This window comes from Pontibacillus yanchengensis Y32, from assembly GCF_000770635.1.
GTDB lineage: Bacteria > Bacillota > Bacilli > Bacillales > BH030062 > Pontibacillus > Pontibacillus yanchengensis.
The window spans coordinates 173,014-221,996 of sequence record NZ_AVBF01000001.1; the positions used below are offsets into that span (position 1 = coordinate 173,014).

The following is a 48,983-nucleotide window of genomic DNA, read 5'->3' on the forward strand; positions in this document are numbered from 1 at the left end:
AGTGCTATCGTTGATCAATTCCCAGACAAATTCAACGACACAAAAGCTGTCACACCAGCAGCAAACCTTCGTTCTGAATTAAACCATCTACTTTCTGAACACGCTGGACTTGCGATGATGGCAATGCAAAATGGAATCGATGGCTCAGAGGATTTTGAAGCTTCTACAGAAGCGCTAAGCAACAACACAGAAGATTTAACAGCTGCGATTAGCTCCATTTATGGCGAAGAAGCAGGCATGAAGTTCAAGGAAATGTGGTCTGGTCACATTGGTAACTTCGTTGAGTATGTAAAAGCTACAGCGAATGAAGATGAAATGAAGAAAGAAGAAGCAATGGAGGCTCTTGATCAATACCGCCAAGACTTCTCCATGTTCTTGGAAAAAGCAACAGAAGGCGGCTTGAAATCTGAAACGCTAGCAAAAAATCTACAAAGTCACGTAGACTATCTGATTACCACTTTTGATCAGTATGCGAAAGAGGACTACGACGCAACGTACGACACGCTACGTGAATCCTATGCACACATGTTTGGCGCCGGAAAAGCACTATCTGGCGGGTTCGTAAACCAATTCCCAGACAAATTCGCAATGGATATGCCGTCTAACATGCCAGACACAGGCATGGGTGGCACAGCTCAAGATAGCTTCAACTTCACTTGGATTATCTTATCCATCCTTGCGATGCTAAGCGGTACTGCTCTTTATGCTCGCAAACAATCACAACAACAGTAAGTTTTAACACTTTTTCTGGCCCTGGGATTGTGTACCGGGGCTGGAGTTTTGGCTGAGCGGTAGAAAGCTAAATCGTTAGCATCGAGCTTCATCTAAACATGCACGAACTCGAGTCATGGCGGTGTCTTTTCCGACCCATTTCCCATTCCCATTGCTGAAACGCTCATGCCATGGCTCTTGTTATAGATAAAGGGTGCCCTTTCTTATGCGGGGCACCCTTGTTGTTTGTAGTATTATAAAATTTAATGCTTTTGTATAACTGAAAAAGTGAAGTAGCCACGTCCAGCTCCAGCGCCCAGCGACTAGCAAACTTCCTGCCCCTCCTTACGATAAGTCAACATCGAATCGCTAACGCTCTTCGTGTTTCCTTTATCTCAAATAATTAAGAGGGAGTTCGATTAAAATCGCTGCGTCACGCAGCAACATCGAACCAACCCACGTCGTGTGGGCAGCAGTTTGTACGTCGCTAAACGGACGCTTGCGCTTTTGTTCTTTAATTATTGTTGCTTAGTAGTCCACTGAAAAAGTCTCCTATCGCAGAGACGACGCTTTTCACGAAATTCCCGATTCGATCGAGGAAGTTTTGTCCTTGTTCGGAGTTTAAGAATTCATCGACTTTTTGCTTCATCTCGCCCATACGGTCGCCGACTGCGTTCCAGTCGATATTGATATCTTTTAGATTCATAAATAAATCTGTTAAGTTAGTAAGCTGTTCATCTGTGATATTAAGATTCAGTTTCTCCGCCTGAGTTTGAATGAGGTTCTGCATTTCTTCTTTATTTTGAGGTGTATTGTTTGCTAGTTCAGATTTAATCGCCGTTACGAGTTGAGTAGCTTCTTCTTTCCCAAGATCCTCACCAAGTTTTGCGGTGGTAACCATCTCTTGGTTGGCTGCTTGTTTCACATCTTCAGCGATTGCCTCACCTGTTGACGTTTCATACGCTTTTAAAAGTCCAGTAAGGGCAGCGGTTCCTGATACATCAAATGGAGCAGTGGCATAAATGTGCGCATCTTCCACACCTGCTGTGGCAAGGGCGCTTTTGTACATATCAGCCGTTACCCAATTGATATGATTGGTTTCAACTGTAAGCCCGTCGCCTTTTTCACCAATCGTAATTTTACTACTCGAAATCGCTCGCGTTCCGATTTGAGCTTTGGAGATATAATCGCCCAAATACTCATGTTCTTCCTTATTTGTAACAGTTACGGTCATAACATTTTCAGAGACATCCATTTCATTTAGTAGAGACTGCTTTTGCTCCTCCGACAAATCTGCACCTAGAGAAACAATCTCATCCCCCGGAGCCGCATCCGCCAACACAAACTGCGGAAGCCCCACCATCATCAGTGCTAACACCAACATTGTAGCTAATATTCTACGCTTCATATTCCCTCTCCTGTCATTTTATGGGTAGAAATACGTACACCTCTATAGTACCACAAACTGAGACGCGGGGACAGGTCCCTCGTCCCACTCCAAATTGGGATGGAGGGATGGGATGGAGGGACAGGTCCCTCATCCCAGCACCAAAACTGGGACGAGGAACCTGTCCCCCCATCCCAGCTTCGGTCAAACAAAAAACCGCTCCATTCGGAACGGTTTAGATATCAGGAGTGGGCGTAGGTTCGCCATATCCATTCTGATAGATTTCATCAATATGTTGACGTATATCTTTAATAGACTTCCCATCTCTCGCATCAAGAATGGACTTTGCTGCAATCTCTAGACAGACACCGCATTTCGTTGCATGGCTATCCCACACTACTTCTCCATTATCACCTTCGTCATGGATAAAGCAGTCATAATTATTCATGTGTCCAACGCTATCGCCGCAACCACAATAGCATGGCATCTGTTCCAGTAAATCTTTATGTTGTGCGACTGCAGTATAAAGCACTTGCATGTCTTCAGGCTTATCGTCTAAAAATCCAGGTAACGTAGATGAGCTTGACGTTTCCTCGCGTATATCTCCCATCGCTGTATGTTCTGCTTCATTCGAATGATCAGAGGAGCATCCAGAAACCACAGCACTTATCAGGAGTATTCCGATTAAAAACAATTTTTTCATGAACTCGCACCTTCCACTATATATTCCTTTTAATAGTAGAGTGTGGAAGGGGAGTGGTCAAGCTATTTTCAGAAAATGTAACAAAACGTTCACGCTGAGACAAAGGTGGGATGGAGGGACAGGTCCGTCATCCCGCACCAAAGTGGGGCGCGGGGACAGGTCCCTCATCCCACCACCAAAAATGGGACGAGGAACCTGTCCCCCCATCCCATTCCTCCTGTCTCACTGCATCACCAGCCTGAAGATCTGCCTTGGGCGGCCGCGGGAGGTGATTTTTTCTGTTCCGATTACTTCTATTAATTCAGCGTCCAGCCATTGGAGCATGATGCGGTGGGCGCTGCGGGTGGTGATGCCGAGTAAAGAGGCGAGTTCCTGGGCGGTGAATTGGTTGAGGTTTTTCCGGTGTATCAAAGCGAGCAGTTTCGTCATATAAGAAGGCGAGGTTCCCGCTTTCCTGGCGCTCTCCAGCAGCGATTGGTCTGTGACCGCGAGCTCATATGTGAGGGGAGGTCCCATTTCCACAGGCCCGATCACGCTTTTATCCTCCCGCACGATAAAGCACGTGCTCGCGCCGTATTCCTGAGCTTGCGCGAGCGCAACCCGTGCGTGATGACCTGCTTCTCGCGATGAAAATCCGAAGCCGACGCCAATGCTAAGCGATAGATCAAATTTCTTCTTCGTTTCCTCTAATAGTGGCATGTATTTGTACCCTTCCGTGACCCGCTCAAACACACCACGCGTCGTCACAAATAAATATTCCTCCCGATTTAATTCCGTCAAATACCCTTCCAATTGCTCAATATAATCAAGCAACACCCGGTGCAGCTGCAAATTCAAGCGCTGGATTCCTGTCTCCGAATGCTCTTTCGCGACTAACTTGTCGTATTCGTTGATCCGAACGATGCCGAATACGATTTGCGATTCTCGATTTTTTCGCGTATTAGTCGACAGCAAAGCCCGCTCAAGCGCCACCGCAATATCCTCATCCGTTGGCAGCACCCACTCCGCCACCACGCCTTCCGCTTGCAACGCTTCCGCCACCAGCTTCATGCCCGTTAACACACCCCCGGCCCGCCCGCTCGCGACCTGCTCCTTATGAAATCGGAGGATTTCTTCTTTTTGATCTAAGGAAGGTAGGTCTTGATATGGAAAAAAAGTAAACGCTTCGCCTAGCTCTTTGGCCGCAGTCTGGCAATTTGCTTCCTGCAAGGTATCGAGGGAGATGCCAGTAAGGGGTTCTGCTTTTTTAGCATTCAATCTATATAGGGCTCGGTATAGGCTGGAGCCTTTTAATGGGATATAATGTGCCGGAATATGGGCGGGGATTTCGTCTTTCGATACGATATAAGGAAGGTATCCAGAGTAAAAGAGGACTTCGACATTTTCCTCGTCCATTAGTTGTTTTGTAAAGATAGGAGCGTCATAAATATCACCAGAAACCCTATACTCCGCCTCGAAGTTCGGGAAGGAAGCCAGCACGGTTTTAATTTTTTCGACGATATCCTCCGGTCCAATCACGCCAATTCGAATCGTTACACTGGTCATCCTTCTCCAACCTCCTAGGTTCTGTTAGGTTTTCCAAACGGGCAAGCGCTCTGCCACAAACGTATCATCTGTTAAGTGAGGGTATTCTTGATAAATCCGGTCGATTTCCTCCGCTTGCCCAGGACTTAACACTTCATCAGGGGATAAGCACCAAGCTCCTTTTATCAACCCTTGGCGAGCCAGCACTTCATTAATGCCTGCGATACAACCTTTAAAGTTATGCTTGGCATCAAATAAGACAGCATTTGTATCGGTAACCTGTTGAGCAATGGTCAATAATTCAGGGCACATGGTTTGCTGCTGCCGTGCGAATTTTATTTGCTTAAACAGCTCCACGGCTTGTGTGGTCCAGACCGCCCAATGGCCAAGCAGTCCGCCGACGATCTCTTTTTCCACCAATTCGCCTTGTACCGGGAAGCGATACGTCGTAAGCAAATCGCTCACAATCGTGTCGTCATTACCCGTATATAAAGCTATGTCATTGCATCGCTCTGAATGACAAACGGCACGCGCGACATCAATCGTCTGATAGCGATTGAATGGTGCCATTTTAATAGCGTGGACGTTTGGAATGTCAGCAAACGCACGCCAAAAATCATAGGAAAGTACGCGGCCGCCAACGGAAGGCTGCAAATAAAAGCCAAAAACAGGAATCACGTCAGCAACAGCTTTGGTTCGTTGTATAAGTTCTTCTTCACTGAGTCGTTGTAATCCTCCCATGCTTAACAGGCCCAGATCATATCCTAGCCCTTTCGCCAATTTCGCTTCCTCAACAGCTTGTTCTGTCTCCCCACAAATGCCGGCAATCTTAATGAAAGGAGCGTTCCTTTTTCGCGCTATGATTTCTTCCATCGCTAAAGCTAGCACCTGTTCGTATAAACCATGTTCCCTTATTTCAAATTGAGTTGTATGAACCCCAACCGCAACACCACCAGCTCCAGCGTCCATGTAGTATCTCGTTAAGGCTCGCTGACCTTGCTCATCTAACGTCCGATCCTCGTTCAGAGCGAGGGGGTGGGCTGGAATAACCGTACCTTCATGCAGCGCTTTTTTGATATCAGCTTGTAGCATTTAATACGCACCCTTTCGTTCTTGAAAATGGGTCGGCTTGTTGATGGTTTCCCCGTCATTGATCACCCATGTAGCGGTCCATTCGATCATTTCTTGAAGCGATACGTGGGGATAGCCAAATAGACGGAACGCTTCTGCAGCATTGGACAGGAGTGCTGTATCTTGTTCTTCTCCTACAAAAACGGGCTCCTGCTGGAACAACTCGCCAAATTGCTCAGCCAAGCGTTTAATCGATACCGTTTCCGGACCTGTGATGTTCAGCATGCTTGGAGGTGTTTGGCAATGAAGCAGCGATTGGAGCGCCATTCGATTCGCGTCCCCTTGCCAAATCACGTTGGCGTGCCCCATGCTTAGGTCAATCGGCTCCTTTTGATTCACCTTCAGCGCGATTTCCAACAACACTCCGTAGCGCATATCAATCGCATAATTTAACCGGAACAGGAGCATCGGCGTATTATTTTTGTGGGAAAAATGGGTGAAGACACGCTCGCGTCCAAGACAGGACTGGGCATATTCGCCAACAGGCCCAACCGCATCGGTTTCTTTCGCGCCGCCCGCTCGAATCGGGGTAAGGGGATAGACATTCCCAGTTGAAAAAACGACAATACGGGAATTTGCAAATTTTTCTGCGACACGACCTGGTAAAAAGGCGTTCATCACCCAGGTGAAGTGCTCATTACCGGTTGTACCAAACTTGTTACCAGCCATATAGATGATATTTTTTACGTTCGGTAGGCTTTGAAGGTCGTCGTCTTGAAGCAAGTCAGCAGCGATCGTTTCAATCCCTGCGGCCTCCAATTCCTGCTGCAAACTTCCAGATGAAAAGCGGGACACCCCATACACCTTTTTGCCAAGACCACCTTGAACGACAGCATTTTGAGCAAGCTTGGCGAGACTAGGCCCCATCTTTCCACCTACCCCTAAAATCAGAATATCGCCATCGAGCTGAGCTAAGTCATCAATCAACGCTTTCGTAGGCGTTGCCATCGCGTTTTCCACCTCTTGAACCGTTAACATGTCAACCACTCCCCTAACCAATATATATGATGTAAAAAAATTCTGAAAAATATTCTATATGTAAAGTGTATGAACCTTCTTATTAAAAGACAAGTCTTTAAAATGTCTTTAAATAGCGGGAGTTTTTAGGGTATAAAAAAGGAAGAGTGATGCTAAAAAAATAATTTTATTTGTTCTATTATATCTTGTATAATTATGGATTAAATTCCCAATTTAAAGGCGGTTACTATGAATAACAAAACCAGACTTATTTTATTAATAGCTTTATATTTCTTAAAATGCATATTCGATTATATGTTCACAAACTCATTTAATTGGAGATGGAATATAGTAGAATCTGTAGTCGCATTTGCATTTATTATACTTTTTATCGAATTTGACCTAATTGAAAAAATGAAGAAGTGACTAATATACCAACCACCATGTAAGCTAAGCGGCTACACCATATCCCCCTCCTTTAACTGCTATCGTTTGCATTACCTCAAATTTTTAGATAAAACTTGTGCTTGCTTTTGTAAACCAAATTTTACTTCGTGTTGATGAGCTATCATATGTTCTGTAATTCGTGTTCTCTCATAACTTCCTTACACAACCAAACAACGTCCTTTAGGCAAAGAGCACATACGTCGCTACCCGAGCACTCCCGCTTTTCTTGTGTCCTTAATAAGAGTAAAAATCCTCGTCCTCCACTTCATGATTGAAATTGGTAATTCGCTTACATAAGCTTACTTATAAAGGAGGTGTGGCGGTATGAAAAAAATTGCCGTCATAGGAGTGGGGATGATGGCGGAGGTGGGGCATCTTCCTCACTATCAGTCTCATCCTGACACAGTAATCCAATGTATTGTCGATCAGCAGGAAGAACGAGCGAAGGCGATGGCTGAGCGGTTTCAGGTGCCAGCTTTTTATAAAGATGTAGAGGCCATGCTTGCGAATGAGGATATTGACGGTGCGAGCATTTGCACCCCAAATAGCACGCACTTGCCAATTGCTCGGAAGTTGCTAGAAAACGGGATTCATATACTTATTGAAAAACCAATTGGCACAGATGTAGCAGAAGCAAGAAATGTGGTTGAGCTGGCCCTACAAAAAAATCTCGTATGCATGGTAGGTATGACGCAACGTTTTCGTACAGAAGCGAAGATACTGAAGCGGATCATTGAGCAAGGTCGACTTGGCTCCATTTATCATGTGCGTGCTCAATACTTGCGTCGCCGCGGCACTCCACAGGGGTGGTTTACGAATGAAGCACTGGCGGGAGGGGGGACGATGATGGATATTGGTGTCCATGCCCTCGACCTTGCCTGGTGGCTAGTTGGCACCCCTACGGTAAAAAGTGTGACCGGGAGTTTGAAGAGTGGCATTGGCGATTATGAAACGCTTTTTTTAAAAGGTGGTTGGGATTCTGCGGTCGCAGGTCCAGACAAAGCCATGTCTGTTGAGGATTTTGGCAGTGGGTATTTTCGCTTTGAGGGCGGTCTAACCTTAAACGTTGAAGCAAGTTGGGCAATCAATGGGCAGGAAACGGATGGCTTGTGCATAGACATATATGGTAAGGAAGGTGGTGCGTCCATGCAGCCTCTATGTATCTATCATGAACTGGATGGTATTTATGTAGAGTCGAAGCCTGTTTTCTCCAAAAATGATGTCTTGCAAGAGGAAATCTATCATTTTATTGACTGTATGCTTCATGGAAAAGCACCAGTAAGTAGTGGTCTGGAAGGGGTAAAAGTGCTAGAGATGCTAGAAGGCTTAGCACATTCTAGTCAGGGTGATGCAGAATATACATTTTAACAGGAGGGTCAGGATGAATGTTGGTGTAATTGGTGCCGGAAGCATTTCAGAGCTTCATCTAAAAGGGTATGATCGATTGAAAGAAGTACGGATTCTAGCTATTTGCGATACGAATTTGGAACGCGCACGTGAAAAAGCCTCCCAATTTGGTGCGGAATATGTATTTGAGGATTACAACGAACTGTTAGCGTTAGATATGATCGACGCCGTGAGTATTTGCACATGGAACAATTCCCACGCAGAGATTGCAATTGCTGCGTTGAAGGCTGGGAAGGATGTGCTCGTAGAAAAGCCGCTATGCATGAGTGTTGCTGAGGCGCGGGCGATGGAAGCAGCTGTTCATGAGTCAGGTCAGATGCTGCAGGTGGGATTTGTAAGGAGGCATGGGACGAACGCGAAGGTGCTAAAAACGTTTATCGATAACGGCGAGCTTGGCGAGATTTATTATGCAAAAGCGACGTGTACCAGGCGCATCGGCAATCCTGGTGGCTGGTTTGCGGATAAGGAGCGGTCTGGTGGAGGTCCGCTTATTGATCTCGGTGTTCATATGATTGATCTATGCTGGTATCTAATGGGCAAACCAAAGCTCACTTCCGTCGTTGGACACACGTATCACAAGCTAGGTAACCGCAGCAACATTGAACACCTTTCCTTTTATAAAGCAGCTGATTATGACCCAGACGTGAATACAGTAGAGGATATGGCCAACGCGCTCCTTCATTTTGAAAATGGTGCGTCGATGCTGGTCGATGTCAGCTTTAGTCTTCATCAAAAAGAAAATGAAGTGTCCGCTTGCTTGTATGGTGATAAAGGCGGCGCGGAGGTCGAGCCTGAGCTCGGTATTTTTACGGAAAAATACAATACTATTTTGAATGCCACTCCCCAAATCGATAGCCTAACCTTTGATTTTGAAAATGGATTTAACAGTGAAATCGAACACTTCATCAAAAGCTGTAAACGGGAAGAAGAGCCCATCAGTCCGATCGAGGATGGAGTGGAGATGATGAAGATGCTGACGGGTATTTATGAGTCCGCTCGGTTGGAGCGGGAAGTTCGTTTTGATTAGAAGTGAAATGCCTGATGTTCTAGTAAGTTGCAGCAAAACTTATAATAACGCCTAATGTTAAGGCCAAACAAGCTACTGCATTCGTTTTATCATTGTTTTGCAAAAAGATATAACTGTTATTAACCTGAACGATAAAAAAGATAATAATTGTCAGTAAAATGTTAAAGTCCCAAAAAAGTATTTGACTAAGCAAAAGGATTGCTCCAGCTATATTAATTAGTGTGGGAATGAATTTTTTGAATTCCATAAAGTATTTCGTCCCTTTTAAAGTTGTTTTTATTTTTTATAAACACCTTAAATATATCATTTCTGAAAATGAACATTAAATAGTGCCGGTGTTAAGAAAGTGAAGGTATGGTTAAGAAACTAATGGACATGAAAGATTTCAAGGATGATCTATACAGTATTTGGTAATATTTTAACGAAGCCGCCACATAGCTCATGTGCACCACCAAATAAAAAGGGGGACACCAATATGAAAACAAGCGTAAGCATGTATAGTCTTGATCAATATGTTCGGGAGCATCACTGGGATGTGTTTGATTTTATTCAATTTGCGAAGAGTATCGGCTGTGATGGTGTAGAGCTATTGGATATGTATTGGTGTGAAGCAGCGGATATAGCCAGGGTGGTTGGCTACTTGGAACGAGAGAATATGCCTGTGGCAGCGTACGATACATCCAATGATTTCGTACAAGTGACGGCAGAGGAGCGGAAACAACAAGTTGCGAAGGTGAAGCGAGATATTGATATCGCGGCTCATTTGGATACAAAAGTTGTCCGTATTTTTTGTGGAGATCAGAAAAAATGCATCCATTATAGCCAGGGACTTCAATGGATTCAGGAGTGTATGCAGGAGTGCGTTGATTATGCCGAGAAAAGAGGTATACAACTGGCTATTGAAAATCATGGTTTTTTTGCAGGAAGGAGTCATCAGGTTCATCAGATGATTTCCGACATCAACTCCCCTTATCTCGGGTGCACGTATGATACAGGAAATTTTCTATTAGTCGATGAGTCTCCGATTTCAGCACTGGAAGTATTAAAACATCACGTCAAACATGTTCATTTTAAGGATTTTCTGAAGGTACCTGACGATTTTCAAGGGAATACCATCAAGGGTGTATCGGGAACAAAATGGGTAGGTGCTATTGCGGGGCAGGGGGAAGTGGATTTGCAACGGATTATTCATGTATTAAAGCAGGTTGGGTACACAGGTTGGTATTCTATTGAATATGAGGGCTTGGATGACTCTAAGGAATCTGTGAAAAAATCGATGTCTAAGCTAATGGCACTTGTATAAGGTTGCCCCAAAAATCGTATCAAATCCTCTAAAAGGGGCACGCTAGTCCACAGAAATCATTGGAGGGATAAGCATGAACATTTTGGAGATTGGGGATCAAGAGGTGATATCTGCAGGGCAACTGCAGGAGGCTGCGAGAGACGAGGTGGCCATTCAATGTAGCTTGCAAAAAGCTGTCATGATTGTGCGAGAGCATTTATCAGTGAGTGAAACGAACGTAACCTTTCTACTCACTGACAGTTGGACAGCTAGACCGGAATGTCATCACGTTACAGAACTCCTAATTACAGAAAAAATCGGCACAGCTAAGATGGGTAGAATCATGGAACGAATCAATCCCATTGAGCAAAAAATCGGGGCACACTCAGACATTTTCTATGCATTCATGAGACAGCTTTCCTTTTCCATGAGCTGCTTTGGGCATATTAAGCGAGTACAAGGCATGCGAACAGAGCGCGATGAGGAGGGCTTCGACCACATTTTATCAACAATCCGGTTCGAAAACGGAGCGATGGCTCAGGTCGAAATTAGCAGTACCAAAGGGCTGAAGCCTGTGTATGAGATAGATATTTCCGGAACTGAGGGCAATGTTCATTACCGGAATGAACCTACTACTTCCTTCAAAATCGAGATGGAGAATGACCAAGCCTTCCAAGTAGAACCTTTGGAAGGTAGTAGGGAAACAGCGGATTTGCAACGGATTACCTTTATGGAGCTTTTCCAATTGATGAAAATGACAGAGCAAGCATTTCAATCGGCGACAACTGGACTTTCCCAGGAGGTGTGAATGTGAAAGTAGGGATTCTTAGTATTGCCCACATGCACGCGTTTAGCTATGCGAAGTGTCTTTTGAAAATGAACGACGTCGAATTGGTCGGTATTTTTGATGATAATGAGAAACGCGGAAAAGAAGGGAGCGAACAGCTAGGCGTAAGCTATTATAATTCATTGGATACATTCCTTTCGACGGACCTAGACGCTGTCATTGTTTGTAGTGAAAATAGCAAGCATAAATCGTTTGTGATCGAGGCTGCACGGGCTGGGAAGCATATTTTGTGTGAAAAGCCACTTGCTACGTTGAAAAAAGATGCGCTTGAGATGATAGATGTGTGCAGGGAAGAAGGCGTCAAGCTACAGACTGCTTTCCCTGTACGCTATAACGAGTCTATGGTAAAGGCAAAGCGGGCGGTAGAGCGCGGTGAGATAGGTGATATTTTATCGATGAGAGGTACGAACCGGGGAAAAAATCCTGGTGGCTGGTTTGTGGAAGAAAATCAATCAGGCGGTGGAGCGGTGCTCGATCACACGGTGCACATCATTGATATTATGAGATGGTTGTTAGAGGATGAGGTAGAGGAAGTGTACGCGGAAGTAGATACGTTTTTTGCAAACGATGCAATTGATGATGCAGGGTTAATGACTCTCAAATTCCGAAACGGCGTGCTAGCCTCCCATGACCCAAGCTGGTCACGAAGCGACGCCTACCCAGCGTGGGGCGATGCTACAATCGAAATCATCGGAACAAAAGGAAGGATTTATGCTGACGCTTTCGCTGAGCATCTGCATGTGTATTCCAACGAAACTGGCTACTCGCAACCATTCGTAGGAGCGGATATGGATCATAGATTAGTAGAGGATTTCTTACGCACTGTGAGAGAAAATAAACCCACGTCGATTACAGGCGAAGACGGCATGCACGCCATGGACGTCGCCCTCGCCGCCTACCGCTCAGCGAAGCAGCATCAGGCTGTGAAGGTGAAGTAAGCTTTAGCGTATCGGGGGGCGATACGCAGGTTTCGGAGGATGGTCCATGCATAACGGGAGTGAACCCATGCATATCGGAGGTAGACTCACGCATATCGGGGGGCGATACGCGGATACCGGGAGTGAACCCACTCATATCGGGAGGCGACTCACGCATATCGGGGAGCGGATCCACGCATATCGCGTAGCAACACACACCTATCCTCCCGAAACAGCCAGGTTATATAACGATTCACATCAAATTCATAAAATAGGAGGAAGAAGTTGGCTAGTTATGAAGAGACTCTGAAATATGATGGGGTCCACCTTATCATTGGTATATTGATTTTTAGTATATTCCAGCAATCTTTCGAACCGTTTTTGTTGCTATATGTATTGTTAGCTCTTTTGTTCTTGGAAAAGTGGGCGATGAAGAGAGTAATAAAAGGAGTTGCTATAGTAGCTTTAATATTATTTATGCCTGAGGGAGTTCGATGGCTGAAGGATGTTTTTATTTGGTAATCTGGCTAAAGGTTATGAATATCTTCTCCTATTAAGTAAAGAAATAATCGTACCCTGTATAAAAGAATAAAGTGATTGTGTTTTTTCTTTTTTTATACAAACAGTCCTATAGTCATCAGCGTGAATATTAACAGGGAAGTACCAATAGAGAAATAACCTTCTATTTTTCGACCATCCTTAACACTACTAATTCCTGATAAGACGAATATAGTTGAGAGCAAGAAACCCATTAGTTCCATATTGTTTTCTGCAAATTCATCGTTATTCAAAGCGTAGATAGATACACTAAGCGTGACTATCCCCAATACTGGCATTATTATTCGAATTATACTCACAGTCCATTCTCCTTTTCTTGCCACGTCCAGCTCCAGCGCCCAGCGACTAGTATGCTTCCCTCGCCTCCGTACGATAAGTTAACATCGAATCACTTCGTTCTTCGTGTTGCCTTTATTAACTTAAAGGAAGTTCGATTAAGAACGCTACATCACGTAGCAACATCGAACCAACCTACGTCGTGTAGGCCGCAGCATATACGTCGCTTATCGGGCGCTTGCGCTTTTGTTCCTCGTAAGATAGGAATTTACTAATAATGCCAATCCTAACACACAAAATCACTTACCTGTATGTTTTCATTTAGAAATAAATGGGTATTGTCTTTACTAGAATGAACGAACTAAAGATGATACTGGAGGCATACAGTCATGGAAGAACAACAAATGAAAGAAATCCTTGAAGAAGTCATCGAATCAAACGAAGGCGAAGAGCATGCATCTGTTCAAACAGTTGTTGATACATTAATTGATCGCTTACAAACCAAAGAAGTATAATTGCCAGGATGCTGGGAATTAGCATCCTATACATATAAAAGAGGTGCCTGACCCCCGCCGCAGTACTGCGTTAAAGCGATGGGGGTCAGGCACCTTTTGTTTTACACTTTATACTTTTCCACTTGATCCTGCAGGTCCTGGGCTAATTCTGCTAAGTCTCTAATGCTAGAGGAGACTTCTTCCATGGAGCTGCTGGATTGCTGGGCTGAGGCGGCGGCTTGTTCGACGCCGGCTGCTGATTCTTCTGATACGGCTGCGATTTCTTCAATGGATTGGTTCATTTTTGTGCTGTTATCGGAGATTTCGTTAAGATTACCAGAAATCGTATGGATGCGTTGAACCATTTCCGACACAGATTGATTGATTTGGTTAAAGGATTCGCCTGTTGCTTGGATTTGTTTAGAACCTTCATCCACTTCTTTGTAGCCATCCTGAAGGGAGTTCGCGACGACATTGGATTCTGTTTGGATATTTTGAACGATAGTCGTTATGTCTCCAACAGAGGACGACACCTGTTCTGCTAGTTTACGAACTTCATCTGCTACAACCGCAAAGCCTTTTCCATGTTCGCCAGCTCGTGCTGCTTCAATAGCCGCGTTCAAGGATAGAAGATTCGTTTGCTCAGCGATATCCCGAATCACTTCAACGAGCTTGGTGATTTCTTGCGACTGTTTGTCCAATCCTTGGACTTTTTCCGCTGCTTCTTTAACGATAGTATCGATGGTCATCATTTGCTCGACAGATCGATTCATCATTTCGCTGCCTTCCTCGGTCATCGAAAGCACTTCCTCTGAAGCGTTAGCGACCTCGATGCCACCTTGATGAGCATGTTGAATTTTTGTCGTGAAGTCTTCCATCATTTCAGATAATTCAGAAGAGCTATTCGCCTGGGATTCAGCACCTGAGGAAAGCTCGGTCATCGTTGATGCGATTTGCAAGCTACCTTCTCGTACCTCATTGGCAGACTGGGTGAGTTCCTCGCTTTGACTCGAAACAGATAGCGCTGCTCCACCTACATTTTGAATGAGGGAACGCAAGCTTTCTTTCATTTCGTCCACGGATCTTGAAAGTTGGCTTATTTCGTTATGTCCTTGTTGTGCCAATGTAACTTGTAGGTTGCCTTCTTCTACTTCCTTCATCTTTTCCTGTAAGTTCTTAATCGGCTTTGTAAGTCTTCTTGTGATGAGGGTGGAAGCAAGAATGGATAGAAGAATAACCGCTCCTAAGCTAATGCCAATTGGAATCAAAATAGGTGTTGCTTTAGCTGCAAATTCTGACTTGTACACGGAACCAATAATAATAAGGTCAGAACGCTCATTCACAGCATACCCCATAGCTTTTTCTTCGCCTTCTAGCTCATAATCAACAATTCCGTTCGTTTGATTTTGAGCGATTAAATCCTGATAGTAATCAGCATCTGAAACGTTCTTTCCTATATAGGATTCATCTGGATGAGATAAAAACACACCACTTTTATCCAAAATGGCTGCGTACCCTGTATCGCCTATCTTAATGTTATTAATAGTAGAAACTAAGGATTCAAGATTAATATCGACTGATACGACTCCCTGAAGCTCTCCGCTCTGCATGACCGTTTGCGCCGCGCTAATTAGTAACTCTCCAGACCCTTCCGTGCGATATGGTTCCGTCCAAATGACTTCTCCTTGGTTTTCCACTGCTGCTTTATACCATGGTCGTTCCCTTGGGTCAAAATCGGAAGACAGATTAACGGAGGAGGACATGACAATATCCCCGTTGTCTTCTTGCCCGTAATAAATATTCGTAATCGAGTCGTTCATACTATCCATATCTACAAAATTGAGTAGCATTTCTTCTTTAAAATGTTCAAAGTTTTGTAGTTTACGATCATTGGCTAGATTCTGTACCACTTGCTCTTGCGTTTTAAAGTATGAATCAAATGAGTGATTTAAGCTCTTCATCTGTTGTTCCACGTTGCTGACTAGTTCATCGGTAGTTTGCGATACACTAAATGTGTAGCTGACACCAGCGATGATCAAGCCTCCAACCATAATTAAAATTAAAAAAGGGAGTAGGATTTGTCGCTGAATCGTCTTATTAAAAAAGCTCCCTGGTGTTCTGCTGGATCGATTCTTTTCTGCTTTCTTCTTCATTTCGTTGATTCCCCCTGTTAGTAAAAGGTGTCCTTTTAACATCATCATGTTGAAAATGATACATCTCGATATAAAACCTGATTACAGAAAAAATTCACCGAAGAACGGTGAATAACTAGTACCATTTTCGGAGGCTTGGCAACCTTAGTATGGAGTAACTCGATACGGTAGGTCCAAAGCTTTGCGTCCTTATCTTTCGATAAGTTTGCCATTCTCGTAAAAATTTATGATGTTTTGGAATCATGTTTAGATTCTTATAGTTGGACGTCTTATTATTTTATATATCGGCAAAAATAACTAGTTTTTAATGGTAAGAAAAAGTTTTTTACACTCTTTAGAAATGTTTCTAATGACCTAGCCTTGTTCAAGATAAGAAGCATAATGTGGAAGACCTGTATTCAAGATATTGTAGAGTTTCAGACGTTGCTCTGAGGCGACTTTCTTTAGAATAGGAGATCGTTGTTTTGTCGACGACCTATAGATCCTTCCCCAAGGTCCGTCGTGTGTCCGCATATGCTGGTGTGCCTTTGTGAGCAAGTTTTCGAAATTAGGAGCGACTTTCTTAAAATAGGAGCGACATATGAAAATCAGGAGCGACTTCCACCATAATCGGAGCGACTTTTTCAAAACAGGAGCGACTGCGATTTTGACGACGTGCAGCGCCCTGGTGGAGTTGTTCGATGTCCACATCGAAATGGAACCATCCGTTCCGGTGATAAAAATTTCATAATATTTTCTTACCTTGTTCTCAGAATAAGCAAAACGTTATATGATAGAAGTTGGAATCCATCATACACGAAATGCATACATAGTCGACGCTGATATTCAAAGGAGTTTTACATAATGGCAGTGGTGTTGAATGTGATCTTTTTTCTAAGTACGTTAGCATTTACAAAGCAAATGAAAGGTTCTGTGGCACGAAAAGTGTTTTACGGGATTGGGCTTGTCATGAGTGTTGTGGGAATCATTGTATTAACAGTAATGTCAGGTTGGGTTGCTTATACGGCTGGAATGATTTCAGCGGGGATAAGTTTATTAGGTGTGCTCGGTTTGTTGTATATGATGACGAAATAGGAAAAAGGTTTCAAGCCAGGTCTGTGTACGACCTGGTTTTTTCTTCTGCTAAAGAATCCATAAACACACAAGACCTAATTTATGACAAATACCAATGACTTATGACTTAATTTAAAGGTTTTTGTAGGGTTTCCCTCGTATTCTGTCGAATTATATTTATTTAGTTAACCCTACGTCTTAATACGAATTGCATCTTTTAGGGGGGTACATATGTCTAATGAACATTCTAGGTATTCACGTCTAGCAAACTTAACAAAAATGATAAACACCAAATTAGAATTACGTGAAGTGCTTCAGCATGTCGTCACAGCTATATCAGAGGAGATTGTTTCCTGTGATTCCGTTGGCATTTATTTGCCGGAGGGAGATGGGACGTATCGAGGCTATGTCGGAAAGCCTGAAGTCCTTAATGGGATGACGCTTGATATGCATGTAGTTGATCCAGAAGAAGATCCCCTTGCCAAAGAGGTTATAAATACGCAGAAATCGGTTTATATTGCTGACACAGCAAGGGATAATCGACCAGATCAAAATGCTGTGAACGCATTTGAGATAAAGTCTTTATTAGTGACGCCAATTTCTTATGCTGATGAACTGTATGGCCTTGTGTTTTTGTTTGATTATGGTATTCCAATGGATTTAACAGACACAGAGATTCAAACAGTAGAAGCGTATGTAAACATGGCAGCGGTAGCAATTCGGAATGCGGAAACGTTAACTCGTAAGGAAAAGCTGCTATCAGATAAGCAACTTTTGTTAGATGTCACAAGAGAGCTGTCCTTATCCTCTACCATTCAAGAAGTATTAGATAAATGCTTCCATTATGTTGGACAAATTTTGGAAAATCCGAATATTGGGGCTCATCTTTTAGACCCAATTGCCGATAAAAAAATTAAGCCCGCTAAATTGAGTCATCATAGTGACTGGACGGAAAAAGATTGGAAGGAAACGCATCAGAAAGTCCAAGTTGATTTTAGCAATGATCAAGTTTTCCAAGAAGTAATCCAATCGAAGAAACCGGTGTACATTAGTGATGTGACACAGGATTCCCGTCCTAGTCAAGAGGCTTGTAAAGAATTTGGGATTAAAGGGGTCCTGATGATGCCCCTACGATCGATGGGTTCTGTGCTAGGGACGATTGCAGTCGTGAATTTAAACCAAGTCGGTCGTATTTATCAAGATTCCGACCTTCAATTAGCTCAGTCGATTGTCGACACGACCGCTTCTGTACTAGCAAACCTTTTGTATATGGAAAAGCAAGAGGAAATCATCGAAGAGCGAACGTCAGAATTGCAATGTAAGAATGAGGAGTTAAGTGAGGTTGTCCACGAACTGCAGCGATTGAGTCGGGAAAATGAAATGATTTTAAATTCCGCTGGGGAAGGGATTTTTGGGCTAGATAACGAAGGGACTATCACGTTCTGTAATCCAGCAGCCTCTCAATTGTTAGGCTATGAGCGAAAAGAGGAATTGATTGGCCAACATTACGCGCAAATTTTTTACCGTTTCCCTGAAAAAGCGAGTGCTGAGGACAATGATATTGAAAAAATTGCCTCGATGGAACATTTCGGATCGGATGAGAAGTTTTTCAGGCAAGATGGCTCTGAGTTTCCAGTCGAATATATTGTCGCTCCGATTCGTGGTGAGGGGGAAGAAGGAGGCTTTGTGGTCACCTTTAAGGACATTACCTTCCGAAAGCAAATGGAGGAAAAAGTGAAATATCATGCGTATTATGATAGTGTCACCAACCTTCCGAACCGGGTGCTTCTAAAGGATCGTCTCGAACAAGCGATTAATTATGCTCAGTTACATGAGGAGCAGCTTGCTGTCTTATTCCTTGATTTGGACCGCTTTAAAAACATCAATGACACATTTGGCCATAGCTATGGAGATTTATTATTGGAGCAAGTCGCTAATCGTTTGGAAGATAGTGTTCGAAAAGTGGATACCGTTTCTCGCCAAGGTGGGGATGAATTTACGATTATCCTGCCTAATATTCAGTACCATGAAGAAATTGAAAGCATTTCAGAACGGATTTTGCATTCATTTGCGAGGCCATTTGATTTGAATGGGATGGAAGTGTTTGCTTCTACAAGTATTGGAATTAGCGTGTACCCTCATGATAGTGAAGATCCTGAGGTATTGATAAAAAATGCCGATACGGCAATGTACAAGTCGAAGGAATTGTCCGGAAATAAATATCAATTTTATACGAAAGACATGGACTTTAATACGATGGAAAACGTCAAAATTGAAAATGCCCTATACAAAGCATTGAGTAAAGATGAATTTCGTATTTTTTATCAGCCTCAAATGGAAGCCCATACCCATCGAGTGGTTGGCGTAGAGGCGCTTATTCGTTGGGAGCATCCGACAATGGGCATGATTTCACCTGGAGAATTTATTCCGATCGCTGAAGAGACAGGACTCATTATTCCAATTGGAGAATGGGTGTTGCAAAACGCTTGCCACCAAATTAAGGAGTGGGAGTCTCGGGGGTATGATGGTATATCGGTATCTGTAAATCTATCGGCGCGACAATTCAAGCAACGCAATCTTGTGTCTGTTGTGAAGGGGGCGCTTAAGGATACTGGTGTGGATCCAAGGCATCTAGAGCTCGAACTGACGGAGAACATTATTATTCAAAATACCGATGAAACCATCAAGACGATGAAGGAATTGAAGGAGTTAGGTATCCAAATCTCCATTGATGATTTCGGAACGGGGTATTCCTCGCTCGGATATTTGAAGAACTTCCCGATTAGCACGCTTAAAATTGATAAATCCTTTGTCGCGGATGTATTGGAGAATTCCAATAATGAAGCGATTACCCATACGATTATTACGCTAGCTCATAATCTTGACTTGAAGGTAATTGCAGAAGGGGTAGAAACGAAAGAACAGCTGGATTTCCTTACGTCAAAAGACTGTGATTTTCTGCAAGGATACTATTTTAGTAAGCCAATTCCTGCTGATGAATTTGAGAAGAAGTACTTTGAATAGCAAGTTGAGTAACATCTACTAAGGGGGAGTTTAATCATGAAAGCAGCTAGAGCTGTTTTGGATTATTTGAAAAAAGGTGGCGTGGAGTACATATTCGGTATTCCCGCTGGCTCTGTTAATGCGATGTTTGATCAGTTGTATGAAATACCGGAAATCACGCCAATTATTACGAAGCATGAAGGTGCAGCGTCGTATATGGCTTGTTCCTATGCAAAGTATTCCAATTCGCTAAGCGTATGTATTGGAAGTAGTGGTCCAGGGGGGACGAACCTTGTTTCTGGAGCTGCCAATGCGATGCGCGAGCATTTACCGGTGTTATTTTTCACAGGAGCAGTACCTGTTCCAACGATGGGCTTGAATGCATCACAGGAATTAGACGCTCAACCTGTCTATGATTCGATTACAAAATATAGTGTAACCGTACAAAAAGCGGAAGACCTTTTAGATGAAGTAGTGAAGGCTGTGGAAATTGCGCTTAGCGGCGTTCCAGGCCCTGTTCACGTAGCGCTTCCTATCGACGTTCAGCTTGAACAAGTTACCGATCAACTTATCCCAGCTTTTCCACAAAAAGAAGACACAATTCCGTCTGAGGATACGATGAAGCATGCAGCGCAGCAATTAATCGAGAAAGAAACAGGCTATCTTTTTGTTGGTCAAGGAATTCGCGGTGCTTCCGAGCAAGTGATCGAACTGGCGGAGCTGCTGGATTGGCCGATCATTACGACACCTCAAGCGAAAGGATACATACCAGACGACCATCCGCTATTTGCAGGAATCTTCGGCTTTGCAGGTCACGAATATGCTTCCCAGCTAATCAATGACGGGGAAGGGAAGACGTTGTTTGTGATTGGGTCAAGCTTAGGCGAAACAGCAACCAATAACTACAATACCAATCTAGCAAAAGATCGATACGTCATTCAGATGGATTTTGACGAGAGTGTTTTCAATCGAAAATATGAAGTGGATCTACCACTAAAGAGTGACATCGAACCTGGTCTCCGCATGTTGAATAATCAACTAGCATCGATGGGGCTTTCTCGCACAACGTACGAGCCTAACCGTTCGCTTGAAACTCCTACAGAAGAGTACAATACGCAAAATGTTCTTCATGCCCTACAGCAAATTCTGCCTGTATCGAATCGCTACACAATCGATATTGGGGAATTCATGGCGTATGTGGTCCACCATATGGATGTGTTTGAGCCGAATACGTTTGATATCAATGTACACTTTGGTGCGATGGGAAGTGCCATCGGTGGAGCAATCGGTTCCCACCTCGCTGAACCAGAGCGTCCAGTAACATGTATTACGGGAGATGGCTGCTTCTTCATGCACGGAATGGAAATGCTGACAGCGAAGGAATACAACATGAACGTGTTGTTTGTCGTGTTGAACAATGCTCGCCTTGGCATGGTGTACCATGGCCATACGCTACAATATAAACGCTCCCATGAACGCCTGGAACAAGACCCTGTCGACATTGCCGCTATGGCAAAAGCAGCAGGCGTCCCAAGCACACGCGTCGAAGACCTACACGAGCTCACACCAGAACTCGTCAATGACTTACGCAACCAAGACGGCCCAGCCGTACTTGAAATCTCCCTGGTGGACTCCAATATTCCACCAATGGGCGATCGAGTGAAATTCTTATCTTCCTTTGGAAAATAAAAATATAAGCGAAAAAAGATGATCCATGCGGGTCATCTTTTTTTGTGCCTTTTCTGAAGGTGCCCTCCCTGAAGGTGCCAGACCCCCGCCGCGTTAATGCGATAAAGTGCTATGTGTTTTTGTTCTTTATCCTTAAAGGTATCATTAAAAGTGCCATTAAAAGTGCCAGACCCCCGTTGCGGTAGTGCGGTAAAGGATTCTCCTTCGACCTTATCGCCACGTATGAAGTATTCTAAACGGCTGAAAGAAAAACTCCCACAAAAGTGTGAGAGTTATGTAGTGCTGTTATAGATTTTCCATTAACTTTTTAGCTATTCTTCGATAGTCGTCGGCATCGATTCCGGGGGCGAATTGTTCTGGGAGGTCATCTAGATCAGGGACAGGGGCTCCTTTTGGAGAGCCGTAGACTACTTCTAACGGTTGGCCTGACTCTGGATTTGTGCCTTTCCAAATTTGGTTAATATCACGGTAATCCTTATCACTGAACGTATATAAAATGTTGTTTAGTCCTTGTTCCTCGTATTTTTTGGCGTAATCGAACTTGGAGTTATCGAGATTTGGAACTGGGAGCATTTTCGACACATCAACACCTGTTACAATTTCAATCGCTTTCGCATAAGCCAACACGTGAACGCCGCCGCGAACGAGTAAGTAGCCAATCATTTCACGAGCAGTAGGGTGATCAGTCATTTCATATACGCGCATTTTATGCGTTCTAGCGCCAAGCTCTAGGAAGAAGTTGTGCAATAAGTCGAGCACAAGGTTCCCACTGTTGAACACGTTATCTCCAGTCCACGCTTTACCCATGGAATCACCGACGAGCGCAGTTTGGGCAGTTGATATGAATTGGTACGTATTTCGTGCATCGAGTCCGTTTTGAAGAGGTGTGATATCTGGGGCTCCTGGGAATGTCACATCTCTCGTCAGAAGATTGATGGAAGTTGTGACGAGTTCCACATGGCCCATTTCTTCTGCTGTGATACTAGCAACTAAGTCATAAAATGGCTTTAGCTTCTTTTTGCCTCGAAAATTAAACGACTGAAACATGTAATTGTTTAACGTCGACATTTCGCCAAACTTCCCACCAAGCAGTTCCTGTACAGCTGCTGCTGCATTTTTGTCGCCAACTTCAGGGATTGGCAGTTCTACTAGTATTCGATTTTCTCGTTTAAACACGAGCATCCCTCCTTATTTGGTTAATAGGAAAACGTTACGTTCAAGCAGAAGGGAACACCCAAACGATTTGTTGGGTACGAATGAAAAAAGGCGTATCATTCATCTCCACCACCACGTGATCTGGCAGCACGTTGGTTAGCTTCCCTCTAATTGAACCTTGCGTCGTCTGGACGGTCACCTCGCTCCCCATAACGGACTGAAGCGTCTGGTACACATAAGGATCATAAAAACTTTGCAGCATATTTGAATTCATGGATGGTTCCCCCTTTGGATGATCTTTTCCATATATATGTATGGACAGGGGAAATCATTTGTGTGGACGAGCTAATTTTAGGACAAAATTTCAAGGCAAAACGCAACTAGGTCAATTTTCCTTAATTTTGGTAAGTTCATATTCTATTAATGTTTATTTGATAGAGTGGAAGTATCCATACAACATAGGGGGAGCATAATGAAGCGATTTTTTGTAATACTGATGGCAATGGTAATGATGGCGGGGACTTTTTCTACCTATCAGGACGTACAAGCTGCGGAAGGGTCTCTCGGGAGTAACGTTCCAGAACATCTGACGCTAACGTGGACCGATAGCCCGGAGACGACGCAAAATTTCACATGGCGTACATCCACAGATGTGACGGCAACTAGCGTACAAATCATGAAAACATCAAACTATGAAGGAAGCTTTGCTACTAGCGAAATGGTAGAGGTGACAGGTGATAGTTTTACCTTTGATTCGGATGAAGGAGCGATGCAGGTGCATGAGGCGAAGGCAACTGCATTAGAACCAGGTACATCCTATACATATCGTGTTGGAAATGGGCAACAAGGCAATTGGAGTGAAGCGGCTTCGTTTACGACGGAAGCTGCTGGAGACAGGCCGTTCACGTTCTTATTCACTACGGATACACAATCTGCAGCCTCTACAAATATGACGTGGGGCTACGGTATTTGGGGCGATATTTTTGATAAAGCTCTAACGCAGTATCCAAATGCTAGATTCATGTTGTTGTCCGGCGACGTCGTCGATCGAGGCGATGAGCAGATTCACTGGGAAAATTGGTTCAAAGCGGCACAGGAAGAGCTGCCGACGATTAATATGGTACCGACGATGGGCAACCATGACGTGTACGGCACTGGCGAGAAAAATTTCGCCGCTCAGTTCCAGCTGCCTGAAAACGGCCCTGAAGGAGAAAAGGAATTCGCCTATTCCTTTGACTACAGCAACGTTCATATTGCGGTCCTCAATTCAGAAGGGGATTTGCAAAAGCAAGCGGAATGGCTGAAGCAAGATATGGCTGCCTCAGATAAGCAGTGGAAAATCGTTTCGTTCCACCGTTCGCCGTATCACAGCCACCCAGACCGTGCCAGTTTAGATGTGCGCAATGCATGGACGCCCGTTTTTGACGAAGCTGGGGTGGACCTTGTGTTGAGCGGCCACGATCATGCCTACATGCGCTCCTATCCTCTTTATGACGGGGAAAAAGTGAACCAAAACAAAGGCACGACGTACATTATTGGCGGCAGCGCTGGACCGAAGTTTTATGAGATGGAGGACCAGCCTTGGATGAAAGTGAAATTCGATAAGGACAAGCAAATCTATTCTGGCGTGACAGTAGATGGGAACGAACTTCAATTCAACGTAACCGCAAACGACGGGGAAACGGTAGACGGGTTTACGATGGTAAAAGAAGATCCGTTTTCTGGTAGAAACTTCACCGAATGGGGCGAAAACCTTGCAACGTCAGAAAAGATGAAAACATGGTCCATTTCCCTAAATACGAACATAGAAGAATCTGCACTAAAAGCGGACCACGTCCAGGTGAAAAACAGCAATGGACAACAGGTGGACGTTCGCCTTGCTGTTGAAAATGACGATACGCTAACTGTAACGCCTGAAGAAGCGTATGAACCAGGCACCTATTATATGATGATTGATCAGAATGTACCGAATGCGACAGGTAAGGCATTGAAGAACAATATCCGTGCAGAGTTTCAGGTGGAGTAGAGACTTCGCAATTTAGATAGTAAGAAAAAGCTCAGATTACAATCTGAGCTTTTTTGACGCGATATTTTATTTAGTCTTTTCCGGTACGAGGGCGGCCTTGCTTCACAAGAAATTTATGTTCTCATGTTTTTTCCATTTTGTATAGTTGTACAGGATGTCTATTACAAAAACGAGTAAGAAGTTCGTTGCATACATGGGGAGCTCATTTCTTGTTAAATCCTCACCCCAATAATGAAGTGGAAATATTAAGAATAAAAATAGCATCACCCACAAGGAACGAATCAACTTTCCTCTATGCGTTAATCTATAGTAACTTAGCACAAATCCCTTATCCTTCTTTTCTACATTCTTATACAATGTCGAAAATATTGGATGCATAATAAGAAAAACGATGATTGGACCTATAAAGTACTGAAGAATACCCAAGCTAACCACTCCATATATAAAAAATGTAATAAAAGCACTAAGTCCCAGGAATGGAAATCATAAATATCTACTAGATACTTCTAACCTTCATATAGCAAAATCTTCAAGGCTATTCCATTGGTAGATCAATAGTGATAACGCAGCACCTGCAATCTTTATTTTCTCTTTCTTGAAAAGTTTGGCACCGTAATACTCATAGAAGAAGCGCGTTTTGTTATCATCTAATACTTCCACAAACACTTTAGTACAATGTAACGCTTTAAATTGCTGGAACAACTGTTTCATTAACTTACCACCAATCCCCATACCCTGATATTCTTCCAGAATGTAAATAGAGGTTAAGTCGCCAGCACTATTATTCTCTCTTTTTCCACAATCCGCAAATCCAATTATCTCTCCATTATCATTCTCTGCAACAAAAACAAAGTTATTGTCCTTAGAGATGTTCTTTTTCCATAATCCTGTTCGTTGTTCATAAGATAGATTCATTAAATACTCATGAGGAATGATGTGTTTATAAGTCGTTCTCCAGCTGTCCACATGCACTCTGGCAAACCCCTCTGTATCTTCATTTACAGCCCTTCTAACATGCATTTAATCCCACCTTTTGTAGACGATTGGATTGAAAAGGTACATTAGACATAATCATATGTGCTTTTCAATTATTTAAAAATTTCCATTTTATGACTTAAGTGCTTCGAGTGTATCATATCTTTCATTTTATGGAAATGCACCGCCACTTCTGCAATTACGAAAAAGCTTCTTTTATAAAAAAGGCTATGTTAAAGTTTGGTGTTTATTTTGGAATCAACTAATCTAAATAGTTTTATTCCAGATAAGAAGCATAATCTGGAATAAGGAGTTTTGGTGCTGAGTGGTTGATTCGGTGGGAATTCACTCGCTTTCCGCGGACAATCGGTGAAGCCTCCTCGTTCGGCTTCGCCTCTCTGCGGGGTCTTCACTCGATCGTTTTTCCGCAGGAGTCTCGCAAATTCCCACCGAATCAACGCCATGCTTTGGAGTTCTTATCAAGGAAGGTATTTGCTTCATTACTTGGATTAAGGGGAAAAGTTTCAACACTATTGATTCATATATTCAAGGTGGTAAAACACGCTTAAATCCCTTTGATATCAAGGGGGCTAAGACGATAATTAGATTGACTAATCTGTTACATCATAACATTCAACCTAGCACTAACTACGATGGATCCGTTATCCTACATACCGATGGGCGGAGGGAAATGGTGAGACTCCTGCGGAATAAGGGACAATGCGAGACCCCACAGAGAGGCGAAGCCGAACGAGGAGGCTCGCATGTTCCTCCGCTGAAAGCGAACCATTTCACCGCAGCCCCTTCCTCACAAACGTAACGGGTCCAGCCTCACCAGTTATTCAACATTATGGTGCTAAATATGGAGAAACATAAAATGATTTCATTATTATATCAACAACAAACTTTAACACAGCCATAAAAAAAGGAAATTATTACATAATGAAGAATCTATCTCTGAGGGTGTTTGTGGTGGGCAGTAACAGTAATGGTAGAAGTGGAGGTGCTCGCCAATGTTTTTCAAAGATATGAGCAAGAGCCAATTGCAAAATTGGAGAAAAGGTATGATAGTTGGCTTCTATGCATACATGTTTTTACTGCTGATTAATATATTTAGTGATTTATCTGTGGGAAGCGAGCCATTGTCCTCCATTGTGATTTTCTGGAGTGGGTTTGGTGTGGCGTTAGTCGTGGAGTTTGTCTTGAATCGAAAAGAGAAAAAGGTAGACGAAACACATACAAGTTGATTGAAAAACTAGATTATAGGGTGGAATTGCCATGAAGTTAAGAAAATCCTCTAGAGATAAGTCTATATACGGTGTTTGTGGCGGTATTGCAGAGTATTTCGGTATATCATCATTTGGCATTCGACTCCTGTTTATTTTTCTACCTGGGAATCTATTGATCTATATTATTCTTGTTAATACAATGTCTGATCCCCCACCTTCCATAAAAAATCATAGTTGAGGAAAAGAAATGAGCAGTTCCGGTATGGAATATGCTCTTTTTTTGTGCAAAAAAAAATTCATAGGCACCTAACATGTCATTTAATGGCAAAAAATGTAGTCCTGCTAGTCTGTTAGTCATAAATGAAGCAGGAAAAACAAACCAGTTCTCTACCCACCTTTCCAAAACATAGCGAATTTGGTTGAAAATTGAAACTTTTGTATGAGGAATGGAGTCTAGTAAAATCAAACTTTATTGGTATAGACATCTATATCTATGAACATATATGCTAGAGTTGTTGAAAGCCTTTTCACCTAATCGGAAAGGTTACATAAAAAGGAGGGTTGCCTAAATAGAAGTTTCGTTGCTAGTGAAACAGAGTTCCTCGAATGGAGAAAGGTCTAGTTGTTTGCATATGGGAATGATGCAGTAGGAAAAGCTAGATGTAAGCCGGAAAAGGTACGATTGTCCAGGTAGCTTACCGTCAGACACCTTGATTACCACCACACCAATGATGCACGGGTAGAGCTAAAGGTTTTTACATTTTGAAAAGGGGAGTGGAGGTATGAAACGAAGCAAAACGGGTTTTTTGGCAAGTGTACTTGTGTTTATTTTACTTGTAAGTCAAGCTATGGCGGGTGTTCAATCACAAACCGTTCACGCAGCGAATCATTCTAAGGCAGATGACTCGGTTAAAGATCTAGTCATTTATCAAAATCTTCCTCAAGTGGACACAAACATAAGTGGAGATTCCTATCAGTTAAAAGTCTTGAACGTATATGAAGATGGACATTTTAAGTGGACAGAGGATTTAAAATGGGCGTCTACGAATAAAAATGTCGCTACAGTTAATCAAAACGGAAAAGTAACGTTTAAAGGAAAGCCAGGTCGTACGTTTATTGTAGTAAGCGATGGCAATGGTAATTGGGATCGTATAACGTTACATGGTAAGCCGGACAAGGGTTCCGATGGCGTTGCTTATAAAGTTGTAGATCAAAAATGGAATAAATACAACGTAGTCGATCAGGCCGTTAAGAACATGAGTTTAGAAGAAAAAGTCGGTCAGATGATGATGCCGGATTTCCGTAAATTTGACGGAGAGAATGTAACCAAAATGCTCCCAGAAATCGAGCAAATGGTGAAGGATTATCATCTTGGCGGTGTCATTTTGTTCCGTGAAAACGTCGTAACGACAGAACAAACGACAAAGCTTGTAGCAGACTATCAACAAGCGTCTGAACGTTTTGGTCTGTTGACGACGATTGACCAGGAAGGCGGAATCGTAACTCGTCTTCAATCCGGAACAGATTTCCCTGGTAATATGGCACTTGGTGCAACTCGCTCAGAAGACATTACATACAATGTCGGCCAGGCGATCGGCGAGGAGCTTTCCTCTCTAGGTATTAACATGAACTTAGCTCCAGTTATGGACGTAAACAACAATCCGGACAACCCAGTTATTGGCGTTCGTTCCTTTGGTGAAGATCCAGAGCTTGTTGCTGAGCTAGGAACATCTTACATCCAAGGTGTTCAAAGTACAGGTGTTGCCGCAACTGCGAAGCACTTCCCAGGACATGGCGATACGGCAACGGATTCTCACATTGGATTGCCAGAAGTTCCATATGGAATCGATCGTCTTGAAGACGTAGAACTGTATCCTTTCCAAGAAGCGATGGACGCTGGTGTCGATGCGATCATGACAGCTCACGTAACCTTCCCGAAAATTGATGATAGCACAGCTACTTCTAAGAAAACCGGCGAAGAGGTTAACGTACCAGCCACCCTTTCGAAAAAGGTACTAACTGGTCTTATGCGTGAAAAGATGGGGTATGAAGGCGTAATTTACACAGATGCCTTAAACATGAACGCCATCACAGATCACTTCGGTTCTGTTGATGCAGCCATACGCGCTGTAAAAGCTGGTACAGACATCGTGCTTATGCCAGTAGGTATTGAAAAAGTATTCAATGGCCTAGTGGATGCGGTTGAAAAAGGTGAGATTAAAGAAAAATCCATCAATGCATCCGTTGAGCGTATTTTAGAACTGAAGATTGAAAAAGGCATTATCAAAAGTGAACAACCAGAGTCTGTTGAAAAGAAAGTAGAAAATGCGAAACAAGTAGTTGGCTCTGAAGCACACAAAGCGGTGGAACAAAAAGCAGCAGAAAAATCCATTACGCTAGTGAAGAACGAAGATGTACTACCTGTTACCGATGCTGACGCTAACGTAGTAGTTGTCGGAAAATCATTTGTAGGTGACTTAGGTTCAGCCGTAAAAGCTGAACATGGTAACACAGATGTGATCGAACTTGGTGATGACTATGCACTATCCGATGACCAGCTTCAACAAGTAAAAGAAGCCGATTATGTAGTCGTTGGAACATACACATACAACGTTTCTACTCGTTCTGAGGACAGTGCCCAAATGCAAATGGTAGACAAAGTGATGGAAGAGGCAGATGGATCAGTTATTGGCGTAGGTATCCGAAATCCTTATGACATCATGGCTTACCCTGATGTGGACACGTTCATCGCGCAATATGGCTTCCGCGATGCAAGCTTTGAAGCAACAGCTAAAGTACTAGTCGGCGAAAATGCACCAACAGGCGAACTTCCTGTAACCATTCCAAACACGGATGGAGAAGGTGCGATGTACGATTATGGTCATGGTCTAACCTTTGATCCTGTTGAAGGTGGAGATGATGAAGGCGACGATGAAGGTGAAGATGAGGAAGAAAACGAGCAGAATTTCAAGCTAGGCGTTGAGCAACTTTTAAATGAAAAGAAAGAGTTGATTGAAGGGAAAAAGGTAGGTCTTATCACAAATCCAACAGGTGTTGATCAGGACATGAACAGCATCGTGGATCTACTTCATAACGATGAAGACGTTAACCTAACTGCCCTTTACGGCCCAGAGCACGGCGTTCGTGGAAGTGCTCAAGCTGGCGAATATGTTGAATTTTACGAAGATGAACAGACAGGCTTACCAGTTTATAGCCTATACGGCGAAACGCGTAAACCAAGTCCAGAAATGCTCGAAGATGTAGAAGTGCTGTTGTTTGATATTCAAGATGTAGGAACCCGTTTCTACACATACATCTACACGATGGCACTTGCAATGGAAGCTTCAGCAGAGAACGACATTGAATTCGTTGTCCTAGATCGCCCGAATCCTCTAAGTGGTGAAAAAGTGGCTGGTCCAGTTCTTGATGAAGACTACAAGTCCTTCGTCGGAAAATATCCAATCCCACTACGCCACGGCATGACAGTTGGGGAATTGGCGAAGATGTTCAACAAAGAATTCGACATCGGTGCTGACTTAACCGTTGTGGAAATGGAAAATTGGAACCGCGAAGATTACTATGAAGATACAGGTTTAGAATTCGTAATGCCATCTCCAAACATGCCAACAACAGACACGGCGTTGGTATATCCAGGAGCGGCACTGATCGAAGGAACAAACGTATCAGAAGGACGCGGCACAACAAAACCATTTGAACTAATCGGAGCACCGTATATCAACAGTAAAGAACTAGCAGACAAAATGGGAAGCTACGACCTACCAGGCGTCGACTTCCGCGCTGCATCCTTTACCCCATCCTTTTCCAAGCACAGCGGCGAACTCGTGCACGGAGTGGAGTTACACGTAACCAACAAAGAAGAATACAACGCTGTCGAAACAGGCCTGACACTCGTGAAAACCATTCACGACCTATACCCTGAAGACTTCGCATTCCGCGAAGAAAACAGCAACGGCGTCTCCTTCTTTGATTATTTGATTGGAAATGGCTGGGTGAGAGAAGCCATCGAAAACGGCAAGTCCGTAGATGAAATGCAAGAGAAGTGGCAAGACGGACTAGATGAGTTTATGGATCTGCGAGAAGATTACTTGCTATATCAATAATAGGGAAAGAGCTCCGGCTTCGGCCGGAGCTCTTTTTTAGTGGGACGGGGGGACAGGTACCTTGTCTCGCTCGGGGGCGCGGTCTGGATGGGATGGGGGGACAGGTACCTCGTCCCAAAACCCCGTATGCTCGGAAATTTCAATAAATGATCGGAAAATCAAAATTTTGCTCCGAAATTCGAAATTATGATCGCAAACTGAAAATTTTGCTCCGAAACTGAAAAATTTGCTCGCAAACGCCGCCCCAGCAAGTCACCGCCCACGCACAGCACACCCGCTCAACACCAGTGGGACGAAGGGACAGGTCCCTCGTCCCAATCCCGCCCGCACCCACCCAAATGGGATGAGGGACCTGTCCCCCCATCCCACCCCAAAAAAATCATAAAACAAAATTACAAAAAAGGTATCATTTTCTGAAACATTGTTTTATACTCTTAATTAATAAGAATTATCTGAAAAATAAACGCACATTTAAATAGTTGGTGATACACATAGAAATCATTCCAATAAGGCTCCATCCCAAATTAACAGGTAATTAATATTGAAAGGGCTTACAAAACGAGTCCTTCTTTTAAAAGGAGGTGAACCATCCATTGTCCAGTAATCACTCAATCCTTAATACAGAAATGCGTAATGAGAAATCGAATCAGCTTCACCAATTTTCAACGATGGAGATTATTCGGTTAATGAACGAGGAGGACAAAACAGTTCCGGAAAACATAAGTCTAGTCCTTCCCGAAATTCGACAAGTTATCGATGTTGCCGTGGAAACATTGCAAAAGGGAGGGAGGTTATTTTACTTCGGGGCTGGGACAAGTGGTCGATTAGGGGTGTTAGATGCATCGGAATGCCCGCCCACATTCGGAGTACCTCATGATTTAGTGAATGGAAAGATTGCAGGCGGCGATCGGGCTCTCAGGTTTCCGATAGAAAATGCTGAGGATAGCAAAGAAATTGGAGCGAATGATGTAAATCAATCTGTTTCCAACAAAGACATGGTCATAGGCATTGCGTCAAGTGGAAGAACTCCTTATGTGTTAGGTGCTATAGAAGCTTCCAATAAACTACATATTCCTACTGCCTCCATTAGTTGTAATACGAACACACCACTTTCGAAACTAGTAGATTATCCTATTGAAGTGTTAGTTGGACCGGAGATTGTCACAGGTTCAACTAGGTTAAAAGCAGGGACGTCACAAAAAATGATTCTGAACATGATTTCAACTGCTGTAATGATAAAGCTAGGAAAAGTATATAAGAATCTAATGGTGAATGTTCAAGCATCTAACGAAAAGCTTAGGAGACGTGCCATTTCCATGATTCAGGAGCTAACCGATGTCACAGAGAAGGAAGCAGCTATCTTTAATAAAGAAGCGAATGGAGACGTTAGAGTAGCTTGCTTAATGATTTTGTTAGATGTGGATGCCGAAAAAGCTTTTCATCTTTTAGAACAGAATAACCAACATTTTTCAGATACGCTCCATCAGCACAGCCCCAATATAAGTAACACTAATTAAAGAGAGGAGGGAAACTATTTTACATTTACTTACCGAAGTTTTGGATAAGAAAAAACGATTAGCTATCGGTCTGATGTCAGGTACCTCATTGGATGGAATCGATGCAGCACTTGTGGAAATTGAAGGAGCAGGTCGAACAACGAAGGTTTCTCTCAAAGCATTTGAAAGTATTTCTTACAGCCAGGAAGAAAGGCAGGTATTATTAGCCTTATGTGATCGAAATCAATCCACTGTCGATAAGATTTGTCGGTATAACGTTGAACTAGGGAAAAAATTTGCTGAAGCTGCTCATGCTGTAGCTGAAATGGCAGACCTCACATTAGAAGATATCGATTTTATTAGTTCTCATGGACAAACCATCTACCATATGCCGGACCATGCAGCTACGCTTCAAATCGGAGAGTTATCCGTTATTGCGGAACAAACAGGATGTTTAACGGTTGGGGATTATCGACCTTCAGATATGGCTGTTGGAGGTCAGGGAGCACCGCTAGTCCCATTTGTAGATGACCTTCTTTTTCGCGATGAAGCAAAAGGAAGGATCCTCGTGAACATAGGTGGGATTAGTAATCTATCCGTTTTAGAAGCAACCGGTTCAGAAAAAGGTGTACTCGCTTTAGATACAGGACCAGGCAATGTATTAATCGATGCAGTCGTACAGATTGGTTCACAAGGCGAGTCTACATTCGATGAAAATGGCAGTATTGCAGCCTCTGGTCGGGTTGACGAGGAGTGGTTGCAAGACATTGTTGATCAGGATGATTATTTAAAAATGGACCTACCGAAAACAACTGGTAGAGAGCTTTACACATGGGAGATGGCTGAACGTCTTTATGAAGAAGGCCGACAAAAAGGGTTAGCCTATGAAGATATAGTCGCTACCATTACTGCCTACACCGTTCAAGCGATTTCCTATCACATCAAAAAGGTGGTAGATCCTCACTATGATACACAGGAAGTGATTGTTGCGGGTGGTGGTGTGCATAATAAAACGATTTTGACTGGGCTGGAGAACAATCTCGGTCAATCCGTTAGAACTTTAGATGAGCTTCATTTTTCTAGTGATGCAAAAGAAGCGATAACATTCGCCATCTTAGGAAATGAGTATTTGCACGGGCATCCGAATCATTTGCCTTCTGCAACAGGCGCCGCTAAAGAGGTGTCTATGGGTAAGCTTGTCTTACCATCTGCCTTAACAGAAGGAGAACAATAGATATGCTGAATAAGAGAGACATAGATGAGGTGATGGAAGAGGGACTCACTACTGAACTATTCCCTGGCGCTGTTTGTCATATCTCAAAAGGTGGCGAGACCATTTATCACGAGGCGTTTGGCACAGCATGTCACTCAACTCGGACAAGTGTACAAACCGATACGCTTTTTGATATAGCATCATTAACAAAGATAGTAACGACGACCCTCATTTTAAAACTAGCTTCAGAAAAGAAGCTAAATATAGATGATTGGATCGTATCAGCGTTACCAACCTTACACTCATACAGCAATCTAACCAATAGACTATCAAACGTAACGATACGGGATGTACTGATTCATCAATCCGGATTACCAGCATGGTTTCCTTTCTATAGTCGCTCCGATTCCAGCTTATTTGAAGTATTAGAAGATATCGCTTCCCAAACGGAGCCTGTCGATGGAATGGTGTATAGCGATTTGAATTTCATGCTCTTAGGAGAGATTATTCAATACCATACAAAAAAGACCCTAGACCATGCTGTAGAAACGGAAATGGCAGCACCATTACATTTAGAAACATTAACCTACCATCCACTTCATGTTGCATCCCTTTCTAACATTGCTGCAACAGAACAGGGTAACAGAACCGAACAAGGAATGTGTGAGAAACGAAATATCACCTTTACTGGATGGCGACCTAACAGTAGCTGGATTCATGGTGAAGTGAATGATGGAAATAGTTTTTACTTTTTTCAAGGTATTTCAGGACATGCAGGTTTGTTTTCAACGGCGAAGGATTTAGATGTAATTGGCCAACTTTACTTAAGAAAAGGGGGACCTCTTTTATCAAATGAGCTTGTTCAAGAAGCAAGCACAGACCAAGGAAATGGGAGAGGATTAGGGTGGCAATTTGATCCCATGTTCCCGAGAGGTTTTGGACATACAGGTTTTACAGGGACGTCGCTTTGGGTTTGCCCAGAAGAAGATTTGGTATGCGTGGTGTTGACCAATCGTCTTCACCAGGAAAAGGCAGCGTCGATTAATGGATTTCGAAAGCAGCTTCATGAACGGATAGTAAATCAACTGAAGGAGATGAAAGCATGACCAAAAAAATAAAGATATTTTCGCTTTTGTTGCTTGTAGTAATGGTGATGGCAGCATGTTCCGACAATAATGCTTCCGGTGATTCGGACGCAGATTCAGGTTCAGATTCCGGCGGAGATAGTAAGGCCGCTAATCAATTATTGAAAATAGGAAATGACCAAGAACCAGCAGGACTTGATCCGCATAAAGTACCAGCGCATTCCTCTATTCGAATTTATGAAAAAGTATATGATAGCTTACTAACATTTGATGAGAATATGGAATTACAACCTGAGCTTGCAAAAGAATGGGAGCAGCCAGATGATACAACGTATATTTTCACACTGAGAGAAGGCGTAACGTTCCATAACGGCGATAAGATGACAGCCGAAGATGTGAAATATAGTTATGAGCGTATTTTAGATGAAGAAACAGCATCCATAGCTAAGTCTTATTTTGACAAAGTTGAGTCTATCGAAGTGATGAGTCCAACGAAAATTAAATTCAATTTAAGCGAGACGTATGCGCCATTCTTATCCTATGTAGCTAGCACGAATGCTGCAATTGTTTCGGAAAAAGTAGTAGAAGAAAACGGCGATCTAATGCAGGTTGCAGTTGGGACAGGACCATTTAAATTTGAAGAGTGGAAACCGGATAACTATGTAGAGCTTTCGAAAAACGAAGATTACTATAAAGAAGGACAGCCTAAGCTAGACGGCATTCGATACATTACCATGAAGGATGAGTCAGCTCGCCTAGCAGCCATTCGAACTGGTGAAGTGCACCTGACAACCTTATCCTCACAGTCCATTCCATTAGCTGAGAAAAATGACAAATTAGATGTGAAAGGCTACCAATCTACTGAGTATAGTTATGTAGGTTTCAATGTGGATAAAGAACCATTTGATAATAAGAAGGTTCGCCAAGCCATTAGTCTAGCTGTGAATCGTCAAGAAGTAAAAGACATTGTATGGAAGGGCGACGCGATTCTTTCCGGACCGATTCCTGAATCTATGGGTAAATGGGCTATTGATGTAAGTGAAGAAGAACTGTATCAGCACGATATCGAGAAAGCGAAGCAATTGTTAGTGGAAGCGGGCTACGAAGACGGGTTTGAAACTACTATTTCTACAGCATCAACCTATCCAGATATGATTGATACCGCGCAGCTATTACAGCAACAGTTCGAAAAAATTGGTATCAAAGCAGACATCAAGCAGCTTGAGTGGGGTCAATATATTGATACATGGAAGTCTGGAGATCATGAAATGCTAGTAGGTCGAAACAGCTCTGGATCTGATCCTGACCGTTCCATTTCCTTCTTCTTCTCTACAGATGGATCAGCAAACGTTTGGGGATTCTCTAATGACAAAATTGATTCTTTATCTGAAAAAGGTAGAACCACAACAGATAAGGAAAAACGACGTGAAATCTATAATGAAGCACAGAAGAAATTAATTGAAACGTCTCCTAATCTGTTCTTAGTTTCTCCGAAGAAGTTCTTTATCGTTCGTAACAATGTTGAAAATTACACACCTTCAGCAAATGAACCAGAGAACTTTAATGAAACGATTATTAAACAATAATTTAACAGGGAGGGGGTTCGCATCGAATCCCCCTTCTTCATTAAAGGTGTGAATAACTATGATTGCATATACAATCCGAAGACTACTCATGTTAATACCTGTTTTGTTCGGTATCTCCGTATTCATTTTCCTTATTATGAAAATGATTCCAGGTGATGTAGTTAGTACGATGTTAGGAACGGAAGCAACGGATGAATCAAGGTCCCAACTTGAAAAGCAGTTTGGCTTGAATCTTCCAATCTATCAACAGTACTATAATTGGATTTCTGGCGTTTTAGTAGGCGACTTCGGTGTTTCATTGAGGACGGGTAAACCGGTCCTTGGGGATATATTAAATCGTTTCACCTTAACGCTTGAACTAACCCTCTTGTCTGCTTTTTTATCCTGGATTATTGCGATTCCACTTGGCATTATTGCAGCTATTAAACGTAATACAAGTACCGATTTTGGTGTAAGAATTATCTCTTTACTTGGGGTGTCGGTACCTAACTTTGCATTAGCAACGTTATTGTTGCTGATCTTGTCGGTGTTCTTTTCCTATTATCCTCCTTCCACATATGTATCGTTGGTAGAAGATCCGGTTAAGAATCTTCAAATGATGATTCTTCCTTCTATTGTTCTTGGTACAGCGATGGCTGGTGCCGTAATGAGGATGACGAGATCAACCGTGTTAGAAGTGCTCCGCCAAGATTTTATTCGTACGATTCGAGCCAAGGGCGCGAGTGAACGTGTAGTTATCTTTAATCATGCTTTGAAAAATGCCATGATACCTATTTTGACTATCATTGGTATGCAAATCGGCGTACTACTAGGTGGTACAGTCATCATTGAACAAATCTTCTCCTTGCCTGGTTTAGGGCAATTAGTACTTACGGCTATTAATCAACGGGATTATCCAGTTGTACAAGGTGCCGTGTTATTTATAGCTTTCGTATTTGTGATGATTAATCTCATTGTGGATCTATTGTATTCGTATTTAGATCCAAGAATCACATACAAATAATCGGTTCTTGCGAATTAGCTAATAGAAAGAGTGGGATATATGAGTGAAATCATTTCGAGACTGAAGAAGGATAAAGTGGGCTTAGTTGGAGTTATTGGCGTATTACTCGTGCTAGTAATGGGATTTATAGGCCCTTTAGTGACGCCACATGACCCTACCGAGATGTATAAAAGTCATACGCTAGAAGGGCCAAGTGCGACGCATTGGTTTGGAACGGACGACTTTGGACGAGATATTTTTAGTAGAGTGATGCAAGGGGCGAGGGTTTCTCTTTATGTTGGGTTAATCTCAGTAGGTATAGGAGCTACACTTGGCTTTCTATTCGGACTTATTGCTGGCTTTTTTCAAGGATGGGTCGACAACGTCATCATGAGAATTATGGATATTTTGTTTGCCTTTCCAGATATTTTATTAGCGTTAACGATTGTAGCGGTATTAGGCCCAAGCTTGCGAAATACAATGGTCGCCATCGGAATCGTATTCACCCCAGTGTTTACAAGGACGGTAAGGGCAGCCGTTATCTCTGTGAAAGAAATGGAATTTATTACGAGTGCCAGGTCCATTGGAGTGAAAACACATAAGGTTATTTTTAAGCATGTCTCCCCAAACATTTTAGCGCCGTTCATTGTGCAAATCACATTAGCATTATCTGGAGCTATTTTAACAGAAGCAGCGCTTAGCTTTTTAGGGCTTGGCATCCAACCGCCTGAACCTTCCTGGGGATCTATGTTGAATGCGAGTCGTCAGTATATGGAGATTGCACCGTGGATTGCGATATTCCCAGCTATTTTCATTATTATAACCATCTTTTGTTTTAACCTTTTAGGGGATAGTCTTCGAGATATTCTTGATCCAAAATTAAATCAATAGATGGCAGTGTAAGAGAGGAGTGAGGTTATGGATAATGTACTCGAGATAAAAAATCTCCATATAGATGTAAAAAAAGATGACTCGACCTATAATGTCGTGAAGGATGTTAATGTTTCGATTGGCAAGCAGCAGATTTATGGCATTGTTGGAGAGTCAGGTAGTGGAAAAAGTTTAACGGCCTTATCCATTATGGGCTTACTGGCGAATCCACCTCTTCATGTCTCAAAAGGAAGCATTCAATTTGAAGGCGATCGAGAACTGTTGGATATGTCCTTTAAAGAGATGAAGAAGATTCGTGGAAAAGAAATTTCGATGATATTCCAAGAACCCATGACAGCATTGGACCCTCTGTTTACGATTCAAGATCAATTAATGGAAGCATTGAAATTCCATACAAAGCTATCTAAATCAGAAATGAAGCAGGCATGTATTGATATTATAGAACGAGTTGGCATTCCAAGGCCGAAAGAGGTGTTGAAAGATTATCCCCATCAACTCTCTGGAGGTATGCGTCAACGAGTCATGATTGCGATAGCGATGCTATGTAATCCCAAGTTGCTTCTAGCAGACGAACCAACTACGGCCTTGGATGTAACCATTCAAGCTCAAATACTAGATTTAATGAAGGAGCTACGCGAGGATTTTGAAACGTCTATTTTAATGATTACACACGACCTTGGTGTCATAGCGGAAACATGCCAGCGAGTAGCGGTCATGTATGCAGGTGAAGTTGTGGAAGAATCAGATGTAGTAAGTCTTTTTCATTCTCCAAAACACCCTTATACAAAAGGACTGCTGAAATCCATGGTTAGCGGTAATCGTCATGATGATTTGTACTCTATTCCTGGAAAAGTACCATCGGTAGAGCAAATGCCATCAGGCTGCAGATTCGCTACGAGATGCCCACATGTCATGGATATATGTCACACACAAACCCCACCTGTTCAAGAGGTGGAGGCAGATCACACGTGCCAATGCTGGTTGTACCAAGAGGAGCTGGTGAAGAATGGCTGACCCATTATTGAAAATAGAAGAGCTAGAAACGTTTTTTCCTATTAAATCAGGTATCTTTAAGCGTACCGTTGCGCATGTGAAAGCCGTAAACAATATCAGTTTTGATATAAAGGAAAAGGAGACATTTTCACTTGTTGGGGAAAGTGGGTGCGGAAAATCCACGCTCGGTAGAAGCATATTGCGGATTTTAGAACCGACTGGTGGCAAGGTTTTGTTTCATAACAAGAATATATTAAATTACTCTTCTAGTGAACTACGGAAGCTTAGAAGAGATGTCCAGCTGGTCTTCCAGGATCCCTATAGCTCATTAAACCCAAGAATGTCGGTACGAGAGCTAGTGTCCGAACCATTATTCACGCATTTTTCAATCAGTAAAGAAGAAGCCAATCAACAGGTTGATGAAATGCTCGAAAAAGTAGGTCTACCTCTTGAACAAGCGGAGCGGTATCCCCACCAATTCAGCGGTGGTCAACGGCAGCGTATCAGTATCGCAAGAGCGTTCATCTTAAAACCAAAGTTTGTCGTAGCAGATGAACCAGTCTCTGCACTTGATGTGTCGATACAAGCGCAAATTTTAAAATTACTCATGCAGCTTCAAGAAGAATTCAACATGACGTACCTGTTCATCTCGCATGATTTAAATGTCGTAAAGCATATTAGCGATCGAGTTGGTGTCATGTACTTAGGAAAAATGATGGAAATGACCGATACCGATTCCATTTATGAAGAACCTCTTCATCCTTATACACAAGCACTACTGTCAGCTGTACCAAAATCAGATCCATTAGAGGAAAAAGAACGTGTCATCCTAAAAGGAGACGTACCAAGTCCAGCCAACCCACCAAGCGGCTGCCCATTCCACAAACGTTGTCCAAAAGCAATGGAAGAATGCACAACAATCGAGCCCGAGTTCAAAGAAGTCAAAGAAAACCACTACGTAGCCTGCCATTTATACTAAATTGTGGGACGGGGGGACAGGTCCCTTGTCCCATTTTGGATGGGATGGGGGGACAGGTTCCTCGTCCCAAAACCCTTCGATGCTCGGAAATTTCAAAAAATGATCGGAAAATCAAAATTTTGCTCTGAAATTCGATATTATGATCGCAAATCGAAAATTTTGCTCCGAAACTGGAAAATTTGCTCGCAACCGCCGCCCCCAGCACCCGACACCACCCACGCACAGCACACCTGCTCAACACCAGTGGGACGAAGGGACAGGTCCCTCGTCCCAATCCCGCCAGCACCCACACGAATGGGATGAGGGACCTGTCCCCTCATCCCACTCCCCACCCCATCCCAAAAATTTCATAAAACAAAATTACAAAAAAGGTATCATTTTCTGAAACAATGTTTTATACTCTTAATTAATAAGAATTATCTGAAAACGAGGTAGCCAATATGACTAGTCAACTACAACTGATTCAAGAACATCTTGAAACGTTAAAGCCTTCTGAGAAAAAAGTGGCGGCTTATATTTTAGAGCAGCCGGAAGAGGTGATGAATTCATCCGTTCATAAGGTAGCTGAGCAGACAGAAGTGAGTGTGGCGACGATTGTTCGTCTGGCCAAGAAGCTGAACTGCAAGGGATTTCAGGATCTCAAACTGAAGATTGCCTATGACATGGCGAAAGGGAATCACGAGAAAGAGTACTATGAAGATATTCCGAAAGAGGATTCGATTCAAGGGTTGATGCATTCTGTATCGCAAAGCAACATTCAATCCATTCAAAATTCGATGCAGGTGTTATCGGAGGAGGAGTTGGAGAAAGCGATCGATCTTATCTCGAATGCGCGCATTGTTGCCATTTATGGGATTGGCGCATCCGGGGTTATCGCACGAGATTTCAAGCAGAAGTTGACTCGTATCAACAGATGGTGCGAGGCTGCGGAGGATCGCGATACGCAGGTGACGATTTCCGCAAATTTAACCGAAGCGGATGTGGCAATCGGCGTTTCGTACTCCGGCCAAACGCTCGACATCATTGAATCGCTCAATGTTGCAAAAGAAAATGGTGCGAATATTATCTCGCTCACCAAATACGGGGAGAACGATGTGACCGCGCTCGCTGATGTGAAGCTGCAGACGACATCGCTTGAAGGGGATATCCGAAGTGGGGCGACGAGTTCGCGGATTGCAACGCTAAACGTAATCGATATGCTGTATCTTGGGGTGACTCGATTCAATAAGGAAGACAATATCGAGGCACTTGAACGGACGAGAAAAGCAGTGGAGGTTTTGAAAAAGAATGTATGATGCTTACCTAACCAAGTTGGTGGAAGACAGGGAGCTTCCTGGAGGCGTTCTGCATATTCAGCACAAGGGAGTTTCCGTTTTTGAAAAAGCATATGGTAGCTATCTGAATCTACACGAGCAGGAGCAGACCATAACAAAAGATACCGTTTTTGATGTAGCTTCCTTAACAAAAGTCATGGTGACGCTCCCGTCCATTTTAAAGCTCGTGGAGCAACAAAAACTAAGCCTTGATGACCCGATCAAAGCCTACATACCAGCATTCAAGCACAAAGACGTTACCATCCACCATGCCTTAACACATACAACGGGATTGCCCGCAGACTTAGGGCGCATCAAACGAGACGAACCGCAAGATATCCTTCAGCTCATTATCGAGAAGGATCTTATAGAGGAACCAGGTACCAAAACCGAATACAGTGACCTTGCCATGATTTTGCTAGGGGACGTAATCGAACGTGTAAGCGGGATGAAGCTCGAGGATTTTGCAACAAAAAATCTCCTCCAACCATGGGGGCTAACGAATACAACGTTTCATCCTAAAAATCCAACGAACATAGCATCGACTGAAAAAGTAAATGGCACTTACGTTCAAGGCGAGGTGCATGATGAAAAAGCTTACCACCTGGGTGGTGCTGGAGGTAGTGCGGGGTTATTTTCCACGGCAAAAGACGTAGCGAGATTCGGTCATGTTTGGCTGTACCCACAAAAGCAAAACGTCTTGTCCCCTGCACTAATGAAAAAAGCAGCTACTCATTCTTTCAATAATAGAGGCCTCGGATTTGAGGTTTGGAGTGGTGAAGGGAAGGAGCTTTCGTGTGGAAGGAGGTGGTCAGAAGGTAGCTTTGGCCATACCGGATTTACGGGCACAAGCTTATGGGTCGATCAACAGGAGGAGTTAGTGGTCGCGTTGGTAACCAACGTCGTTCATTACGGACGAAACCATAACATGAGACAGATTAGACCAACACTTCATTCGTTGATTCACGAATCACTTATTTAATCAAAAGGGGGAAATTAGTAATGAAATCTTTGAAAGCGTTTACGTTTATCGCGTTGTTAGCATTTGTCTTTATCCTATCGGCCTGTTCGTCGGATAGTGAAGCAGGTGGAGAAGGAAACGGAGAAGAGGCAAGTGAAGATACGATTAAATTGACGATGGGAAGCTGGCGAACAGAAGATAAGGAAAGCTACCAAAAAGTCATTGATAAGTTCCAGGAAGAAAATCCGAACATAGAAATTGAATTTAAGCCATCGAAAAATACCGAATACAACACGATTTTAAATACGGCTCTAAAAAGTGGAGAAGGCCCTGATATCATTCACCTTCGTCCGTATGCACCGGGAATTGAGCTTGCAGATAACGGCTACCTTGAGCCAATCGATGATCTAGAAGGGCTGGATAAATTCCCAGAATCCTCTTTAGCTGCATCCAAAGGTTCGGACGGCAAGCAATACGGTGTACCACTGAACATAAGTACGACGCAGATTTTTTATAACAAAAAGATTTTCGAAGAGCTTAACCTAGAAGAACCACAGACGTGGGAAGAGTTCATGGAAATTAACAAGACACTGAAAGAAGAAGGCTACACTCCACTTTCTCTTGGTACAAAAGAAGGCTGGTTGCTGTCACTAGCTCACGGGATGATTGGTCCAGCTCACTACGGCGCCAATGAATTCGTCGATAACATTACAGCTGGCGAAACATCGTTTACGAGTGACAAATTTGTGAATTCCATCAAGGCGATGGATGAGTTGAAGCCTTACATGCCGGAAAACTATGAAGGACTTGGCATGGAAGATATCCGTACGATGTTCTTCACAGGAGATTCCGCCATGTTCCCAATGGGAAGCTGGGAAATCGAAGTTCTACGTGAAATGAACCCTGATCTAGAATTAGACTTCTTCCCTATGCCATCTGCAGTTGGAAAAGAGCCAACCGTTACGACATGGGTAGATGGATCGTACGCCATTAATGCCAACTCAGAGAATAAAGAAGCGGCGAAAAAATTCCTTCAGTTCATGACAACAGAAGAGTTCGGTACGATGTTCACAGAAGAATTCAAGATGATCAGCGCTATCCCTGGTATCGAATCTGAGGATCAGCTAGTAAACGATCTAGGTAAAGCAGCGGATGAAAACTCTACGCCTTACATGGTTCTAGTTCACTTTGCAGGAGGTAACCCTTCTACGAAAACGACGATTGAAACAGAACTACAAGGCATGTACCTAGGCGAGCGTACTCCTGAACAGGTCGCTGAAGCTGTACAGAAAAACGCAGAGTCCTGGTATAAACCATTACAAAAATAAGTAAGGGGCGGTGAATATGCAACTAGCAACGGATTCAGCTAAAGAAGTAAAGAAGCAAAAGAAACGGAACTGGAAAAGATGGTCCATCCATCTTTTCCCTATTCCCGCCTTAATCATTTATGGGTTGTTTGTTGTGTACCCATTATTTGCAGCACTCACATATAGTTTTTTTGACTGGAATGGCATGGTCCGAGGCGATTTTGTCGGATTGAAAAACTTCAAGGATTTATTCACCCTTGAGCCGTTCAGTGGGTACTTCTGGAATGCATTTGGACACAACATTCTATATTTCGTTCTCCAGATGATTTTCCAGAATGGTCTGGCATTTGCCCTCGCCTATATTATCTTCAAAAAAATCCGTGGGGCAGAGTTCCTGAAAATATCCTATTTCTTGCCGCGTCTATTATCCGTCATTGTGGTCGGTTTCTTATGGAAGTTGATTTTGAATCCAAACTACGGAGCACTAAATGTGTTGCTGGAAAAAATCGGACTCGGTCATTTGCAAGAAGCATGGCTTGGAGATCCTGACACAGCTTTAATCGCTATCATTCTCGTAAACTCATGGTACGGATTAGGTTTTGGGGTGTTGATTTTCCTAGCTGGATTCCAGTCGATTCCGAAAGAGTTAATGGAAGCCGGCAAGCTAGACGGGGCAACAGGATTAGCAATGGTACGAAAGATATTGATTCCGTTAATGATACCGTCGATTATGATCATGACCGTGCTGACGTTCATTCAATCCTTCGAGGCGTTTGAACTCGTGTACGCCATGCAAGGCTCGCAAGGTGAACCGTATCATTCTACCGACACACTAGCAGTCTATTTCTATCGTCTAGCATTTGGTGGATCAACAGGTGGTTCTACGACAGCAGTTGGATTAGGTTCCGCACTAGCAGTGGTACTATTCCTATTCATCAGTATCTTTACCGGTCTGTATCTAAAATACATGCAGAAAAAACAAGTGGATATGTAGGAGGGGAAACGAGTGAAGCATACATTTTGGACGAAACCATTTTATTACGTTTTTGCGTTTTTTATCGCATCGATTAGTTTGTATCCGATTCTATTGATGATTCTATCGTCTTTTAAATCAAGCGCGGAGATCTTCACAAGCCCTCTTGCGTTTCCAAAATCGTTCACGCTTGAGACGTACAAAAACTTGCTCGATCAAATTCCATTCATGCAGTACTTTTTAAATAGTACGATTGTGAGCGTCGTCTCGGTAAGCTTGATTTTAATTACATCATCTCTAGCAGCTTTTTACATTGCTAGATTCACATTTTACTGGAACAACATGCTATTCTTCTTTTTCCTAATGGGCATGATGCTTCCAATTAAACTTGGAATCGTTCCGCTATTTATTTTAATGAAGGATCTCAATTTATTGAACACATTATGGGCTCTAATTTTCATGTACACAGCAACAGGGATTCCGATTTCAGTCCTCATTTTAACAGGCTTTTTCCGAACGATGCCTCACGAATTAGAGGAAGCGGCCCGCATTGACGGAGCTGGAAACTTGCGCATCCTATGGAATGTCGTGCTGCCACTCATGCGTCCAGCGCTAGGTACCGTGATGATTCTACAATTCATTCAATCCTGGAATGACTTTTTCTTCCCGTTGGTGTTTATAACCGATGAGATGAAAAAGACGATTCCAGTCGGGATGCTGTCTCTATTCGGCCAATACTCTGCTGATTGGGGTGCATTATTTGCAGGGCTAACGCTTGCCTCACTACCGATGATTGTCCTGTTCTTCATCGCATCCAAACAGTTCATGGAAGGACTGACGCAAGGTGCAATCAAATAACATGTATATTGGTATAGACGGTGGCGGTACGAAAACGGAAATCATGATGTGTGATGAAAAAGGTGTTGTGGTCGCGCGATGTGTTGGAGGGTCCACCAATGTGAAGTCCCGGTCAGAGGATGCCATCAAACAGACGCTGAAGGAGCTTTTTCATGATTTATTTATTCAGGCGGATGTAGCTTATGAACATGTTACAGGCGTATTTGTTTCCTCTGCTGGAGGGGACCGAATTTGGGATCAGCAGCGTTGGCGCGAATGGATTTATGACGTAGCACCGGGCATTCGAGGTAAAATTGATGTGCACAACGATGCATACGGAGCGCTCGCAAGTGGAACGTTTTCGATGGAAGGCACGGTCCTGATCGCAGGCACTGGATCGATTGCTTACTCGATCTTGGATGGGAAGTCTAGACGTGTAGGCGGCTGGGGCTACCTGCTTGGCGATGAAGGTAGTGGGTATGACCTTGGCCGACAAGCATTATCGAAGGTTGCACATATGCATGATGGATTGATGGAGCGCGATCAGGAATTCATGGAAATCATCTTGACCTCGTTGCAGGTGGAGAGCGCAGCTGACGTAATAACAGCTGTGTATGAGGATGACTATCCTAGACGGAAGATAGCGTCTCTTGCTGAGCATGTCGTTATTTTGGCGCAAGCGGGGAATGCTACCGCCCGCCACATTGTTGGGAAAGCGTTACGAAGCTTGCTAGAGCTAGTAGACGAGATTCATTCCGAAGATGTGCCACTTGTCTTAAGTGGAGGGATGTTCCAATCAGCGTTTATGCGCATGGCTTTTGGCAACCTTTTTACGAAAAAATATCCGCAGCCTCAAGCCATCATTCATCCAGATGTACCTCCTGTTGTAGGCGCATTAGTGTGCGCGTTGCTTATGGGAGAGGAAGCGGTGACAAGCGAAGTGAAGGAGAATTTACAATCATCGAGCCGGTCTTTGAACCGTAGCTTTACTTGAAAGGGAGGTGCAACGACGATGTCTGAAACCGATCCAATCGTTAACACAGAAATGCGTAATGAAAAGTCCAACCACTTGCACCAGTTTTCGACGATGGACATTATTAAACTAATGAACGAAGAGGATGACACGGTAGCCAGTGCTGTCAAACGTGCCCTTCCTCAAATAGAACGTGTAATCAACCAGGCTGTCGAGGTACTGGAAAACGGAGGCAAGCTCTTTTATTTCGGAGCTGGAACGAGCGGACGCCTCGGCGTGCTCGATGCCTCCGAATGCCCGCCAACGTTCGGCGTCCCACATGATCTCGTGAACGGAGTAATTGCAGGCGGAGACGAAGCCCTACGCTACCCTATCGAAAATGCCGAAGACAGCAAAGAAACCGGTGCTGCAGATTTGCGAAAGCATGTTGGTGCAAGCGATATGGTCATCGGCATTGCCTCAAGCGGCCGCACTCCATATGTGCTAGGTGCGATGGAGGCTGCTGCTGAAATGGGCGTATGTACCGGGGCCATCTGCTGTAATGTCGGAACCGAACTCGCTGAGATGGTCGACTATCCTGTTGAAGTGCCGGTTGGAGCGGAAGTAGTCACAGGGTCAACTCGCTTGAAAGCAGGCACCGCACAGAAAATGGTGCTGAACATGATCTCCACCGCCACCATGATCAAACTCGGAAAAGTGTACCGAAACCTCATGGTCAACGTCCAAGCCTCCAATGAAAAATTACGCAAACGCGCCATCTCGATTATTCAGGAACTCACCGGCGTAGACGAAGGGACGGCCGCTCACTATAGTCACCAGGCCAATGGAGACGCACGCATCGCTACACTTATGCTGTTGCTGGAAATCGACGCTGACGCAGCTCAAGAGTTGCTGGATCAGAAAAATGGCCATTTTCCAAATGCGGTGGAAGGGTTTGAGGTTGCTGAGGGGAAGAGGGAATAATGTTGTTAGGAGGAAGGTCACTTTGGAGTGGCCTTTTTTTATTGGAGATAGACTATTTTCTATTGGATAGAAGGAAGAGAGCGTTTAGACGCCGAATCAGTAGGAGGAGGTGATTGTATTGATTGTTAGAGAACTGACAAAACCGATTGACCTGTTTAAAGAAGAAGCATTAGCGCTGCGCCTGCCTGGGAATTATCCTCTGCGAGCTGAGCTTGATGATAGCATAGGCCGAAGAAAGGCTGGCTATCGCGGCGAAAAAGCGCTTGATTATTACCTGCATTTTTTGCCCGACTCCTCACTCGTTTTCCGCGGAACCCGTATCCCCACCAGTACCTCAGCTTTTCAAATCGACAACCTCATTTTGACCTCAAGTGCAGCCATCATCGTAGAAGTAAAGCATCTTTCAGGCAACATATTTTTTGATCAAACGTTTGATCAATTTATTAGAAAGGATGAAAACGGCAAGGAAGAACGCTTCTCCAACCCTATCGCCCAAGTCGACCGCCAGAAAATCAAACTCCGTAACTGGCTCCGCCCCCATCTCACCCAACCACTCCCCATCGACCACATCATCGTCTTCACCCACCCCCACGCCATCCTTGATACCAACATGCACGACGACCCAAGACTGCGCAACATTGTATATGCAGATCACATGCTCGATAAAGTGAAGGAACTCACTGCTAAATATAAGAAGGAAGTGTTATCTCGGAGCCAACTGTTCGCATTACGCGATCAACTTTTGAAAAGCGACCGCCCACTTGATGTGGATGTTCTCGGCCGGTTTGGCGTTCGGAAGGAAGATGTGATGAAAGGCGTGCAGTGTCCTGGGTGTGGGAGGTTGGGGATGAAGAGAGTACAGATGAGGTGGCAATGTCCATTTTGTGGGAATAGGGACCTGTCTGCACATGAACGCGCTGTTTATGATTATTTTTTATTGATGGGGAAGGAGATTACGAATCAACAATGTAGGTTATTTTTACAAATTGACTCTAGTGATTCAGTTTATAAATTTCTAAATGGTATGAAGTTACGACAAACTGGAGTTAATCGTGGTAGGAAGTATCATATACCGCAAAATATAGCTGAGGTGCTTGCTGAACATCAGAGTAGATGAAATTTGCGGATAAGGAGAGGAAAGGAGCGGATATCCGAGGGAAAGTGACGGATAAAGGAAGGAAAGGAGCGGATACCCGAGGGAAAGTGACGGATAAAGAGAGGAAAGGAGCGGATACCCGAGGGAAAGTGACGGATAAGGAGAGGAAAGGAGCGGATAAGGAGAGGAAAGGAGCGGATATCCAGGGGGAAGTAGTCAAGTCCTTAACATTGTGTAAAAGTATCCATGATGTTTTCAACTTG

Annotated in this window: 42 protein-coding genes, 1 pseudogene and 1 riboswitch (1 of these 44 running past the window's edge); of the genes and pseudogenes, 33 read left to right on the forward strand and 10 right to left on the reverse strand. The window is 43.4% G+C overall.

Annotated elements, in window-relative coordinates:
- On the forward strand, nucleotides 1-732 hold the 3' portion of the coding sequence (locus N782_RS00800; protein ID WP_036815254.1) for a hypothetical protein. 615 nt of this gene lie to the left of the window's left edge; the window shows 732 of its 1,347 coding nt (coding positions 616-1,347); the start codon falls outside the window, past its left edge; its stop codon occupies nucleotides 730-732.
- A 493-nt stretch (nucleotides 733-1,225) separates the two neighbouring features.
- Here N782_RS00800 and N782_RS00805 read toward each other — a convergent pair whose 3' ends face one another.
- The 5 genes from N782_RS00805 to N782_RS21220 all read right to left on the reverse strand — a co-directional run bounded on the left by N782_RS00805 (nucleotide 1,226) and on the right by N782_RS21220 (nucleotide 6,434).
- The gene (locus N782_RS00805; protein WP_036815257.1) at nucleotides 1,226-2,119 is read right to left on the reverse strand and encodes a DUF1002 domain-containing protein; all 894 of its coding nucleotides are present in this window, start codon (nucleotides 2,117-2,119) and stop codon (nucleotides 1,226-1,228) included.
- 214 nt (nucleotides 2,120-2,333) lie between these two features.
- Entirely contained in the window at nucleotides 2,334-2,801 is a 468-nt protein-coding gene (locus N782_RS00810; RefSeq protein WP_036815259.1) for a PCYCGC motif-containing (lipo)protein, read from the reverse strand.
- Nucleotides 2,802-3,023: 222 nt separating this feature from the next.
- A complete protein-coding gene (locus N782_RS00815) occupies nucleotides 3,024-4,346 on the reverse strand; it encodes a GGDEF domain-containing protein (RefSeq protein WP_036815261.1) in 1,323 nt (440 codons plus the stop codon).
- 24 nt (nucleotides 4,347-4,370) lie between these two features.
- Entirely contained in the window at nucleotides 4,371-5,417 is a 1,047-nt protein-coding gene (locus tag N782_RS21215; RefSeq protein ID WP_036815263.1) for a dihydrodipicolinate synthase family protein, read from the reverse strand.
- Entirely contained in the window at nucleotides 5,418-6,434 is a 1,017-nt protein-coding gene (locus N782_RS21220; protein WP_036815266.1) for an NAD-dependent epimerase/dehydratase family protein, read from the reverse strand.
- Nucleotides 6,435-7,184: 750 nt separating this feature from the next.
- Between N782_RS21220 and N782_RS00830 the strand changes: the two genes are divergently transcribed.
- The 6 genes from N782_RS00830 to N782_RS00865 all read left to right on the forward strand — a co-directional run bounded on the left by N782_RS00830 (nucleotide 7,185) and on the right by N782_RS00865 (nucleotide 12,862).
- Nucleotides 7,185-8,228: a Gfo/Idh/MocA family protein gene (locus N782_RS00830; RefSeq protein ID WP_036815267.1), complete on the forward strand. Its 1,044-nt coding sequence runs from the start codon at nucleotides 7,185-7,187 to the stop codon at nucleotides 8,226-8,228.
- 13 nt (nucleotides 8,229-8,241) lie between these two features.
- Nucleotides 8,242-9,294 carry a Gfo/Idh/MocA family protein gene (locus N782_RS00835; protein ID WP_237582225.1) on the forward strand — a complete coding sequence of 351 codons (1,053 nt, stop codon included), beginning with the start codon at nucleotides 8,242-8,244 and terminating at the stop codon, nucleotides 9,292-9,294.
- A gap of 475 nt (nucleotides 9,295-9,769) precedes the next feature.
- Nucleotides 9,770-10,597, forward strand: a complete 828-nt coding sequence (locus N782_RS00845) for a sugar phosphate isomerase/epimerase family protein (RefSeq protein ID WP_036815273.1) — start codon at nucleotides 9,770-9,772, stop codon at nucleotides 10,595-10,597.
- Nucleotides 10,598-10,670: 73 nt separating this feature from the next.
- Nucleotides 10,671-11,384: a hypothetical protein gene (locus N782_RS00850; protein ID WP_036815276.1), complete on the forward strand. Its 714-nt coding sequence runs from the start codon at nucleotides 10,671-10,673 to the stop codon at nucleotides 11,382-11,384.
- A gap of 2 nt (nucleotides 11,385-11,386) precedes the next feature.
- Entirely contained in the window at nucleotides 11,387-12,361 is a 975-nt protein-coding gene (locus N782_RS00855; RefSeq protein WP_036815278.1) for a Gfo/Idh/MocA family protein, read from the forward strand.
- A gap of 264 nt (nucleotides 12,362-12,625) precedes the next feature.
- A complete protein-coding gene (locus N782_RS00865; protein ID WP_036815282.1) occupies nucleotides 12,626-12,862 on the forward strand; it encodes a hypothetical protein in 237 nt (78 codons plus the stop codon).
- A gap of 92 nt (nucleotides 12,863-12,954) precedes the next feature.
- Here N782_RS00865 and N782_RS00870 read toward each other — a convergent pair whose 3' ends face one another.
- Nucleotides 12,955-13,197, reverse strand: coding sequence for a hypothetical protein (locus tag N782_RS00870; protein WP_036815284.1), 243 nt, complete (start codon nucleotides 13,195-13,197; stop codon nucleotides 12,955-12,957).
- A gap of 366 nt (nucleotides 13,198-13,563) precedes the next feature.
- On the opposite strand from N782_RS00870, the gene N782_RS22045 reads away from it, so the two are divergent.
- Nucleotides 13,564-13,689, forward strand: coding sequence for a hypothetical protein (locus N782_RS22045; protein ID WP_272913631.1), 126 nt, complete (start codon nucleotides 13,564-13,566; stop codon nucleotides 13,687-13,689).
- A 101-nt stretch (nucleotides 13,690-13,790) separates the two neighbouring features.
- On the opposite strand, the gene N782_RS20895 is transcribed toward N782_RS22045, so the two are convergent.
- Complete coding sequence (locus tag N782_RS20895) at nucleotides 13,791-15,821, reverse strand: methyl-accepting chemotaxis protein (protein ID WP_161783050.1); 2,031 nt, start codon at nucleotides 15,819-15,821, stop codon at nucleotides 13,791-13,793.
- Nucleotides 15,822-15,947: 126 nt separating this feature from the next.
- A riboswitch (cyclic di-GMP riboswitch) is annotated at nucleotides 15,948-16,041 on the reverse strand.
- Nucleotides 16,042-16,664: 623 nt separating this feature from the next.
- Between N782_RS20895 and N782_RS00880 the strand changes: the two genes are divergently transcribed.
- The 3 genes from N782_RS00880 (at nucleotide 16,665) to N782_RS00890 (ending at nucleotide 21,566) form a co-directional block, all read left to right on the forward strand.
- A complete protein-coding gene (locus tag N782_RS00880; protein ID WP_036815285.1) occupies nucleotides 16,665-16,895 on the forward strand; it encodes a hypothetical protein in 231 nt (76 codons plus the stop codon).
- Nucleotides 16,896-17,105: 210 nt separating this feature from the next.
- Nucleotides 17,106-19,898 carry a bifunctional diguanylate cyclase/phosphodiesterase gene (locus N782_RS00885; RefSeq protein WP_036815289.1) on the forward strand — a complete coding sequence of 931 codons (2,793 nt, stop codon included), beginning with the start codon at nucleotides 17,106-17,108 and terminating at the stop codon, nucleotides 19,896-19,898.
- Nucleotides 19,899-19,934: 36 nt separating this feature from the next.
- Nucleotides 19,935-21,566, forward strand: a complete 1,632-nt coding sequence (locus tag N782_RS00890; protein ID WP_036815291.1) for a thiamine pyrophosphate-binding protein — start codon at nucleotides 19,935-19,937, stop codon at nucleotides 21,564-21,566.
- A 285-nt stretch (nucleotides 21,567-21,851) separates the two neighbouring features.
- Here N782_RS00890 and N782_RS00895 read toward each other — a convergent pair whose 3' ends face one another.
- Nucleotides 21,852-22,742: a manganese catalase family protein gene (locus N782_RS00895; protein WP_036815294.1), complete on the reverse strand. Its 891-nt coding sequence runs from the start codon at nucleotides 22,740-22,742 to the stop codon at nucleotides 21,852-21,854.
- Nucleotides 22,743-22,782: 40 nt separating this feature from the next.
- Entirely contained in the window at nucleotides 22,783-22,995 is a 213-nt protein-coding gene (locus N782_RS00900) for a YuzF family protein (RefSeq protein ID WP_036815296.1), read from the reverse strand.
- A gap of 198 nt (nucleotides 22,996-23,193) precedes the next feature.
- Between N782_RS00900 and N782_RS00905 the strand changes: the two genes are divergently transcribed.
- Nucleotides 23,194-24,747, forward strand: a complete 1,554-nt coding sequence (locus tag N782_RS00905; RefSeq protein ID WP_036815299.1) for a purple acid phosphatase family protein — start codon at nucleotides 23,194-23,196, stop codon at nucleotides 24,745-24,747.
- Nucleotides 24,748-25,260: 513 nt separating this feature from the next.
- On the opposite strand, the gene N782_RS00915 is transcribed toward N782_RS00905, so the two are convergent.
- Nucleotides 25,261-25,767 (reverse strand): GNAT family N-acetyltransferase, encoded by a 507-nt coding sequence (locus tag N782_RS00915; RefSeq protein ID WP_036815304.1) that lies wholly within the window; start codon nucleotides 25,765-25,767, stop codon nucleotides 25,261-25,263.
- 983 nt (nucleotides 25,768-26,750) lie between these two features.
- On the opposite strand from N782_RS00915, the gene N782_RS00920 reads away from it, so the two are divergent.
- The 21 genes and pseudogenes from N782_RS00920 to N782_RS21885 all read left to right on the forward strand — a co-directional run.
- On the forward strand, nucleotides 26,751-26,969 hold the full coding sequence (locus N782_RS00920; RefSeq protein ID WP_237582237.1) for a hypothetical protein: 219 nt from the start codon (nucleotides 26,751-26,753) through the stop codon (nucleotides 26,967-26,969).
- Between the two features lie 31 nt (nucleotides 26,970-27,000).
- Nucleotides 27,001-27,189, forward strand: coding sequence for a PspC domain-containing protein (locus N782_RS20900; RefSeq protein WP_420805570.1), 189 nt, complete (start codon nucleotides 27,001-27,003; stop codon nucleotides 27,187-27,189).
- Nucleotides 27,190-28,207: 1,018 nt separating this feature from the next.
- A pseudogene (locus tag N782_RS00930) lies at nucleotides 28,208-29,827 on the forward strand (glycoside hydrolase family 3 protein); the annotation flags it as partial.
- Complete coding sequence (locus N782_RS21880) at nucleotides 29,819-31,072, forward strand: exo-beta-N-acetylmuramidase NamZ family protein (protein WP_237582254.1); 1,254 nt, start codon at nucleotides 29,819-29,821, stop codon at nucleotides 31,070-31,072. The pseudogene N782_RS00930 and the gene N782_RS21880, both read left to right, overlap by 9 nt.
- 593 nt (nucleotides 31,073-31,665) lie before the next feature.
- The gene (murQ, locus tag N782_RS00935; RefSeq protein WP_084102934.1) at nucleotides 31,666-32,589 is read left to right on the forward strand and encodes an N-acetylmuramic acid 6-phosphate etherase; all 924 of its coding nucleotides are present in this window, start codon (nucleotides 31,666-31,668) and stop codon (nucleotides 32,587-32,589) included.
- 40 nt (nucleotides 32,590-32,629) lie between these two features.
- The gene (locus N782_RS00940) at nucleotides 32,630-33,802 is read left to right on the forward strand and encodes an anhydro-N-acetylmuramic acid kinase (RefSeq protein ID WP_036815312.1); all 1,173 of its coding nucleotides are present in this window, start codon (nucleotides 32,630-32,632) and stop codon (nucleotides 33,800-33,802) included.
- Nucleotides 33,803-33,804: 2 nt separating this feature from the next.
- Nucleotides 33,805-34,887, forward strand: coding sequence for a serine hydrolase domain-containing protein (locus tag N782_RS00945; RefSeq protein WP_036815315.1), 1,083 nt, complete (start codon nucleotides 33,805-33,807; stop codon nucleotides 34,885-34,887).
- Nucleotides 34,884-36,452, forward strand: a complete 1,569-nt coding sequence (locus tag N782_RS00950; RefSeq protein ID WP_036815317.1) for an ABC transporter substrate-binding protein — start codon at nucleotides 34,884-34,886, stop codon at nucleotides 36,450-36,452. Before N782_RS00945 ends, N782_RS00950 begins: the two co-directional genes overlap by 4 nt.
- 58 nt (nucleotides 36,453-36,510) lie before the next feature.
- The gene (locus tag N782_RS00955; protein WP_036815320.1) at nucleotides 36,511-37,455 is read left to right on the forward strand and encodes an ABC transporter permease; all 945 of its coding nucleotides are present in this window, start codon (nucleotides 36,511-36,513) and stop codon (nucleotides 37,453-37,455) included.
- 39 nt (nucleotides 37,456-37,494) lie between these two features.
- Nucleotides 37,495-38,325: an ABC transporter permease gene (locus N782_RS00960; protein WP_036815322.1), complete on the forward strand. Its 831-nt coding sequence runs from the start codon at nucleotides 37,495-37,497 to the stop codon at nucleotides 38,323-38,325.
- A gap of 27 nt (nucleotides 38,326-38,352) precedes the next feature.
- Nucleotides 38,353-39,339, forward strand: coding sequence for an ABC transporter ATP-binding protein (locus tag N782_RS00965; protein WP_036815325.1), 987 nt, complete (start codon nucleotides 38,353-38,355; stop codon nucleotides 39,337-39,339).
- Nucleotides 39,332-40,297, forward strand: coding sequence for an ABC transporter ATP-binding protein (locus N782_RS00970; protein WP_036815327.1), 966 nt, complete (start codon nucleotides 39,332-39,334; stop codon nucleotides 40,295-40,297). Before N782_RS00965 ends, N782_RS00970 begins: the two co-directional genes overlap by 8 nt.
- A 440-nt stretch (nucleotides 40,298-40,737) precedes the next feature.
- Complete coding sequence (locus N782_RS00980) at nucleotides 40,738-41,592, forward strand: MurR/RpiR family transcriptional regulator (protein ID WP_036815331.1); 855 nt, start codon at nucleotides 40,738-40,740, stop codon at nucleotides 41,590-41,592.
- On the forward strand, nucleotides 41,585-42,592 hold the full coding sequence (locus N782_RS00985) for a serine hydrolase domain-containing protein (RefSeq protein WP_036815332.1): 1,008 nt from the start codon (nucleotides 41,585-41,587) through the stop codon (nucleotides 42,590-42,592). Before N782_RS00980 ends, N782_RS00985 begins: the two co-directional genes overlap by 8 nt.
- A gap of 20 nt (nucleotides 42,593-42,612) precedes the next feature.
- On the forward strand, nucleotides 42,613-43,899 hold the full coding sequence (locus N782_RS00990) for an ABC transporter substrate-binding protein (RefSeq protein ID WP_036815333.1): 1,287 nt from the start codon (nucleotides 42,613-42,615) through the stop codon (nucleotides 43,897-43,899).
- Nucleotides 43,900-43,915: 16 nt separating this feature from the next.
- The gene (locus tag N782_RS00995; RefSeq protein WP_052111081.1) at nucleotides 43,916-44,872 is read left to right on the forward strand and encodes a carbohydrate ABC transporter permease; all 957 of its coding nucleotides are present in this window, start codon (nucleotides 43,916-43,918) and stop codon (nucleotides 44,870-44,872) included.
- 12 nt (nucleotides 44,873-44,884) lie between these two features.
- The gene (locus tag N782_RS01000; protein WP_036815334.1) at nucleotides 44,885-45,709 is read left to right on the forward strand and encodes a carbohydrate ABC transporter permease; all 825 of its coding nucleotides are present in this window, start codon (nucleotides 44,885-44,887) and stop codon (nucleotides 45,707-45,709) included.
- Entirely contained in the window at nucleotides 45,696-46,682 is a 987-nt protein-coding gene (locus N782_RS01005; protein WP_152600687.1) for an N-acetylglucosamine kinase, read from the forward strand. Before N782_RS01000 ends, N782_RS01005 begins: the two co-directional genes overlap by 14 nt.
- Nucleotides 46,683-46,700: 18 nt before the next feature.
- Complete coding sequence (gene murQ, locus N782_RS01010) at nucleotides 46,701-47,624, forward strand: N-acetylmuramic acid 6-phosphate etherase (RefSeq protein WP_036815336.1); 924 nt, start codon at nucleotides 46,701-46,703, stop codon at nucleotides 47,622-47,624.
- A gap of 118 nt (nucleotides 47,625-47,742) precedes the next feature.
- Nucleotides 47,743-48,741: an NERD domain-containing protein gene (locus N782_RS01015; RefSeq protein ID WP_036815337.1), complete on the forward strand. Its 999-nt coding sequence runs from the start codon at nucleotides 47,743-47,745 to the stop codon at nucleotides 48,739-48,741.
- Nucleotides 48,738-48,983: hypothetical protein (locus tag N782_RS21885; protein WP_036815338.1), on the forward strand; the 246-nt coding region annotated here is incomplete at its 3' end. The genes N782_RS01015 and N782_RS21885, both read left to right, overlap by 4 nt.

Excerpts from the sequence above, each read along its gene's own strand:
- N782_RS00835 (WP_237582225.1), top strand. The coding sequence starts at position 8,242 with ATGAATGTTGGTGTAATTGGTGCCGGAAGCATTTCAGAGCTTCATCTA.
- N782_RS00830 (WP_036815267.1), top strand. The coding sequence starts at position 7,185 with ATGAAAAAAATTGCCGTCATAGGAGTGGGGATGATGGCGGAGGTGGGG.
- N782_RS20895 (WP_161783050.1), bottom strand. The coding sequence starts at position 15,821 with ATGAAGAAGAAAGCAGAAAAGAATCGATCCAGCAGAACACCAGGGAGC.
- N782_RS00850 (WP_036815276.1), top strand. The coding sequence starts at position 10,671 with ATGAACATTTTGGAGATTGGGGATCAAGAGGTGATATCTGCAGGGCAA.
- N782_RS00905 (WP_036815299.1), top strand. The coding sequence starts at position 23,194 with ATGAAGCGATTTTTTGTAATACTGATGGCAATGGTAATGATGGCGGGG.
- N782_RS00995 (WP_052111081.1), top strand. The coding sequence starts at position 43,916 with ATGCAACTAGCAACGGATTCAGCTAAAGAAGTAAAGAAGCAAAAGAAA.
- N782_RS00885 (WP_036815289.1), top strand. The coding sequence starts at position 17,106 with ATGTCTAATGAACATTCTAGGTATTCACGTCTAGCAAACTTAACAAAA.
- N782_RS21215 (WP_036815263.1), bottom strand. The coding sequence starts at position 5,417 with ATGCTACAAGCTGATATCAAAAAAGCGCTGCATGAAGGTACGGTTATT.
- N782_RS00990 (WP_036815333.1), top strand. The coding sequence starts at position 42,613 with ATGAAATCTTTGAAAGCGTTTACGTTTATCGCGTTGTTAGCATTTGTC.
- N782_RS21220 (WP_036815266.1), bottom strand. The coding sequence starts at position 6,434 with ATGTTAACGGTTCAAGAGGTGGAAAACGCGATGGCAACGCCTACGAAA.
- N782_RS00980 (WP_036815331.1), top strand. The coding sequence starts at position 40,738 with ATGACTAGTCAACTACAACTGATTCAAGAACATCTTGAAACGTTAAAG.
- N782_RS20900 (WP_420805570.1), top strand. The coding sequence starts at position 27,001 with ATGAAGTTAAGAAAATCCTCTAGAGATAAGTCTATATACGGTGTTTGT.
- N782_RS00845 (WP_036815273.1), top strand. The coding sequence starts at position 9,770 with ATGAAAACAAGCGTAAGCATGTATAGTCTTGATCAATATGTTCGGGAG.
- N782_RS00985 (WP_036815332.1), top strand. The coding sequence starts at position 41,585 with ATGTATGATGCTTACCTAACCAAGTTGGTGGAAGACAGGGAGCTTCCT.
- N782_RS21880 (WP_237582254.1), top strand. The coding sequence starts at position 29,819 with ATGTACGATTATGGTCATGGTCTAACCTTTGATCCTGTTGAAGGTGGA.
- N782_RS00955 (WP_036815320.1), top strand. The coding sequence starts at position 36,511 with ATGATTGCATATACAATCCGAAGACTACTCATGTTAATACCTGTTTTG.
- N782_RS00915 (WP_036815304.1), bottom strand. The coding sequence starts at position 25,767 with ATGCATGTTAGAAGGGCTGTAAATGAAGATACAGAGGGGTTTGCCAGA.
- N782_RS00815 (WP_036815261.1), bottom strand. The coding sequence starts at position 4,346 with ATGACCAGTGTAACGATTCGAATTGGCGTGATTGGACCGGAGGATATC.
- N782_RS00960 (WP_036815322.1), top strand. The coding sequence starts at position 37,495 with ATGAGTGAAATCATTTCGAGACTGAAGAAGGATAAAGTGGGCTTAGTT.
- N782_RS00965 (WP_036815325.1), top strand. The coding sequence starts at position 38,353 with ATGGATAATGTACTCGAGATAAAAAATCTCCATATAGATGTAAAAAAA.
- N782_RS00945 (WP_036815315.1), top strand. The coding sequence starts at position 33,805 with ATGCTGAATAAGAGAGACATAGATGAGGTGATGGAAGAGGGACTCACT.
- N782_RS00920 (WP_237582237.1), top strand. The coding sequence starts at position 26,751 with ATGAGCAAGAGCCAATTGCAAAATTGGAGAAAAGGTATGATAGTTGGC.
- N782_RS00805 (WP_036815257.1), bottom strand. The coding sequence starts at position 2,119 with ATGAAGCGTAGAATATTAGCTACAATGTTGGTGTTAGCACTGATGATG.
- N782_RS00900 (WP_036815296.1), bottom strand. The coding sequence starts at position 22,995 with ATGAATTCAAATATGCTGCAAAGTTTTTATGATCCTTATGTGTACCAG.
- N782_RS00970 (WP_036815327.1), top strand. The coding sequence starts at position 39,332 with ATGGCTGACCCATTATTGAAAATAGAAGAGCTAGAAACGTTTTTTCCT.
- N782_RS00880 (WP_036815285.1), top strand. The coding sequence starts at position 16,665 with ATGGCAGTGGTGTTGAATGTGATCTTTTTTCTAAGTACGTTAGCATTT.
- N782_RS00890 (WP_036815291.1), top strand. The coding sequence starts at position 19,935 with ATGAAAGCAGCTAGAGCTGTTTTGGATTATTTGAAAAAAGGTGGCGTG.
- N782_RS00950 (WP_036815317.1), top strand. The coding sequence starts at position 34,884 with ATGACCAAAAAAATAAAGATATTTTCGCTTTTGTTGCTTGTAGTAATG.
- N782_RS00810 (WP_036815259.1), bottom strand. The coding sequence starts at position 2,801 with ATGAAAAAATTGTTTTTAATCGGAATACTCCTGATAAGTGCTGTGGTT.
- N782_RS22045 (WP_272913631.1), top strand. The coding sequence starts at position 13,564 with ATGGAAGAACAACAAATGAAAGAAATCCTTGAAGAAGTCATCGAATCA.
- murQ (WP_036815336.1), top strand. The coding sequence starts at position 46,701 with ATGTCTGAAACCGATCCAATCGTTAACACAGAAATGCGTAATGAAAAG.